51 protein-coding genes (1 of these 51 running past the window's edge) are annotated in these 56,358 nt (G+C 72.1%); 17 read left to right on the top strand and 34 right to left on the bottom strand.

Annotated features, from left to right (window positions below; all coding sequences use genetic code 11):
- Together AC4BDD_RS06695 and abc-f are read right to left on the bottom strand one after the other, a co-directional pair.
- Positions 1-62, bottom strand: partial view of a histidine phosphatase family protein gene (locus AC4BDD_RS06695; RefSeq protein ID WP_490690045.1) — the start only. The gene continues 613 nt to the left of window position 1, outside the view; only the first 62 of its 675 coding nucleotides appear in the window; it begins with the start codon at positions 60-62; its stop codon lies off the left edge, out of view.
- A gap of 9 nt (positions 63-71) precedes the next feature.
- Positions 72-1,718 (bottom strand): ribosomal protection-like ABC-F family protein, encoded by a 1,647-nt coding sequence (gene abc-f / locus AC4BDD_RS06700; RefSeq protein WP_490690046.1) that lies wholly within the window; start codon positions 1,716-1,718, stop codon positions 72-74.
- Between the two features lie 115 nt (positions 1,719-1,833).
- Here abc-f and AC4BDD_RS06705 point away from each other — a divergent pair, with 115 nt between their 5' ends.
- On the top strand, positions 1,834-2,460 hold the full coding sequence (locus AC4BDD_RS06705) for a TetR/AcrR family transcriptional regulator (RefSeq protein WP_490690047.1): 627 nt from the start codon (positions 1,834-1,836) through the stop codon (positions 2,458-2,460).
- A 40-nt stretch (positions 2,461-2,500) separates the two neighbouring features.
- Here AC4BDD_RS06705 and AC4BDD_RS06710 read toward each other — a convergent pair whose 3' ends face one another.
- From AC4BDD_RS06710 to nrdR, 3 genes are all read right to left on the bottom strand, one after another.
- Positions 2,501-3,106: a YdbC family protein gene (locus AC4BDD_RS06710; RefSeq protein WP_490690048.1), complete on the bottom strand. Its 606-nt coding sequence runs from the start codon at positions 3,104-3,106 to the stop codon at positions 2,501-2,503.
- A gap of 156 nt (positions 3,107-3,262) precedes the next feature.
- Positions 3,263-6,157: a vitamin B12-dependent ribonucleotide reductase gene (locus AC4BDD_RS06715; RefSeq protein ID WP_490690049.1), complete on the bottom strand. Its 2,895-nt coding sequence runs from the start codon at positions 6,155-6,157 to the stop codon at positions 3,263-3,265.
- Positions 6,158-6,271: 114 nt separating this feature from the next.
- Positions 6,272-6,796, bottom strand: coding sequence for a transcriptional regulator NrdR (gene nrdR / locus AC4BDD_RS06720; RefSeq protein ID WP_490690050.1), 525 nt, complete (start codon positions 6,794-6,796; stop codon positions 6,272-6,274).
- 448 nt (positions 6,797-7,244) lie between these two features.
- Between nrdR and lexA the strand changes: the two genes are divergently transcribed.
- Positions 7,245-8,030, top strand: a complete 786-nt coding sequence (gene lexA, locus AC4BDD_RS06725) for a transcriptional repressor LexA (RefSeq protein ID WP_490690051.1) — start codon at positions 7,245-7,247, stop codon at positions 8,028-8,030.
- A 120-nt stretch (positions 8,031-8,150) separates the two neighbouring features.
- On the opposite strand, the gene AC4BDD_RS06730 is transcribed toward lexA, so the two are convergent.
- Both AC4BDD_RS06730 and AC4BDD_RS06735 read right to left on the bottom strand, forming a co-directional pair.
- Entirely contained in the window at positions 8,151-10,115 is a 1,965-nt protein-coding gene (locus tag AC4BDD_RS06730; protein ID WP_490690052.1) for an ATP-dependent DNA helicase, read from the bottom strand.
- Positions 10,116-10,218: 103 nt separating this feature from the next.
- Positions 10,219-10,950 carry a GNAT family N-acetyltransferase gene (locus tag AC4BDD_RS06735; protein ID WP_490690053.1) on the bottom strand — a complete coding sequence of 244 codons (732 nt, stop codon included), beginning with the start codon at positions 10,948-10,950 and terminating at the stop codon, positions 10,219-10,221.
- 268 nt (positions 10,951-11,218) lie between these two features.
- On the opposite strand from AC4BDD_RS06735, the gene AC4BDD_RS06740 reads away from it, so the two are divergent.
- On the top strand, positions 11,219-12,394 hold the full coding sequence (locus AC4BDD_RS06740) for a trypsin-like serine peptidase (protein ID WP_490690054.1): 1,176 nt from the start codon (positions 11,219-11,221) through the stop codon (positions 12,392-12,394).
- Between the two features lie 153 nt (positions 12,395-12,547).
- Here the strand turns inward: AC4BDD_RS06740 and hflX are convergent, their stop codons facing one another.
- From hflX to miaA, 6 genes are all read right to left on the bottom strand, one after another.
- On the bottom strand, positions 12,548-14,038 hold the full coding sequence (gene hflX / locus AC4BDD_RS06745; RefSeq protein ID WP_490690055.1) for a GTPase HflX: 1,491 nt from the start codon (positions 14,036-14,038) through the stop codon (positions 12,548-12,550).
- Between the two features lie 117 nt (positions 14,039-14,155).
- Entirely contained in the window at positions 14,156-15,718 is a 1,563-nt protein-coding gene (locus tag AC4BDD_RS06750) for a M1 family metallopeptidase (RefSeq protein ID WP_490690056.1), read from the bottom strand.
- Between the two features lie 108 nt (positions 15,719-15,826).
- The gene (locus AC4BDD_RS06755) at positions 15,827-17,968 is read right to left on the bottom strand and encodes a RelA/SpoT family protein (RefSeq protein WP_490690057.1); all 2,142 of its coding nucleotides are present in this window, start codon (positions 17,966-17,968) and stop codon (positions 15,827-15,829) included.
- A 195-nt stretch (positions 17,969-18,163) separates the two neighbouring features.
- Positions 18,164-19,042 carry a diaminopimelate epimerase gene (gene dapF, locus AC4BDD_RS06760; protein WP_490690058.1) on the bottom strand — a complete coding sequence of 293 codons (879 nt, stop codon included), beginning with the start codon at positions 19,040-19,042 and terminating at the stop codon, positions 18,164-18,166.
- Positions 19,043-19,333: 291 nt separating this feature from the next.
- Positions 19,334-19,945, bottom strand: a complete 612-nt coding sequence (locus AC4BDD_RS06765) for a hypothetical protein (RefSeq protein WP_490691692.1) — start codon at positions 19,943-19,945, stop codon at positions 19,334-19,336.
- A 104-nt stretch (positions 19,946-20,049) separates the two neighbouring features.
- The gene (miaA, locus tag AC4BDD_RS06770; RefSeq protein WP_490690059.1) at positions 20,050-20,988 is read right to left on the bottom strand and encodes a tRNA (adenosine(37)-N6)-dimethylallyltransferase MiaA; all 939 of its coding nucleotides are present in this window, start codon (positions 20,986-20,988) and stop codon (positions 20,050-20,052) included.
- 242 nt (positions 20,989-21,230) lie between these two features.
- Between miaA and AC4BDD_RS06775 the strand changes: the two genes are divergently transcribed.
- Together AC4BDD_RS06775 and AC4BDD_RS06780 are read left to right on the top strand one after the other, a co-directional pair.
- On the top strand, positions 21,231-21,434 hold the full coding sequence (locus tag AC4BDD_RS06775; RefSeq protein ID WP_490690060.1) for a gliding motility protein: 204 nt from the start codon (positions 21,231-21,233) through the stop codon (positions 21,432-21,434).
- Between the two features lie 24 nt (positions 21,435-21,458).
- Positions 21,459-21,767, top strand: a complete 309-nt coding sequence (locus AC4BDD_RS06780; RefSeq protein WP_490690061.1) for an antitoxin — start codon at positions 21,459-21,461, stop codon at positions 21,765-21,767.
- A 264-nt stretch (positions 21,768-22,031) separates the two neighbouring features.
- On the opposite strand, the gene AC4BDD_RS06785 is transcribed toward AC4BDD_RS06780, so the two are convergent.
- Both AC4BDD_RS06785 and miaB read right to left on the bottom strand, forming a co-directional pair.
- Positions 22,032-22,742 (bottom strand): class III extradiol dioxygenase subunit B-like domain-containing protein, encoded by a 711-nt coding sequence (locus AC4BDD_RS06785; RefSeq protein ID WP_490690062.1) that lies wholly within the window; start codon positions 22,740-22,742, stop codon positions 22,032-22,034.
- A gap of 82 nt (positions 22,743-22,824) precedes the next feature.
- On the bottom strand, positions 22,825-24,315 hold the full coding sequence (gene miaB, locus AC4BDD_RS06790) for a tRNA (N6-isopentenyl adenosine(37)-C2)-methylthiotransferase MiaB (protein ID WP_490690063.1): 1,491 nt from the start codon (positions 24,313-24,315) through the stop codon (positions 22,825-22,827).
- Positions 24,316-24,393: 78 nt separating this feature from the next.
- On the opposite strand from miaB, the gene AC4BDD_RS06795 reads away from it, so the two are divergent.
- Positions 24,394-25,386 carry a TAXI family TRAP transporter solute-binding subunit gene (locus tag AC4BDD_RS06795; protein ID WP_490690064.1) on the top strand — a complete coding sequence of 331 codons (993 nt, stop codon included), beginning with the start codon at positions 24,394-24,396 and terminating at the stop codon, positions 25,384-25,386.
- Here the strand turns inward: AC4BDD_RS06795 and AC4BDD_RS06800 are convergent.
- Positions 25,376-26,863: a sensor histidine kinase gene (locus tag AC4BDD_RS06800; protein ID WP_490690065.1), complete on the bottom strand. Its 1,488-nt coding sequence runs from the start codon at positions 26,861-26,863 to the stop codon at positions 25,376-25,378. The genes AC4BDD_RS06795 and AC4BDD_RS06800 overlap by 11 nt on opposite strands.
- Before the next feature lie 22 nt (positions 26,864-26,885).
- Positions 26,886-27,599: a response regulator transcription factor gene (locus AC4BDD_RS06805; RefSeq protein WP_490690066.1), complete on the bottom strand. Its 714-nt coding sequence runs from the start codon at positions 27,597-27,599 to the stop codon at positions 26,886-26,888.
- Positions 27,600-27,940: 341 nt separating this feature from the next.
- On the opposite strand from AC4BDD_RS06805, the gene AC4BDD_RS06810 reads away from it, so the two are divergent.
- From AC4BDD_RS06810 to AC4BDD_RS06845, 8 genes are all read left to right on the top strand, one after another.
- Positions 27,941-28,717, top strand: a complete 777-nt coding sequence (locus tag AC4BDD_RS06810; RefSeq protein WP_490690067.1) for an amino acid ABC transporter ATP-binding protein — start codon at positions 27,941-27,943, stop codon at positions 28,715-28,717.
- An 87-nt stretch (positions 28,718-28,804) separates the two neighbouring features.
- Entirely contained in the window at positions 28,805-29,620 is an 816-nt protein-coding gene (locus AC4BDD_RS06815; RefSeq protein WP_490690068.1) for a glutamate ABC transporter substrate-binding protein, read from the top strand.
- 85 nt (positions 29,621-29,705) lie between these two features.
- Positions 29,706-30,374, top strand: coding sequence for an amino acid ABC transporter permease (locus tag AC4BDD_RS06820; RefSeq protein WP_490690069.1), 669 nt, complete (start codon positions 29,706-29,708; stop codon positions 30,372-30,374).
- Entirely contained in the window at positions 30,371-31,297 is a 927-nt protein-coding gene (locus AC4BDD_RS06825; protein WP_490690070.1) for an amino acid ABC transporter permease, read from the top strand. Before AC4BDD_RS06820 ends, AC4BDD_RS06825 begins: the two co-directional genes overlap by 4 nt.
- A 277-nt stretch (positions 31,298-31,574) precedes the next feature.
- Entirely contained in the window at positions 31,575-33,314 is a 1,740-nt protein-coding gene (locus AC4BDD_RS06830; RefSeq protein ID WP_490690071.1) for an FAD-dependent monooxygenase, read from the top strand.
- 115 nt (positions 33,315-33,429) lie between these two features.
- On the top strand, positions 33,430-33,519 hold the full coding sequence (locus AC4BDD_RS06835) for a putative leader peptide (protein ID WP_490690072.1): 90 nt from the start codon (positions 33,430-33,432) through the stop codon (positions 33,517-33,519).
- Between the two features lie 58 nt (positions 33,520-33,577).
- On the top strand, positions 33,578-34,159 hold the full coding sequence (locus AC4BDD_RS06840; protein WP_490690073.1) for a cupin domain-containing protein: 582 nt from the start codon (positions 33,578-33,580) through the stop codon (positions 34,157-34,159).
- On the top strand, positions 34,156-34,569 hold the full coding sequence (locus AC4BDD_RS06845) for a rhodanese-like domain-containing protein (RefSeq protein WP_490690074.1): 414 nt from the start codon (positions 34,156-34,158) through the stop codon (positions 34,567-34,569). Before AC4BDD_RS06840 ends, AC4BDD_RS06845 begins: the two co-directional genes overlap by 4 nt.
- A 67-nt stretch (positions 34,570-34,636) precedes the next feature.
- Here AC4BDD_RS06845 and recX read toward each other — a convergent pair whose 3' ends face one another.
- The 4 genes from recX to AC4BDD_RS06865 form a co-directional block, all read right to left on the bottom strand.
- Positions 34,637-35,371, bottom strand: a complete 735-nt coding sequence (gene recX / locus AC4BDD_RS06850; protein ID WP_490690075.1) for a recombination regulator RecX — start codon at positions 35,369-35,371, stop codon at positions 34,637-34,639.
- Positions 35,372-35,374: 3 nt separating this feature from the next.
- Positions 35,375-36,508, bottom strand: a complete 1,134-nt coding sequence (recA, locus tag AC4BDD_RS06855; RefSeq protein ID WP_490690076.1) for a recombinase RecA — start codon at positions 36,506-36,508, stop codon at positions 35,375-35,377.
- Between the two features lie 139 nt (positions 36,509-36,647).
- On the bottom strand, positions 36,648-37,856 hold the full coding sequence (locus AC4BDD_RS06860) for an AI-2E family transporter (RefSeq protein ID WP_490690077.1): 1,209 nt from the start codon (positions 37,854-37,856) through the stop codon (positions 36,648-36,650).
- 74 nt (positions 37,857-37,930) lie between these two features.
- Positions 37,931-38,125, bottom strand: coding sequence for a DUF3046 domain-containing protein (locus AC4BDD_RS06865; protein ID WP_490690078.1), 195 nt, complete (start codon positions 38,123-38,125; stop codon positions 37,931-37,933).
- A 79-nt stretch (positions 38,126-38,204) separates the two neighbouring features.
- On the opposite strand from AC4BDD_RS06865, the gene AC4BDD_RS06870 reads away from it, so the two are divergent.
- Positions 38,205-39,167, top strand: a complete 963-nt coding sequence (locus AC4BDD_RS06870) for a prenyltransferase/squalene oxidase repeat-containing protein (protein WP_490690079.1) — start codon at positions 38,205-38,207, stop codon at positions 39,165-39,167.
- 60 nt (positions 39,168-39,227) lie between these two features.
- On the opposite strand, the gene AC4BDD_RS06875 is transcribed toward AC4BDD_RS06870, so the two are convergent.
- The 3 genes from AC4BDD_RS06875 to AC4BDD_RS06885 all read right to left on the bottom strand — a co-directional run bounded on the left by AC4BDD_RS06875 (position 39,228) and on the right by AC4BDD_RS06885 (position 41,318).
- Positions 39,228-39,536 (bottom strand): AzlD domain-containing protein, encoded by a 309-nt coding sequence (locus tag AC4BDD_RS06875; protein ID WP_490690080.1) that lies wholly within the window; start codon positions 39,534-39,536, stop codon positions 39,228-39,230.
- A complete protein-coding gene (locus AC4BDD_RS06880; RefSeq protein ID WP_490691693.1) occupies positions 39,533-40,390 on the bottom strand; it encodes an AzlC family ABC transporter permease in 858 nt (285 codons plus the stop codon). Before AC4BDD_RS06880 ends, AC4BDD_RS06875 begins: the two co-directional genes overlap by 4 nt.
- 67 nt (positions 40,391-40,457) lie before the next feature.
- Entirely contained in the window at positions 40,458-41,318 is an 861-nt protein-coding gene (locus AC4BDD_RS06885; RefSeq protein ID WP_490690081.1) for an AraC family transcriptional regulator, read from the bottom strand.
- 68 nt (positions 41,319-41,386) lie between these two features.
- Here AC4BDD_RS06885 and AC4BDD_RS06890 point away from each other — a divergent pair, with 68 nt between their 5' ends.
- Positions 41,387-46,084, top strand: a complete 4,698-nt coding sequence (locus AC4BDD_RS06890; RefSeq protein ID WP_490690082.1) for an ATP-dependent helicase — start codon at positions 41,387-41,389, stop codon at positions 46,082-46,084.
- 34 nt (positions 46,085-46,118) lie between these two features.
- Positions 46,119-46,925, top strand: coding sequence for a DNA-formamidopyrimidine glycosylase family protein (locus tag AC4BDD_RS06895; protein ID WP_490690083.1), 807 nt, complete (start codon positions 46,119-46,121; stop codon positions 46,923-46,925).
- 7 nt (positions 46,926-46,932) lie between these two features.
- Here AC4BDD_RS06895 and AC4BDD_RS06900 read toward each other — a convergent pair whose 3' ends face one another.
- From AC4BDD_RS06900 to AC4BDD_RS06945, 10 genes are all read right to left on the bottom strand, one after another.
- A complete protein-coding gene (locus AC4BDD_RS06900) occupies positions 46,933-47,118 on the bottom strand; it encodes a hypothetical protein (RefSeq protein WP_490690084.1) in 186 nt (61 codons plus the stop codon).
- Positions 47,119-47,354: 236 nt separating this feature from the next.
- A complete protein-coding gene (locus tag AC4BDD_RS06905) occupies positions 47,355-47,597 on the bottom strand; it encodes a hypothetical protein (protein WP_490690085.1) in 243 nt (80 codons plus the stop codon).
- Between the two features lie 12 nt (positions 47,598-47,609).
- Positions 47,610-48,095, bottom strand: coding sequence for a Dps family protein (locus AC4BDD_RS06910; RefSeq protein ID WP_490690086.1), 486 nt, complete (start codon positions 48,093-48,095; stop codon positions 47,610-47,612).
- A 221-nt stretch (positions 48,096-48,316) separates the two neighbouring features.
- Positions 48,317-48,697, bottom strand: a complete 381-nt coding sequence (locus AC4BDD_RS06915) for a helix-turn-helix domain-containing protein (RefSeq protein WP_490690087.1) — start codon at positions 48,695-48,697, stop codon at positions 48,317-48,319.
- A gap of 109 nt (positions 48,698-48,806) precedes the next feature.
- A complete protein-coding gene (locus AC4BDD_RS06920) occupies positions 48,807-49,340 on the bottom strand; it encodes a CinA family protein (RefSeq protein ID WP_490690088.1) in 534 nt (177 codons plus the stop codon).
- Positions 49,337-49,987: a CDP-diacylglycerol--glycerol-3-phosphate 3-phosphatidyltransferase gene (gene pgsA, locus AC4BDD_RS06925; protein ID WP_490690089.1), complete on the bottom strand. Its 651-nt coding sequence runs from the start codon at positions 49,985-49,987 to the stop codon at positions 49,337-49,339. Before pgsA ends, AC4BDD_RS06920 begins: the two co-directional genes overlap by 4 nt.
- Entirely contained in the window at positions 49,984-51,474 is a 1,491-nt protein-coding gene (gene rimO, locus AC4BDD_RS06930; protein ID WP_490690090.1) for a 30S ribosomal protein S12 methylthiotransferase RimO, read from the bottom strand. Before rimO ends, pgsA begins: the two co-directional genes overlap by 4 nt.
- A gap of 62 nt (positions 51,475-51,536) precedes the next feature.
- On the bottom strand, positions 51,537-52,343 hold the full coding sequence (locus AC4BDD_RS06935) for a helix-turn-helix domain-containing protein (protein WP_490690091.1): 807 nt from the start codon (positions 52,341-52,343) through the stop codon (positions 51,537-51,539).
- A 190-nt stretch (positions 52,344-52,533) separates the two neighbouring features.
- Positions 52,534-55,347 (bottom strand): DNA translocase FtsK, encoded by a 2,814-nt coding sequence (locus AC4BDD_RS06940; protein WP_490690092.1) that lies wholly within the window; start codon positions 55,345-55,347, stop codon positions 52,534-52,536.
- A gap of 66 nt (positions 55,348-55,413) precedes the next feature.
- Positions 55,414-56,091, bottom strand: coding sequence for a response regulator (locus tag AC4BDD_RS06945; RefSeq protein WP_490690093.1), 678 nt, complete (start codon positions 56,089-56,091; stop codon positions 55,414-55,416).
- Between the last annotated feature and the right edge of the window lie 267 nt (positions 56,092-56,358).

Below are 56,358 nucleotides of genomic sequence, written 5' to 3' on the forward strand. Positions count from 1 at the left end.
TCGTCGACATTTCCCTGCGATTCTCCGTGCCGTATGAGAACGATGCGCCGCGGACGTGCCATGCGGCCACACTAGATCGCGCCTGCCCTGGCTGCCTCGTTCCGGCAGCCGGCCACCGGTCGGCCGGCGCGTATCTCGCAGGTCGCTCCGGTGAACCGGTCGAGCAGCAGCCGGTCGTGCGAGACCAGCACGAGCGCGCCGGTCCAGCTGTGCAGTGCCTGCTCCAGCTCCTCCACCAGGCCGAGCGCCAGGTGGTTGGTCGGCTCGTCCAGCAGCAGCAGATCCGCCGGGCGAGCCAGCAGCCTGGCCAGGGCAAGCCTGCGGCGCTGCCCCGCTGACAGGGAGCCGACCGGCACATGCAGGTCGCGGTCGCGGAAGAGGCCGTAGGAAAGGAGGAGATCGGCCTGCTCCTGCGGGGTGCCGGGCAGGCCGCGGCCGAACGCGGTCAGCAGCCGCTCGGCCGGGCGGGCCACCGGGATCTCCTGGGCGAGATAGCCGATGCGGCCGCGCCGCGTCACGCGGCCCTCGTCCGGTTCCACCATCCCCGCCATGACCCGCAGCAGGGTGGACTTGCCCGCGCCGTTCGCCCCGTGGACCAGCAGGCGCTCACCCGCCGCGACGGTCAGCCCGTCGACGGTCAGCCGGTCCGCCACCCGCACCTGGTCGAGGGCCACCAGCGGTCCCGTCGCGGTGCCCGCCGCCGGCAGCGCGGTGAAGCGCAGCGGCTCCGGCGGTCGGGGCACGGGGTCCTCGGTGAGCCGCCGGAGCCGCTCCTGGGCATTGCGCACCCGGCTGGACACCGACGCCTGGACACGGCCCTTGTCACGGTCGTAGGCCATCTTGTTGCCGTCCTTCCTGGCCCGGCCGGGCGCGACCCGCCGGGCGGTGCCGACGGCGGTCTCGGCCAGGGCCGCCGTCTCGGTGCACCACTGCTGGTACGCCTGCTCCCAGCGGCGCCGGGCGGCGGCTTTCTCGGCGAGGAACCCGGGGTATCCCCCGCCGTACCGGACGAGGGTGCGGCGGTCCGCGTCCACCTCGACGATCGCGGTGGCCACGCGTTCGAGGAACAGCCGGTCGTGGGAGACGGCGATCACCGTGCCGGGATGGGCGCGCAGGGCGTCTTCCAGCCAGTCGAGGGTGGCGCCGTCCAGGTGGTTGGTGGGTTCGTCCAGCAGCATCACCTCCGGCGCGGCGGCGATCAGACAGGCCAGGCCCAGCCGAGCCTGCTCACCGCCCGAGAGGCTGCCGAGCAGGCGGTCGTGGCCGATCTCGGCGAGGCCCAGGCCGTGGAGGGCCTTCTCCACTCGCGCGTCGGCCTCGTATCCCCCGCGCACCTCGAAGGCGGTGAGCAGGTCGCCGTAGGTGGCGAGCGCCTCGGGGCCGCCGTCCGCGAGAGCGGGCTCGAGATCCCGCAGCCGACGCTCCAGGGCCCTCAGCTCGGCCAGGGCCGCGTCGATGGCGTCCGCGACCGTCCGGTCGGGCGGCAGCTGCGGGGTCTGGGCGAGGTGTCCCGCGCCGCCGTCGGCCAACGTCACCGCCGCTCCTTCATCGGGCGGGTGCTCACCGGCGAGCAGTCGCAGCAGCGTGGATTTGCCGGCGCCGTTCTCTCCGACGATGCCGATCCGCTCACCCGGGCGGATCGAGAAGGAGACATCGTCGAGGAGCACACGGTCCCCGCGGGAGACGGTCACGTCGCGCAGCGAGATCTGAGTGGGCATGGATGAACCTCCGGACAAGTGCGGATACGCCGAACCATGTAAACGCAACCCGTGTTGCGTTACGATGAGAATGACATGACGCAACCGACTAACGCAACAGGAGTTGCAGTTGTCCATGGAATCCCCCGCCCAGCCCCCGGGCACCGTCCGCCCCGGCGGGCGCACCGCCCGCACCCGCGCCGCCGTCCGTGACGCCGTCCTCACCGGACTGACCGAGCACGGCTATCCCGGCCTGACCATCGAATACGTCGCCGAGCACTCAGGGGTGCACAAGACCACGCTCTACCGGCGCTGGGGCGGGGTCGAGGAGCTCGTCGCCGACGCCCTCGACCTGGCGGGCGAGGACAGCTGGTCCCCGCCGGACACCGGGAGCCTCGCCGGCGATCTGCGCGCTCTCGCCCAGGAGGTCATCGACACCTTCGGCGACTCCTCGGCCGCCGCCGCACCCACCGCGTTCGTGGCCGCCGCATTCCAGTCGGAGCGTGCCGCGACGGCGCTGCGGGCCTTCTACGCCGAGCGGTTCAGACGCTGCGAGGCGGTCGTCCAGCGGGCCGTCGAGCGCGGCGAGATCCCGGCCGGCACCGATGCGGCGGCGGTCGCTCGGGCGGTGTCGGCGCCGCTGTTCTTCCGGGCGCTGATCACCCGCGAACCACTCCGCCCGACGGACGGCGAGCAGTCGGCCGCCGCGACGCTTGCCGCGGTGCGCGCCGGCGCCTACCGGATACCAGCCGGAGCGGAGTGAGGGCACCGAGCCGATCCGGGCCCGGGCCGCGAGCCCTGCCTCACACCGTCCAGGCGGGTTCGAGGTCGAGTACGTCACCGGCGATCGCGGCCACATCCGCCTCGGTCTGGGCGCGCAGCGCGAGACGCTCCACCCGCTCCGTGCGGTATTTCCCGTGCTCCGCCGCGGAGTTCCACATGGACAGGATGAGGAATTCGCTGCCCGGCGCTTCCCCGAACACCCCGCGCAGCATTCCCGGCGATCCGGCCATGGCCGGGTTCCACACCTTCTCCTGCACATGGGTGAAGTGCTCCACCCGGTCCGCGTGGACGCGGCAGTGCGCGACACGCACCACGTCGACATCGGTGAACTTCGGCTGGAAACCGACCTTCACATCGAAGCGGTGCTCGAAGAGCCGGACCTGAAGATCTTTGAAGGTGCCGGCTTGCGCGGCCGCGAGCCGGTCGTGGGAGCGCGCCATGAAGGAGTCGTAGAAGGCGCGGCTCTCCCAGAAGCCGAATATGTGCGCCACCGACTCGCGCCGCTGGCTCCAACCACCGCCCTGCCCCCGGAATCCCGGTTCGCCGAGCAGCCCCGCCCACTTCCGCTGCCCGCGTTCGAACCCACGGCGGTCGACCACGGTACAGCGAATCCACTTGACCAGCACCGCGCCATCTTACGGTCCCCGCCCCGCGCCCCGGGTGCGCCCGGAGCAGATCGCTCCGGATGCCCCGGGTGGGCCGAACGGGCCGGGCCGGGACCCGAGTTGACCTCAGGTCCCGGCCCGGCCGGATGGCGCGCGCCCGCGGGCGCCGGCGTTCGATCAGCTGCAGCCGCTGGTCGAGCCGCAGCCCTCGCAGATGTAGCAGCTGCCGGCGCGCTGCATCTTCGTGCCGCAGGAGAAGCACAGCGGCGCGTCAGCGCTGATGCCCAGCTGCATCTCGACCAGCTCGGCCGAGGTGTGCGCCTGCTTCGGGGCGGGCAGGGACACCGGCTCCGGCTTGGGGCCGGCGACCGCCTTGGGGGTCTCCGTCTGGCGCGGGGCGGACTGGGCCAGGCCCTCGACGTCCATCTCCTCGTCCGCCGGCTCGTAGGAACCGGTCTCCAGGTGCCGCTGACGCTCCTCGGCCGAGTGGATGCCCAGGGCCGAGCGGGTCTCGAACGGCAGGAAGTCCAGCGCCAGGCGGCGGAAGATGTAGTCGACGATCGACTGCGCCATCCGCACGTCCGGGTCGTCCGTCATACCGGCCGGCTCGAAGCGCATGTTGGTGAACTTCGAGACGTACGTCTCCAGCGGGACGCCGTACTGCAGGCCGACCGAGACCGCGATCGAGAAGGCGTCCATCATGCCCGCGAGGGTCGAACCCTGCTTGGACATCTTCAGGAAGACCTCGCCGAGACCGTCGTCCGGGTAGGAGTTGGCGGTCATGTAGCCCTCGGCGCCGCCCACCGTGAAGGAGGTGGTGATGCCGGGACGGCCCTTGGGCAGACGCCTGCGGACCGGACGGTACTCGATGACCTTCTCGACCGCTCCGCGGATGGTCTCCTCGGCCTTCTCCGCGATCTTCTCCTCGTCCTTCTTCTTCGCGGAGAGCGGCTGACCGACCTTGCAGTTGTCGCGGTAGATGGCGAGGGCCTTGACGCCCATCTTCCAGGCCTCGAAGTAGATCTCCTCGACCTCCTCGACGGTCGCCGTCTCCGGCATGTTGACCGTCTTGGAGAGCGCGCCGGAGATCCACGGCTGGATCGCCGCCATCATGCGCACGTGGCCCATGGCGGAGATGGACCGCTCACCCATCGCGCAGTCGAAGACCTCGTAGTGCTCGTGCTTGAGGCCCGGGGCGTCGATGACGTTGCCGTTCTCGGCGATGTGGCCGACGATCGCCTCGATCTGCTCCGGCTGGTAGCCGAGGCGGCGCAGGGCCTGCGGGACGGTGCCGTTGACGATCTGCATGGAGCCGCCGCCGACCAGCTTCTTGAACTTGACCAGGGCGAGGTCGGGCTCGAGACCGGTGGTGTCGCAGCTCATGGCCAGACCGATGGTGCCGGTCGGCGCGATCACGCTGGCCTGGGAGTTGCGGAAGCCGTTCTTGGCGCCCAGCCGCAGAACGTCCTGCCACGCCTCGGTGGCCGCGGCCCAGATCGGGGTGTCCAGGTCGTCCATCCGCTTGGCGGCGGCGTTGGCGTCGGCGTGCTGCCGCATGACCTGCTGGTGCGGTTCGGCGTTCCGGGCGTAGCCGTCGTACGCGCCGACGACCGCGGCCAGCTCGGCGGACCGGCGGTAGGAGGTGCCGGTCATCAGCGAGGTGATGGCACCGGCGAGGGCCCGGCCGCCGTCGGAGTCGTAGGCGTGACCGGTGGCCATCAGCAGCGCGCCGAGGTTGGCGTAGCCGATGCCCAGCTGGCGGAAGGCGCGGGTGTTCTCACCGATCTTCTGGGTCGGGAAGTCGGCGAAGCAGATGGAGATGTCCATCGCGGTGATGACCAGCTCGACGACCTTGGCGAAGCGCTCGGAGTCGAAGGACTGGCTGCCCTTGCCGTCGTCCTTGAGGAACTTCATCAGGTTCAGCGAGGCCAGGTTGCACGAGGTGTTGTCCAGGTGCATGTACTCGCTGCACGGGTTCGAGCCGTTGATCCGGCCGGACTCCGGGCAGGTGTGCCACCGGTTGATGGTGTCGTCGTACTGGATGCCCGGGTCGGCGCAGGCCCAGGCGGCCTCGGCCATCTTGCGGAACAGCGACTTGGCGTCGATCTCCTCGATGACCTCGCCGGTCATCCGGGCGCGCAGGCCGAACTTCCCACCGGTCTCCACGGCCCGCATGAACTCGTCGTTCACCCGGACGGAGTTGTTGGCGTTCTGGTACTGGACGGAGGTGATGTCCTCGCCGCCCAGGTCCATGTCGAAGCCCGCGTCGCGCAGGGCGCGGATCTTCTCCTCTTCCTTCACCTTGGTCTCGATGAAGTCCTCGATGTCCGGGTGGTCGACGTCGAGGATGACCATCTTGGCGGCGCGGCGGGTGGCGCCACCGGACTTGATCGTTCCGGCGGAGGCGTCGGCGCCGCGCATGAAGGAGACGGGGCCGGAGGCGTTGCCACCGGAGGACAGCAGCTCCTTGGAGGAGCGGATGCGGGACAGGTTCAGGCCGGCACCGGAGCCGCCCTTGAAGATCATCCCCTCTTCCTTGTACCAGTCGAGGATGGACTCCATGGAGTCGTCGACCGAGAGGATGAAGCAGGCGCTGACCTGCTGCGGCTGGGTGGTACCGACGTTGAACCACACCGGCGAGTTGAAGCTGAAGATCTGGTGCAGGAGGGCGTAGGCGAGCTCGTGCTCGAAGATCTCCGCGTCGGCCGGGGAGGCGAAGTAGTGGTGGTCCTCGCCGGCCTTCCGGTAGGTCTTCACGATGCGGTCGATGAGCTGCTTCAGACCGGTCTCGCGCTGGGGGGTGCCGACCGCGCCGCGGAAGTACTTGCTGGTGACGATGTTGACCGCGTTCACCGACCAGAAGTCGGGGAACTCGACGCCACGCTGCTCGAAGTTCACCGAGCCGTCGCGCCAGTTGGTCATGACGACGTCACGGCGCTCCCAGGCCACCTCGTCGTACGGGTGCACGCCGGGGGTGGTGTGGATGCGCTCGATACGCAGGCCCTTGGTGGCGCCCGCCTTGCCGCCCTTGGTGCGGGAACCCCGCGCCGAGCCGCTCGCCGTCTCTGTCATTCCGCCTCCCTGTACGGGCAAAACGCCCTGATGTGCCCGTTTCTTCCCAGGCACGGTGTTCTGTTCTCTCGCCCAGGGCGCTCAAGCACCCGGGCACGTTTCCATGGCCGTCGCTCAGTCGGCGACGGCAGCAGGCGCGGGGGCCGCCACGGCCCCGTCGACGCCGGACCCGGTGTCCGCGGGCACGGGAGGCCGCTGCTGCGCACGCAGCTCGGCGACCGCCGCCTCGAAGTCCTCCAGCGAGTCGAACGCCTGGTAGACCGAGGCGAATCGCAGGTAGGCGACGAGGTCGAGATCCTTGAGCGGGCCGAGTATGGCGAGCCCGACGTCATGGGTGGACAGCTCGGCGCTGCCGGTCGCGCGGACCGCCTCTTCGACCCGCTGACCGAGCTGCGCGAGCGCGTCCTCGGTGACCGGGCGGCCCTGGCACGCCTTGCGCACGCCCGAGATGACCTTGTTGCGACTGAAGGGCTCGGTGACCCCGCTGCGCTTGATCACCATCAGGGACGCCGTCTCCACGGTCGTGAAACGCCGGGAGCAGTCCGGACACTGGCGACGCCTCCGGATCGAGCAGCCGTCATCCGTGGTGCGGCTGTCGACGACTCGGCTGTCGGGGTGCCTGCAGAAGGGGCAATGCACGATTTCCCACCCTTCTCCACCCTCGGAAACTGCGTACGTCCAGGTACGACTGATAACCCCGACAGGGGCGTTGAGAGCCGTCCGCCGGGAGCCATAAGCATAGGCGAAGCCCGGAGCGCAGAAGCACCCGGGACACTAACTATGGGGGCCGACGCCCATCCAACCACTAGATGTGGTGGCAGGGTCTCAATCCGCAGCCAAGGGGCGTGTCGCGACGCGGGCGGCACGAGCCTACGCGAGGCGACCCGGTCATCGCCTCACAGGGGACCAGGTGCCACACTGGGCGGGGTCCGGGTGGCCGGATTTCGCCCATCAGCCCATACACCCGATCCTGTGTTCACGTCAGCCGATCTGCGATATTTCACTCGAACGTGTGTTTGGCGCAACCTTTCGAAAGCAACTACCGTTGAGCGAACCAGGGAGAACAGTTTCGAGAGGGGCCGACGACGTGACCACCACCACAGACAGCGCCACCATCACCGCCCAGGACCGCTCCCAGGGCCGACTCGAACCCACCCACGCGATGACTGACGCAGCCACGAACCCCGAGGGCGTCAAGCCCACGCGCTCGCTCCCCGGTCGACCTCCCGGAATCCGCGCCGACAGCTCGGGGCTCACCGACCGGCAGCGACGGGTCATCGAAGTGATCCGAGACTCCGTGCAACGCCGTGGTTACCCACCGTCCATGCGCGAGATCGGGCAAGCCGTGGGGCTGTCCAGCACCTCATCGGTGGCCCACCAGCTGATGGCGCTGGAGCGCAAGGGTTTCCTCCGCCGGGACCCGCACCGCCCCCGGGCCTACGAGGTGCGCGCCTCCGACCAGGCCAGCGCCCAGCCGACGGACACCGCCGGCAAGCCCGCCGCCTCCTATGTCCCCCTGGTAGGCCGGATCGCCGCGGGTGGCCCGATCCTGGCCGAGGAGTCGGTCGAGGACGTCTTCCCGCTCCCCCGGCAGCTGGTCGGTGACGGTGAGCTGTTCGTCCTCAAGGTCGTCGGCGACTCCATGATCGAAGCGGCCATCTGCGACGGGGACTGGGTGACGGTGCGCCGCCAGCCGGTCGCGGAGAACGGCGACATCGTGGCCGCCATGCTGGAGGGCGAGGCGACGGTGAAGCGCTTCAAGCGCGAGGACGGTCACGTCTGGCTGATGCCGCACAACGCCGCATACCTGCCGATCCCCGGTGATGACGCGACCATCCTCGGCAAGGTGGTCGCAGTGCTGCGGCGCGTCTGAGGACACGCCTGACGACCGGGCCCCGGGACCACTGCGCCGGTTCCGGGGCCCTGCATTATCCACATCCCGCCGGCAGGCTGACCCTGGTCGGGTCTCCGCCGCACTTCCCCCACCGGGCTATTAGTCCGCCTTGGCCGCCGCGTCGATGGCCGCCAGCGAGCGCCGCACCTGATTGCGGTCGGTGGTGTACCAGAAGTCGGGCATCGAGGCCCGCAGGAATCCTCCGTAGCGGGCGCGATCCAGCCGGGGGTCGAGCACCGCGACCACGCCGCGGTCGCCCGAGGCCCGCACCAGACGTCCCGCGCCCTGCGCCATGAGGAGCGCGGCATGGGTCGCCGCGACGGCCATGAAACCGTTCCCCCCGGCCTCCTCCACAGCCTTCTGCCGGGCGCTCATCAGCGGGTCGTCCGGGCGCGGGAAGGGAATGCGGTCCATGACCACCAGCTGGCAGCTGGCTCCGGGGACGTCCACTCCCTGCCAGAGCGACAGCGTGCCGAAGAGGCAGGTGCGCGGATCCGCCGCGAAGGCCCTGATCAGCTCGCCCAGCGTCTCCTCCCCCTGCAGCAGGATCGGCATGTCCAGCCTGCCGCGCAGCTCTTCGGCGGCCGCCTGCGCGGCACGCATCGAGGAGAACAACCCGAGGGTGCGGCCTCCGGCGGCCTCCACCAGCTCGGCGAGCTCGTCCATCATGTCGCCGCGGCTGCCCTCGCGGCCGGGCTGCGCCAGGTGCTTGGCGACGTACAGGATGCCCTGCTTCGGGTAGTCGAAGGGCGATCCGACGTCGACACCCTTCCACTCCGGGGCGTCCTCCCCTCCGGTGCCCTCGGGGGCGAGGCCGAGCGAAGCCGCGACGCCGTTGAAATCGCCGCCCAGCTTGAGGGTCGCGGAGGTCAGCACCACCGAGCGCTCGTTGAACAACTTCTCGCGCAGCAACCCCGACACCGACAGCGGGGCGACCCGCAGCGAGGCGCCGAACCTGTCGTGCCGCTCGTACCAGACGACGTCGTACTCGGAGCCCTGCACGATGCGCTCGGCCACGGCGTGGATGTTCTCCACCGCGGCCAGCGCCTGTTTGCGGACCGCGTCCTCGTCCTGCACCGACTTGTCGCGGGTGGCCCCGATCGCCGAGATCACCGTGCGGGAGGCATCCCGCAGCGACAGCAGCGCATAGCCGAGATCCTCGGGGATCTCTTCGAGCCGGCCGGGCAGAGCCAGCTCCATCAGCCGCTCGAAGGTCTCCGCGGCGGTCTGCAGGGCGTCCGCCGCCTTCTCGTTGACCAGCTTGGCGGCACGTCGCACCGCGCGGTTGACCTGGCCGGGGGTGAGCTCCCCGGTGGCCGCCCCGGTGACCCGGGAGACCAGCTCATGGGCCTCGTCGATGATCAGCACTTCATGGCTGGGCAGGACGGGGGCGCCCTCGATGGCGTCGATGGCCAGCAACGCGTGGTTGGTGACGACCACATCGGCGAGCTTGGCGCGCTCCCGGGCCGCCTCGGCGAAGCACTCCGCGCCATACGGGCACTTGGACGCCCCGAGGCATTCCCGCGAGGTGACGGAGACCTGCGACCAGGCGCGATCGGACACGCCGGGGGTGAGATCGTCGCGGTCGCCGGTCTCCGTCTCGTCGGCCCAGTCGCGCATCCGCAGCAGGTCCTTGCCCAGCTTGCTGGTGGGCGCTGCCGACTCGAAGACGTCGAACAGCCCGTCCTCTTCCTCCTGCGGCACGCCTTCGTGGAGCCGGTGCAGGCAGAGGTAGTTCGACCGGCCCTTGAGCATGGCGAACTGCGGGCGGCGGCGCAGCAGCGGATGCAGGGCCTCGACGGTCCGCGGCAGATCACGCTCGACCAGCTGCCGCTGGAGCGCGAGCGTGGCCGTGGCGACGACGACTCTCTCCCCGTGCGCCAGCGCGGGCACCAGATAGCCGAGCGATTTGCCCGTACCGGTGCCGGCCTGCACCAGCAGATGGGACTGGCCGTCGATGACCTCGGCGACGGCTTCGGCCATCGTGACCTGGCCGGGTCGCTCCGAGCCGCCGACGGCGGTGACGGCTGCGTGCAGGAGCTCGGGAAGAGAGGGCTTCGTCATAACCTGACCACCCTACGGCGCACCACTGACATCGGCGATCGTCCCTGGTGAAGTGGGCTGGATACGGATCGTGGGCGGGCCCGGCCCCCGGACGGGGTCCAGGTCACATGAGGTGACGCAGGGCGCGGTCGCGGATCATGAGGGCGGCGCGTTTGCCGGGCAGCTCCAGCTCGGCGCCGAAGCGGAACCCCGCGCCGAGGAAGGCCGCGACGGACGGGTTGTTGCGCAGATCGGGCTCGGCCACGACGCGGCCGCAGGCCGGGCGCCGGTCGAGGACGAGGTCCGCGACGGTCCGCAGCAGGGTGGTGCCCAGGCCGCGGCCACGGTCGAGGACCCCGCCGATCAGCAGGTGCAGCCCGGTGTCATGCGGACGCGCCGGGTAGTGGAGGGCCAGCGGGTCCAGGTCGGCGCGGTAGATCTCCCAGTAGCTCACCGGCACGCTGTCCAGGACGCCCAGGCAGGGCACGCTGCGGCCGTCGCCCTCGAGCTGGCCGCGCAGATGCTTCTCCGTGCGGTCCTCCGCGCCGTCCAGCTCCCAGAGGGCGGCGACGGCCGGATCGTTCATCCAGCGGGTGATCAGTGCCAGGTCGCGTTCCACCTGGACCGGGACCAGCTGGAAGGCGCCCACCGGGGAGTCCACCGCGCCCCATCCCGCCAGATGGTCGAGCAGCCCGGCACCGCCGGTGCCGGGCGCTTCGGTCAGGAGCCGGTCGGCGGGGAGCACGGGGGCGCGCTCCTCGGACAGTCGCAGCTCCAGGGTGTCGCCGGTGTCGTCCGCGTCGTCGGCGTTGTCGGCGCCGGAGCTCGAAGGGGCGGTGGAGGCGGGTGGCTGCACAGCGGCGGTCTCCTCTCTCGCTGATCCCCCGTCCGTACCAACGACGCTCGCGGCGCCAGATCACGCCCGGCGGCGGATCCGCGGTGTCCGGGAACCAAGCCCCCGGGTGTGATCGTCGTAGGCGTCACCGGCATAGTGGGGGATCACTTTGCTGCCCGGGCCGGTGCATGACAACCCGCAACGGCGGTCCGTGACGCGGCAGAGCCGCGGTATGCGGTCAGCAGTCGAGCAAAGAGCAGCCCAGAACCTCTCAGGGGGAATTCCACCGATGCGATCCATAGCCCGAACGGCCGCGGCGGCCGCTGTCGCCGCCGTGCTGGCGCTGAGCGCCACCGCCTGCGGTCCGGAGGACGACGGCGCGGAAGCCAGTCCGTCCGCCTCCTCGGACCAGCAGGGCACGGAAGACATCTCCCTGCCGGACGACCTCGACCAGAAGCTCAAGGACCACCTCGGCATCGACCTCGACAAGTGGAAGAACGGGGCCTGGGACACCTGGGACAAGGACAAGTGGCTGCGTGAGGCCGGGGAGTTCATCAACCCGATCATCGAGGACCTGTGGAAGCCCGACCGGATGAGGGAGGCTCAGGAGCCTGAGAAGCCGGTCGACGAGAAGGACATCTCCGGCGATCAGGGCGTCACCGACCCGGAGCCGAAGCCGGTGGACGCCCAGCAGGTCAGCACCCCGTTCAGCACGAAGGTCCCCGAGGCGGGCAAGGTCTTCTTCGACGGCCCCGAGGGCTCGATGGTCTGCTCGGCGACCGTGGTCAAGGACCCGGCGCACCCGGGCAAGTCCAACCTGGTGTGGACCGCGGGCCACTGCGTGCACGCCGGCAAGGGCGGCGGCTGGTACAAGAACCTCGCCTTCGTCCCCTCCTACAACGACGCCGGCAAGTCGGCGGCCGAGCTGGAGAACGCCACCCGCGAGGATGTGGCTCCCAAGGGCGTCTGGTGGGCGGACTGGGCGCAGACCTCCTCGCAGTGGATCGACACCGGCGCCAGCGTCGGCGGCAAGGGCGCCCCGTACGACTTCGCCGTGCTGCACGTGAAGCCCGAGGGCGGCAGCGGCAAGTCCCTGGAGGAGACGGTCGGCGGCGCGCTGCCGGTCGAGTTCAACGCGCCGAAGGTCCAATCGATCGACAGCATCACGGCCACCGGCTACCCGTCCGCGCCTCCGTTCGACGGCCAGAAGATGTACCGGTGCTCCGACAAGCCGGGCCGGCTCTCGCTGGAGAGCGCGCAGCCCACGATGTACCGGATCGGCTGCCGGATGACTGCCGGCTCGTCCGGCGGTGGCTGGGTGGCCACCGGCTCCGACGGCAAGCCGGCGCTGGTGTCCAACACCTCGATCGGCCCGGCCACGGCCACCTGGCTGGCCGGACCGCACCTGGGTCCGGAGGCCAAGGGGGTCTACAACGCGGTGAGCAAGAAGTTCGCGGGACAGTGATCCCCGGGACGGTACGTCGCCCGCCCGGGCAGTAAGCGAAAAGGCCCGCCCCATCAGGGGGCGGGCCTTTGCTTATGCCGAGACTTTGCTTATGCCGAGGCTTCACTCATGCCGCGGCCTTGCTCGTGCCGAGGCTTCATGCCGCGGCCGTGCTCACGCCGAGGCAGGCACGTACGGCTGGAGCTCGGCGGCCAGCTCCTGGTGGACCCGGACCTTGAGCAGGGTGCCCTCGCCGGTGTGCTCCTCGGAGAGCACCTCGCCCTCGGCGTGCGCGCGGGCGACCAGCTTTCCGTGCGTGTACGGCACCAGGGCCTCGATCTCGACGTCCGGGCGCGGCAGCTCGGCGTCGATCAGCGCGAGCAGCTCGTCGATGCCCTGGCCGCTGCGGGCCGACACCGCGATGGCGTGCCGCTCGACGCGCAGCAGCCGCTGGAGGACGAGCGGATCGGCCGCGTCGGACTTGTTGATCACCACGATCTCGGGCACGTCCAGGGCGCCGACATCACGGATCACCTCGCGCACGGCGGCCAGCTGCTCCTCCGGCGCCGGGTGCGAGCCGTCCACCACGTGCAGGATCAGATCGGCATCGCCGACCTCCTCCATGGTGGAGCGGAAGGCCTCGACGAGGTGGTGCGGCAGGTGCCGGACGAATCCGACGGTGTCCGCCAGGGTGTAGAGCCGCCCGCTGGGGGTCTCGGCCCGGCGCACGGTCGGGTCGAGGGTGGCGAACAGGGCGTTCTCCACCAGGACGCCCGCACCGGTGAGCCGGTTGAGCAGCGAGGACTTTCCGGCGTTGGTGTACCCGGCGATGGCGACCGAGGGCACCTTGTGGCGCTTGCGCTCCTGCCGCTTGATGTCGCGGCCGGTCTTCATCTCGGCGATCTCCCGGCGCATCTTCGCCATCTTCTCGCGGATGCGCCGACGGTCCGTCTCGATCTTGGTCTCACCGGGACCACGGGTGGCCATGCCGCCGCCCGAGGAGCCGGAGCCACCGCCACCCATCTGCCGGGACAGCGACTGACCCCAGCCGCGCAGCCGCGGCAGCATGTACTGCATCTGGGCGAGCGAGACCTGCGCCTTGCCCTCTCGGGACTTGGCGTGCTGGGCGAAGATGTCGAGGATCAGGGCGGTCCGGTCGACCACCTTGACCTTGACGACGTCCTCCAGGTGGATCAGCTGGCCGGGGCTGAGCTCACCGTCGCACACGACGGTGTCGGCCCCGCTTTCGAGAACGATGTCCCGCAGCTCCTGCGCCTTGCCGGAGCCGATGTAGGTGGCCGGGTCCGGCTTGTCGCGGCGCTGGGTCACGCCGTCCAGCACCAGCGCACCCGCCGTCTCGGCGAGTGCGGCCAGCTCGGCCAGGGAATTCTCGGCGTCCTGCACCGTGCCGGAGGTCCACACGCCGACCAGCACCACGCGCTCCAGGCGCAGCTGCCGGTACTCGACCTCGGTGACGTCCTCCAGCTCGGTGGACAGACCCGCCACACGCCGCAGCGCGGCACGGTCGGAGCGGTCGTGCTGGTCGCCGTCACGCTCCCCGTCGATCTCGTGACTCCAGGCGACGTCCTCTTCCATCAGGGCGTCGGCCCGAAGGCTCTCGGCGGGGCGCTGCCGGTCCTGCGGAAGGGAAGAGGAGAAGGTCAATGCGATCCTTACGTCGTTCGGCTGCTGTCGACATCGACAACGTCCGGCACCGCCCGGGGATTCCCCTCGGCGGCGGCGTCGCCGACCTGACGATGGTCGCATGCCGCAGGCGGCCCGTCACATGGGTTTCCCGCCCTTGCCGGGGGCCGGCCGCACCGCGGACTTCGCCTCCTGCTCGCGCCGCGGCTGGGCCCCGTCCGCGGGGTCCTTCGTCCCCGGCTTGACCGCGGGCGCGGGCGCCGGCTTCCAGTCCGGGTGGCCCGGCATGGGCGGTGTCTTCTTCCCGTACAGCCAGGAGCGCAGGAATCCGGTCAGGTCGCGGCCGGCGACGTGCGAGGCGAGGCGCATGAAGTCCCGGGTGGAGGCCACACCGTCCCTGTGGCGGGCCACCCACGCCCGCTCCAGCCGCTCGAACGAGGTCCGGCCGATCTCCTGCCGCAGTGCGTAGAGGACGAGGGCGCTGCCGTCGTACACCACCGGGCGGAAGATGCCGATCTGCTCACCGGGCCGGGCGGCCCTGGGGACGGCGGGCGCCCCGCCCTGGGCCCGCCAGGCGTCGGACTGCGCGTAGGCCTGGCGCATCCGTTCGGTCAGCGGCATCTTCCCGTGCCGGTCGGCGTAGAGCGCCTCGTACCAGGTGGCGTGGCCTTCGTTGAGCCAGAGGTCGGACCAGTTGCGCGGGCTGACGCTGTCACCGAACCACTGGTGGGACAGCTCGTGCACCATGACCGCGTCGACGTACCAGGCGGGGAACCGCCCGTCGGTGAACAGCCCGCGCTCGAACAGGGAGAGCGTCTGGGTCTCCAGCTCGAAGCCGGTGGTGGCGTCGGCGACGAGCACGCCGTAGGTCTCGAACGGGTACGGCCCGAGCCGCCGTTCCAGCCAGGCGATCTGCGCGGGCGTCCTGGCGAGCCATTTCGCCAGCAGCCGGCGGTCCTTGGCGGGCACCACGTCCCGCACCGGCAGCCCGTCCGGGCCGGGCCGGCGGAGGAGGGCGGAGCGGCCGATGGAGATCTGTGCCAGCTCGGTGGCCATCGGATGCTCGGGGCGGTAGTCCCAGGTGGTGCGTGCCCCGTGCCGGGTGCGGCCGGCCGGCAGCCCGCCGGCGACCACCGTGAGCTCCTTGGGCGCGGTGATGTGGAAGGTGAAGCGCGCCTTGTCGGAGGGGTGGTCGTTGCAGGGGAAGACACGGTGCGCGGCGTTGGCCTGGTTGGCCATGACCAGCCCGTCCCGGGTGGGGACCCAGCCGCCCGTCGCCGGGCCGCGCGGGTCGCTGGTGTGGCGGATGACCACCTCGAAGGTGTCCCCGGTGGGGATGGCGCTCCCGGGGGTGACCACCAGATCCTGCTCGACGGTGGTGAACGCCGCGGGCCGGCCGTCCACCTCGACCGATCGCACGGTGCCGTGGGTGAAGTCGAGGTTGAAGCGCCGCATGTCGGCCAGGGCCCGGGCGTCGATGGTGGTGACGGCGTCCAGCGGCCGGCGGTTGCCGTGGTAGTCGAGGTCGATGTCGTATGCCTGGACGTCGTAGCCGGGGTTGCCGAGGTACGGGAAGAGCCGGTCGCCGATGCCCTGCGGCGACGGGGTCGTCGGGGCTGCGGCGGCGAAGGCCGTGAGCGCGGCGGCGGCCAGGGCGGTACTGCGGCGGACTGCCCGGCGGCGGGCGGAAGTGTGCGGCATGGGCTACGGCTACCAGCAGCCGCGCGACGCCACGCGGCAGGGCTCCGCGAGTCCACCCGTTCGGGGGGGCGCTCCGTAAGTCCACCCGTTCGGGGGCGGGAGGGCAGGTCAGGGGCCGGTCGCGGCCATCCGGCGGCCGGGGCGGGTGACGTCGTAGACGCCGGGGACGCGGCGCATGGCGCGCATCAGGCCCGGCAGCCGGCCCGCGTCGGGGAGCTGGAGGGTGTAGGTGTGCCGGACCCGCTGCTCGTGCGGGGGTTCCACGGCCGCCGCGACCACGGCCACGCCCTCGGCGGCGATGGCCTCGGTGAGGTCGGCGAGCAGGTGCGGCCGGCTGAACGCCTCGGCGCACAGCGTCACGCGGTAGTCGGCCGTCTCCCGGTCGCTCTCCCGCTCGCGCCAGCGGACCCCGACCGGCTGCCGTCCGCTCGCGGTCATCCGGGCCACCACCGGGCACTCCTGGCGGTGGACGGTGACGGCTCCGCCGCGTACCGCGAAGCCGGTGACGGCGTCCGGCGGCACCGGCGTACAGCACCCGGCGAGCCGGGCCGCGGCGCCCGGCAGGTCGGCGACGATCCCGGCCTCCCTGCGGTCCTCGCCGGCCGGCTCCGGGCTGACCGGGCGGTCGGGGCTGGGAGCTTCGGCGGCCGGCCCCTCCGGGGGCGCCGGGTGGGCGGCCAGCCAGCGGGAGATCGCGATGCGCGCGGCCGGGGTACGGGCGTGGTCGAGCCATTCCGGGGACGGTCCCGAGGAGGCTGCGTCCCGGGCGATCAGCAGTTGCAGGGTGTCGCCGTCGCGCAGCACCGTGCCGAGGGTCGCCAGCCGGCCGTTGACCCGGGCCCCGATGCAGGCGTGCGCGGCCTCGCCGTGCAGGGCGTAGGCGGCGTCCACGCAGCTGGCGCCGCCGGGCAGGCCGAGGGTGCCGCCGTCGGCGCGGAAGACGGTGATCTCCCGGTCCTGGGCGAGGTCGTCGCGGAGCGAGCTCCAGAAGGCGTCCGGGTCGGGGGTGGCGCGCTGCCAGTCGAGGAGCCGGGAGAGCCAGCCGGGGCGGGTGGGGTCGGTGCGCTCGCCGTCGAGGGTGTCGGAGGCACCGTGCTCGCCTGCGGAGGGGGCGTAGGGATTGCCGAGGGCCACCACGCCGGCCTCGGCCACCCGGTGCATCTGGTGGGTGCGGATGAGGACTTCGGCGAGCCGCCCCTCGGGGCCGGCGACCGCGGTGTGCAGCGACTGGTAGAGGTTGAACTTGGGGACCGCGATGAAGTCCTTGAACTCCGCGATGACGGGGGTGAAGCAGGTGTGCAGCTCGCCGAGGACCGCGTAGCAGTCGGCGTTCTCGGTGACGAGGACGAGGAGCCGGCCGAGGTCGAGCCCGGTCAGCTCGCCGCGTTTGACCCGTACCCGGTGGACGGAGACGAAGTGCCGGGGCCGGACGGCCACTTCGGCGGCGATGCCGGCGTCGTGGAGTACGGCCCGCACCTCCTCGGCGACCTTGGTCAGCGGGTCGGGACGGTCCGCGTGGGTGAGCAGCAGATCGCGGGTGCGGGCGTACTCCTCGGGGTGGAGGATGGCGAAGACCAGGTCCTCCAGCTCGGTCTTGAGGGCCTGTACGCCGAGCCGTTCGGCGAGCGGGATGAGCACATCGCGGGTGACCTTGGCGATCCGGGCCTGTTTCTCCGGCCGCATGACGCCGAGGGTGCGCATGTTGTGCAGCCGGTCGGCGAGCTTGATGGACATCACGCGGACGTCGTTGCCGGTGGCGACGAGCATCTTGCGAAACGTTTCTGGCTCGGCGGCGGCGCCGTAGTCGACCTTCTCCAGCTTGGTGACTCCGTCGACGAGGTAGCGGACCTCCTCGCCGAACTGCTCCCGGACCTGATCGAGGGTCACTTCGGTGTCCTCGACGGTGTCGTGGAGCAGGGAGGCCGTCAACGTGGTGGTCTCGGCGCCGAGTTCGGCCAGGATCAGGGTGACGGCGAGGGGGTGGGTGATGTAAGGCTCGCCGCTCTTGCGCATCTGGCCGCGGTGCGACGACTCCGCCAGCACGTATGCCTGGCGCAGCACATCGAGATCGGCGCCGGGGTGGTGGGCGCGATGGATCTTGGCGATGTGCTCGATGGCGTCGGGCAGGCGGTCCCGGGAGCCCGGTCCGAGGAGGGCGGTCCTGCTGAACCGGCGGAGGTTCCGAAGATCGAGTCGGGGGAGGCCGCGCCTGCGGGCAAGGGCGGCGGGGTCCGTGGCCTGTGCGCTCATGGGCAACCTCCGGCTGGGTGGACCGGCGTGGGTTCACCCCCGGGGCCGGTGCTTGATGCTACCGAGCCCATCACGCACGGCCGACCGGCTCTCGCCGAGAGTGAAACGGATCACCCATTCGAGCGAGTTATTTCTCCCGAAACTCGATTTGCGGCAGAGCGTGGACCGCAGTCGCGGCAGTGTCCGGCTCGCGTCTCAGTGGACGCCCGCGCCGGCCCACCACTCGGGGTCGAGCGTCCCCTCGGCGACGATCACGGCGGAGCCGGTCATCTCCACGGAACCGTCCGGCAGCTCGGTGATGACCAGCCGGCCGCCGAGCACGTCCACGGTGTACGTGACGGGGGCGCCGGTCACCGCCGGGTCCACGCCGTCCCGCCGGGCGGTGGCGACGGCCACCGCGCAGGCGCCGGTGCCGCAGGAGCGGGTTTCGCCCGAGCCCCGCTCGTGGACGCGCATCGCCACATGGCCGGGGCCGCGGTCCACCACGAACTCGACGTTCACGCCCTCGGGGTAGACGCTCGCGGGGTGGAACGGCGGTGCGGACTCCAGTTCGCCGGCGTGGTCGAGATCGTCGACGAAGGCGACCGCGTGCGGATTGCCCATGTTGACGTTGCGCGCGGGCCAGCTGTGCTCACCGACGGTCACGGTGACCTGCTCGGCGGGGAGTTGGGCGCGGCCCATGGAGACGGTGACGTCGCCGTCCTTGTCGAGGTGCGCGAGCTTCACACCCGAGCGGGTGGCGACCGCCACATCGCCGTAGGTGACATGTCCGGCGTGCAGCAGATACCGGGCGAAGACCCGGACTCCGTTGCCGCACATCTCGACAATGGAGCCGTCGGCGTTGCGGTAGTCCATGAACCACTCGGCCTCGCCGGCCATGGCGCGCGCCGCGGGGTGGAGGGCGGAGCGGACCACGCGCAGCACACCGTCACCGCCGATGCCGGCCCGGCGGTCGCAGAGCCTCGCCACGTCCGCGGCGGAGAGGTCGAGGGTGCCTTCTGGGTCGGGGATGATCACGAAGTCGTTCTCGGTGCCGTGGCCCTTGAGGAAGGTGAGGGGTCGCGCGATGTTCACCCCTCGATCTTACGGGTCGCGGCGCGAAGCGCCCGGGGCGGTAGCCGGGGGCGGCGAGAGGGCCACGGGTGAGCGGCGGGACCAGAGGTGATCGACGCGGGTCAGGCGTGATCGACGTGGGCGAGGGGGCTAGGGGGTGTCCGATGGGTCGGCGTGGGAGAAGGAGCGGCCCATGGTGCCTGTGATCGCAAGGCGGAGGAGGGAGTCCACGCGGAGCGTCGGCGACTGACGACAACGCCGCGAGCGCGGGTGCCAGGGGTCGCGACGCCGCGCAGACCCGTCGGACACCCCCTAGCGGAGCCGGGCCACGCGCAGGATCGCCAGCGCGGCGATGAGGGCGACCACGGCGATGTAGAGGAACACGAAGCGCCAGTCCGGGCGGCGTCCGGAGCCGCGTGGCGGCAGTCCGGGCCAGGTGTAGCCGACGCGCCGGGCGGCCATCAGGCCCCATCCGGCGGCGCAGCAGCTCAGCAGCAGGCCGAGCATGGCCACCACCGCGCCGCCGTCGCCGAACTCGAAGGCCAGCGGGAAGGCGAACATCAGGGAACCGAAGATCGCCAGGCCCACGATGGGGGCGATCTGCCAGATCCGCAGGCGGCGCGGCGGACGCAGATCGCGGAAGGACTCGCCGGGAGCCGCCGGACCGTCCAGGGATTCCGGATCGTCCAGGTCCGCCACGTCGCCGAGCAGCTCCGCGTCGCCGAGGGCTGCCGGGTCCGCCAGGCCGGCGCCGTCTCCCGGATCGCCGGAGCCCTCCAGGGCCACCGGGTCGTCCAGCAGGCCCAGCCCTCGGTCGTCCGGTGTCACCGGGTCCGCCGGGGCGCCTTCGGCCTCGGGTCTCTCCGGAACCAGCGTCTCCGGATCACTCTGCTGCTGTGATGTGTCGCGAGGGCCGGCCTCCATCGCCACACGCCCTCCCAACTCCAGTCACGGCACGATCGAGCTCGATGATGGCACGCGGACGGGGGCGCTATTGACACCCGGTGCTTCCCGATGCCATGACGTGATCAGGCTGTGACCGCTCGTTCGACCAACGCCAGTGCCCGGGCTTCCAGTTCCCTCCGGTCGGCGGCGGCACCGCTCAGCCAGTGCACGCGCGGGTCGCGCCGGAACCACGAGTCCTGACGGCGCGCGAATCGCTTGGTGGCGCGCACCGTCTCGGCGCGGGCCTCGTCCTCGGTGCACTCCCCGGCCAGCGCGGCGAGCACCTGCTGGTAGCCCAGCGCCCGGGAGGCGGTGCGTCCGGAGCGCAGGCCGCGCGCCTCCAGGGAGCGCACCTCCTCGACCAGTCCGGCCTCCCACATCCGGTCCACCCGCCGGGCGATCCGGTCGTCCAGCTCGGGCCGCTCGACGTCCACGCCGATCTGGACGGTGTCGTAGACCGCCTCGTGCCCGGGGAGGTTCGCGGTGAAGGGGCGCCCGGTGATCTCGATGACCTCCAGGGCGCGCACCACCCGGCGGCCGTTGCTGGGCAGGATGGCGCGGGCGGCTTCGGGGTCGGCGGCGGCCAGCCGGGTGTGCAGGGGGCCGGGGCCGGACTCGGCCAGTTCGGCCTCCAGCCGGGCGCGTACCGCGGGATCGGTGCCGGGGAACTCGAGCGCGTCGATGGCCCCGCGGACGTACAGGCCGGAGCCGCCGACCAGGACCGGGGTGCGGCCTGAAGCGAGCAGCCGGTCGATCTCGGCGCGGGCCAGCCGCTGGTACTCCGCGACGCTCGCCGCCTCGGTCACGTCCCAGATGTCCAGCAGGTGGTGCGGGATGCCCTGCTGTTCGTCGGGGGTCAGCTTGGCGGTGCCGATGTCCATGCCGCGGTAGAGCTGCATGGAGTCGGCGTTGATGACCTCGCCGCCCAGACGGCGTGCGAGGGCCACGCCCAGGTCGGACTTGCCGGCCGCGGTGGGCCCGACGACGGCGATGACTGGCGGAGAGGGAACTGCGCTGTTCACGGGAACAGTCTCGCAAACCCCGGGAGCGGCTCTCGAACGAGTGACGTGACGGGCCGGGAACGGGGTCGTTGCCCGTTGCGAGGTTCCGGCGGCCCGTTCACGGACCGGGCCTGGCGAGCGGCGCAATGGGACGCCCCGCGCCGTACGGGATTTCGCCCACACGAGTAAGGTATGGAGTAGATATGGGCGTTTTTGCAAGGTTTCGCCGTAGGCAGTCCGAGGCGTCAACCGAAGCGGCCGCAGTGGGCCCTCAGACGGAGGAATCGACCACGGAGGAATCGACCGCCGAAGCCACTGCCGAAGCCGCTGAGGACGGCACAGCAGCGGCGGACGGAAGTGCCTCGGCGCAGGAGCAGGCCGGGGCGGGCGAGAGCGTGGAGATTCCGAAGCAGCAGGGCGCCGAGGAGGCGGCCGACAGCGAGACCGGAGAGGGCGCCCGGAAGTAGTTCTGTGACGAGGGAAGGTGGCTCATGGGCCTGCTGGACACTCTCAAGGCCACGGCCGACCGGATGAAGGGCAAGGCCGGCGATTTCGTGCAGCAGCACGAGGACAAGATCGAGCGAGGGCTCGACAAGGCCGCGAAGACGGTCGACACCAAGACCAAGGGCAAGTACAGCGGCAAGATCGAGACCGGCACGGGCAAGGCCAAGGACGCCCTGGGCCGCCTCTCCCACAAGGACACCGAGGGCGGTACCCGGGCCACGCGTCCCGAGGCCGAGCCCGGTGCGGAGCCCGGTAGCGGACCGGAATCCGGCGCCGGCGGCACCTCGGGCGGCTGATCCCCCGGCGTGGACGGCCACGGAGCGCCCCGCTCCGTGGCCGCCGCGCGTCCGGCGCGGCGCGTGACGCTTCCTCGCGGGTCGGTACCGGGTGTGACGGCTCCGGCTGCCCTGACACGGCTCCGCCGGCTACTGCCAGGTCCTCAAGGCTGTGGCCAGGCACTCGCTTCTGCGAGAGCAGGTTCTCGGCTACGACCAGGCTCTCGGCCGCGACCAGGGCTCGGCCGCGACCAGGCACTCGCCGCTGTGAGGGCAGGCCCTCGGCTACGACCAGGTCGCGACCGTGTAGCTCACGCCGTACGGCGCCTGGTCGTAGAGCACCGCGCCGTCCAGGCCCGCGCTCTCCCCCGCGCCGGCGAGCACCTGCCACGGCGCCCGGCCCGTCACCAGCAGCTCGGCCGCGAGTTGCTGATCCAGCGCGGCCAGTGCGGCGGTGTCCACGGCGCCCAGCGCGCGCACCACCTCGGCGTCGAAGCCGGCCGCCCGCTCGTCCAGATAGCCGGGCGCCTTCAGTGACCGGCAGGCGCTTCCGTCGCCCATCACCAGCAGCGCGAGACGGCCCGTCGACGCCGCCAGCTCGCGTCCCACCTGGGCGCACCGGGCGGCCGTCAGCATCTCGCCGACGCCGAGTCCCTCGACCGGGGCGGCGGACCACTCGGTGCGCTCCAGCAGCCAGCCGGCCACCGCCAGGGAGGGCGGCAGCTCGCGCGCGCCGCTCGCCTCGCCCCGGCCCAGCCGCACCTGGACGTCGACGCCGAAGCCGCGGAACGACCCGGGCGCGCCCTGCGGGTGCGGACCGTGCCCGGCCTCCTCCGCCGGGCCGATGACCACCAGCCGGTCGGGGCGGGCGGCGGCGAGCACCCCGATCGCGTCGGCGCAGGCGGCGCGCAGCGCGTCCAGCTCGGGGGCGGCTCCGGCCGCCAGCTCGGGCACGAGCAGCGGTGGGCAGGGGCAGGCGGCAGCGGCGACGAGCATGGCCGGAACCCTAGCGGAACGGCCTGCCGGGGGCGGAGTGCCACCACGGCAGGCCGTTCACGGGCGTCGTATCGCCCTCGGGTCAGTCGCAGCCGCAGCCCGCGGCCGGCGCCGGGCTCGGGGCGGGCGCGCCGATGGTCGGCAGGCCCAGCATCACTCCGGCGGGCTTCTCCTGCGGGGCCGCGTTCCGCTTCTCCCAGGCGTCGCCCGCCCGGGTGCGCCGGAGCGCGAGCGCCGGGCCCTCGGCGAGCAGGTGGTGCGGGGCGGCGTAGGTGATCTCGACGGTCACCACGTCGCCGGGGCGCACCGGCTGGTCCGGCTTGGTGAAGTGGACGAGCCGGTTGTCGGGGGCGCGGCCGGAGAGCCGCTGGGTGGCGTCGTCCTTGCGGCCCTCGCCCTCCGCGACCATGACCTCCAGGGTGCGGCCGACCTGCTTCTTGTTCTCCTCCCAGGAGATCTCCTCCTGGAGCGCGACCAGCCGCTCGTAGCGCGCCTGGACGACCTCCTTGGGGATCTGCCCCTCCATCTCGGCGGCCGGGGTGCCGGGCCGCTTGGAGTACTGGAAGGTGAAGGCCTGCGCGAAGCGGGCCTCGCGCACCGCGTGCAGGGTCTGCTCGAAGTCCTCCTCGGTCTCGCCGGGGAAGCCCACGATGATGTCGGTGGAGATGGCGGCGTGCGGGATCGCGGCGCGCACCTTCTCGATGATGCCCAGGTAGCGCTCCTGGCGGTAGGAGCGGCGCATCGCCTTGAGCACGGTGTCCGAGCCGGACTGCAGCGGCATGTGGAGCTGGGGCATCACGTTCGGCGTCTCGGCCATGGCGGCGATGACGTCGTCGGTGAAGTCGCGCGGGTGCGGCGAGGTGAAGCGGACCCGCTCCAGGCCCTCGATCTTCCCGCAGGCACGCAACAGCTTGGAGAACGCCTCGCGGTCGCCGATGTCCGAGCCGTAGGCGTTGACGTTCTGGCCGAGCAGGGTGATCTCGGTGACGCCTTCGGCGACCAGCGCCTCCACCTCGGCGAGGATGTCGCCGGGGCGGCGGTCCTTCTCCTTGCCGCGCAGCGCCGGGACGATGCAGAAGGTGCAGGTGTTGTTGCAGCCGACGGAGATGGAGACCCAGGCCGCGTACGCCGACTCGCGGCGGGTGGGCAGGGTGGAGGGGAAGGCTTCCAGCGACTCGGCGATCTCGACCTGAGCCTCTTCCTGGACCCGGGCGCGCTCCAGCAGCACCGGCAGCTTGCCGATGTTGTGGGTGCCGAACACCACATCCACCCAGGGGGCCCGCTTGACGATGGTGTCGCGGTCCTTCTGGGCCAGGCAGCCGCCGACGGCGATCTGCATCCCGGGCCGCCTGGTCTTCATCGGAGCCAGCCGGCCGAGGTTGCCGTAGAGCCGGTTGTCGGCGTTCTCCCGCACCGCGCAGGTGTTGAAGACGACGACATCGGCTTCGCCTTCGGCGGTGCCCTCGGGCGCACGCACGTAGCCGGCGTCCTCCAGCAGGCCGGACAGCCGCTCGGAGTCGTGGACGTTCATCTGGCACCCGTAGGTGCGCACCTCGTAAGTCTTCGCAGTCATCTCAATCGACCAGGGTACGTGCTCGGATCCGTCCCCCGCCCCTCCCTTCTCGCGGCGACGGCTGGCAGGATCGGGGGCATGTCCGACACCCCCCGGCATCCGCGCCGACGCCGCGCGCTGCAGTCCGCGGCCGCCGCCGTGGTCCTCGCGCTGCTGCTGTGGTGGCTGCTGCCGGTCGGCGGCGGGTCCGCGCCGGCCGGCCGGGTGGTGCTGTCCACCGGGGTGCCCACCGGGGTGTACGAGAAGTACGGCACCCTGCTCCGCACCGATCTGCGCCGCGATCTTCCGGATGTCGAGGTGCGGCTGCTGCCCAGCCAGGGCTCGGTGGAGAACGTGCAGCGGCTGGTCAGCGGCGAGGCGTCGTACGCGATCGCCACCGCCGACGCGGTCGCCACCTACTCGGCGCAGGGCGGGAAGGGCGCGGAGCGGCTGCGGGCCTGCGCGCGGCTGTACGACGACTACATGCAGCTGGTGGTGCCGCAGGGCTCCCCGGTGCACTCGGCCCGGGACCTGAAGGGGCTGCGGGTGGGGGTCGGCGAGGACCGGTCGGGTGTGCAGCTGATCACGCGGCGGCTGCTGGCGGCCGCCGGGCTCGATCTGACCACCGTCAAGGCGCGGCGGGTCGGTATCGACCGGATGACCTCGCTGCTGCGCAAGGGCGAGCTGGACGCGTTCTTCTGGTCCGGCGGGCTCCCCACCACCGCGGTCCAGGACCTGGCGCGGAACGTTCCGATCCGGCTGGTCCAGCTCGGGGATCTGACCGAGCGGCTGCACGCTCAGGGTGACCGGACCCGCTACTACCGCGCCGCGGTGATGCCCGCGGACGCCTATCCGCTGGTGCAGCGGGGCGAGGAGGTCAAGACCATCGCGGTGGCCAACCTGCTGGTGACGACGGACCGGGCGGACGCCTCCCTCACCGAGGAGATCACCCGCACGGTGATCCGCAGCCGGGACCGGATCGGCGAGGTGGTGCACGCGGCGCAGAAGGTCGACCTGCGGACGGCGGTGTTCACCGATCCGCTTCGGCTGCACGAGGGCGCGGTGCGCTACTACCGGTCGGTCAAGCCGTAGGGGGTTGCCCGATGGGGCTCCCCGGCGACCCGCCGGACGCCCTCTGGGCGGATTCCGGTTGGTCTTGCGCGGTGGTGCCGCGCGGGACGGTGATGGTCACCCGCAGGCCGGTGGGTTCGTTGGGAGCGAAGGCGAGGCCGGCGCCGCCCGCGGCGAGCAGGGTCCGCGAGATGGAGAGCCCCAGCCCCGATCCGGAGATGTTCTGGTGCCGGTTGCTGCGCCAGAAGCGGTCGCCGACCCGGGCCAGCTCCTCCTCGGTGAGCCCGGGTCCCTCGTCGGTGACGGTGATCGTGACCGCCTCCGCTTCCACCGCCACCGCCACCTCGACGGCCGCGCCGGCCGGGGTGAACTTGAGCGCGTTGTCGACGACCGCGTCCAGCGCGCTGGAGAGCGCGACCGGGTCGGCCCAGCCGGTGGCGGACGTCGTCCCGGTGCCGGTCAGCCGGATGTCCTGGCTCTCGGCGAGCGGCAGCCAGGCGGCGACCCGGTCGGCGGCCAGCTCGGCGATGTCGGTGCGGAGGAGCTCGCTGGTGGAGTGCTCGGCCAGGGCCAGGTCGAGCAGGTCGTCCAGCACCCGGGCCAGCCGCTTGCCCTCGGCGCGGACCGAGTCGATCTCCGCGTGGCCGTCGGGCAGTTCCAGGGCGAGGAGCTCGATGCGCAGCAGCAGTGCCGCCAGTGGGTTGCGTAGCTGGTGGGAGGCGTCGGCGACGAACGCCCGCTGCTGTTCGAGGACGTCCTCGACATGGTCGGCCATCTCGTTGAAGGAGCGGGCCAGGCGGCGTAGTTCGGGTGGGCCGGAGGCGGCCGCGACGCGGGAGTTCAGCCTGCCGGTGGCGATGCCGTGGGTGGCGGCGTCCAGCACCCGCACCGGCCGCAGGACCCAGCCGGTGAGCCGGATGGCGGCGCCGACCGCGACCAGCATGGCCGCCGCCTCGCCGGCGGCGATGAGCAGCCAGCCGTGCAGGATCCGCGACCGCATCGGGCCGGTGGGCGACTCGGTGACCACGACGTGGACGACGTCGCCGTCGCGGACGACCGGGGAGGCGACGGTGATCCGGTCCCGCTGCCAGGGCAGGACCTGGCGGGGGTCGTGGCTGCGCCGGCCGGCGAGCGCCTCGGCGAACGCCTCGGCGCCCTCCCCTTCGCTGGGCAGCTGCCAGTCGGCGGGGGCCTTCGCCAGCGGCCTGCCGTCCCGTTGGAAGACGCCGGCCCGGATGCCGTAGACGGCGTAGTAGCGGTCCAGGTCGTCCTGGAGGGTCGCCAGTCGCTCGTCGTCCTCGCCGCGCGATCCGATGGTCAGCGGCGGGCGGTCGTTGACGAACTGGGCGAGGGAGGCGAAGCGGGTGGTGTCGTCGATCCGGTCGACGATCACCCGCTGCTGCTCCCGGGCGGCGTAGCTGGCCGCGAGCGGGAAGCCGAGGGCCAGCAGGACGCCCGCCATCAGGACGATCAGCAGCGGGAGGAGTCGGGAACGCACGGTGGACGGGGTCGGGTGCCGGTCAGCGCGCGGCCGGGGGCACGAGCCGGTAGCCGACGCCGCGGACCGTCTCTATCAGGGCGGGCATGCGGAGCTTGGAGCGCAGCGAGGCGATGTGCACCTCCAGAGTGCGCCCGGTCCCCTCCCAACTGGTGCGCCACACCTCGCTGATGATCTGTTCGCGGCGGAAGACGACGCCGGGGCGCTGGGCGAGCAGCGCGAGCAGGTCGAACTCCTTGCGGGTGAGCGGCACCGTGGCGCCGGACACGGACACCTGGCGGGTGGGGATCTCGATGCTGAGCGGGCCGAGCCGCAGCGGCGGCACCCGGCCCTCGGCCGGCTCCTCGGGAGCGCCGGGGGCGGCGTCGGGCACGGTGCGGCGGCTCACCGCGTGGATGCGGGCGAGCAGCTCCATCGGGTCGTACGGCTTGACGACGTAGTCGTCGGCGCCGAGGTTGAGGCCGTGGATGCGGGAGCGTACGTCCGCCCGCGCGGTGACCATGATCACCGGTGTGCTGGTGAGTTTGCGGATCCGGCCGCACACCTCGAAGCCGTCCTGATCGGGCAGGCCGAGATCGAGGAGGACCACGCCGAAGGGCGCGCCGGCGTCGGGCAGCAGCGCGCGCAGCGCCTCCTCGCCGCTGCGGGCGTGGGTGACGCAGAACCCGTGCCGGGCGAGGACGGCCGAGAGCGCCGCGGCGACATGGTTGTCGTCCTCGACGAGCAGCAGTCTCATCGGCTCTCCTTTCGTCACTCGCGTCTGGTCACTCGCGTCTGCGGCTTGCTCTTCCGTGTCGCCGGTGCGTACGGGGCATGTACGGCGGATGACACGGCCACAGGGCATACACGCTGATGTGCGGCGTGCCCGTCAAGACGGATCCTGGCCCGGCCCGGGTTCCGTTATGCAGCCGGTACGAAAAGTCTCCGCGCGGCGGTAGGAGAGCCTCCGCGCCCCGTTCACGCAGAGTGTCGGTTTGCAGCCGGATCGTTATGCTCAATTTCAGCTCAGATGTGATGACGCTCATCAGGACAGCCTTCTATGGTCCTCCCAACCGAGGAGGATGGAGCGAGACGCCGATGAGCGAAGTATCGGTGACCAAGGACGCCACACCAGTGGCGGGCGAGCTGGTCGCGCTGACAGGAGTCAACAAGCACTTCGGCGCTTTGCACGTGCTCCAGGACATCAACCTGTCCATCACCCGGGGTGAGGTCGTCGTGGTCATCGGCCCGTCCGGGTCGGGCAAGTCCACGCTGTGCCGGACGATCAACCGTCTGGAGACGATCGACTCCGGGACGATCACCATCGATGGTCTCCCGCTTCCGCAGGAGGGCAAGGAGCTCGCCCGGCTCCGCTCCGATGTGGGCATGGTCTTCCAGTCGTTCAACCTCTTCGCACACAAGACGGTGCTGGAGAACGTCACGCTGGGCCAGATCAAGGTCCGCAAGACGGACAAGAAGGCCGCCGAGGAGAAGGCTCGCGCACTGCTGGACCGCGTCGGTGTCGGCACCCAGGCGGACAAGTACCCGGCGCAGCTCTCCGGTGGCCAGCAGCAGCGTGTGGCGATCGCCCGGGCGCTGGCGATGGACCCGAAGGTGATGCTCTTCGACGAGCCGACCTCCGCGCTCGACCCGGAGATGATCAACGAGGTGCTGGAGGTCATGCAGCAGCTCGCCAGCGAGGGCATGACGATGGTCGTCGTCACCCACGAGATGGGCTTCGCCCGCTCCGCCGCCAACCGGGTCGTCTTCATGGCCGACGGCCGGATCCTCGAAGAGGCCCCGCCGGAGCAGTTCTTCAGCAACCCCCGCAGTGACCGCGCCAAGGACTTCCTGTCGAAGATCCTGCACCACTGATCACCGCTGATCACCCCGCCCGACGAATCGATCGTCCGGAAACCACCGGCGACTCGGCGACTCGACGAAGACAAAAGGATGTTCACCATGAAGTTCCGCAGGACGGCCGCCGCGGCCGCTGCCGTGCTCGCCCTGTCCGCCACCGCCACCGCCTGCGGCTCCGGCGGGGACGACGACAAGATCAAGATCGGCATCAAGTTCGACCAGCCGGGTGTGGGCCTCAAGACCCCCGATGGCGACTACACCGGCTTCGACGTCGACGTCGCCACGTACGTGGCCAAGGAACTGGGCTACGACGCCAAGGACATCGAGTGGAAGCCGGCGCCGAGCGGCGAGCGCGAGGCCATGCTCTCGCGCGGCGACGTGAAGTTCATCGCGGCCAGCTACTCGATCACCGATGAGCGCAAGGAGAAGGTCAGCTTCGCCGGCCCGTACTTCCTCGCCCACCAGGACCTGCTGATCCGCGCCAACGACAAGTCCATCAAGGACGTCAAGGACCTCAACTCCAAGCGGCTGTGCTCGGTCGTCGGCTCGACCTCCGCGAAGAACGTCCACGACGACTTCGCGCCCAAGGCCAAGCTCCAGGAGTACAGCGGCTACTCGCAGTGCCTGTCGGGCCTGGAGAACAAGAACATCGACGCGCTGACCACGGATGACTCCATCCTGGCCGGTTTCGCGGCACAGAAGGAGCACCAGGGCAAGTTCAAGCTCGCGGGGCTGAAGCTCAGCGACGAGAACTACGGCATCGGTATCAAGAAGGGCGACACCGAGCTCCAGGAGAAGATCAACAAGGCCCTGGAGAAGATGGTCAAGGACGGTTCCTGGGAGAAGGCCGTGAAGGCCAACTTCGGTCCGGCGAACTACAAGTACGAGGCCGCCCCGAAGATCACCGAGAAGGGCTGAGCCCTCTCATCCCTGACGGCGCGCCGCCACCACCGCCCGGCGGCGGCGCGCCGATCCATCCGACCAAGCGAGAGCGCGGGAGAACGTGTTCGACTTTCTTGAAGGGTATGACCTCTTCGGAGCGTTCTGGTTGACGGTCCAGCTGGCCTTCCTCTCGGCGGTCGGCTCCCTCATCTGGGGCACCGTCCTGGCCGGCATGCGGGTCAGCCCTGTGCCTCTGATGCGCGGTTTCGGCACCGTGTACGTCAACGTCATCCGGAACACCCCGCTGACCGTCATCATCCTCTTCACCTCCCTGGGGCTGTACTCGACGCTGGGTATCACCCTCGCCGGTGAGACGCCGGAGGAATGGAACTTCCGGCTGGCGACGCTGGGCCTCATCGCCTACACCGCCACCTTCGTCTGCGAGGCGCTGCGCTCCGGAATCAACACGGTGCCCCCCGGTCAGGCGGAGGCGGCCCGCGCCCTGGGGCTGAGCTTCTTCCAGGTGCTCTGGCACGTCGTACTGCCGCAGGCGTTCCGCGCGTCCGTGCTGCCGCTGGCCAACGTGCTGATCGCCCTGACCAAGAACACCACGGTGGCGGCCGCCATCGGCGTCGCCGAGGCCGCCTACCTCATGAAGAACATGATCGAGTTCGAAAGTGACGCGATCTTCCTGGTCTTCGTGGTGTTCGCGTTCGGGTTCGTTGTCCTGACCCTCCCGATGGGTCTGCTGCTCGGCTGGGTCAGCAAGCGTGTGGCGGTGAAGCGATGAGTGACCTGTCCGTTCTGTACGACGCACCGGGGCCGCGCGCCAAGCGGCGCAATGTGCTCTACACCATCGTCTTCCTCGCCGTGATGGGCTTGGGGGTCTGGTGGGTGCTGGACACCATGGCCGACAAGAACCAGCTGGCCGGGGAGAAGTGGCGCCCGTTCGTCGAGGATTCCCGGATCTGGTCGGAGTTCCTGATCCCGGGGCTCGGCGAGACGCTCAAGGCAGCGGGGCTGTCCATCGTCATCGCCCTGCCGCTCGGCGCGCTGCTGGGCATCGGGCGGCTCTCCGACCACCGGTGGGTCCGGGTGCCGGTGGGCGTGGTGGTGGAGTTCTTCCGCGCCATCCCGGTGCTGATGCTGATGCTGTTCGCCAACGCGGCCTACGCGGAGTACAGCAACATCGACTCCGATTTCCGCCCCCTGTACGCGGTCGTGACCGGACTCGTCCTCTACAACGCCTCGGTCATCGCCGAGGTGGTGCGGGCCGGCATCCTCTCGCTGCCGCGCGGGCAGTCGGACGCGGCCCAGGCGATCGGTATGCGCAAGGGACAGATCATGTCCAATGTGCTGCTGCCGCAGGCGGTCACCGTGATGCTCCCGGCGCTGGTCAGCCAGTTGGTCGTGATCGTCAAGGACACCGCGCTCGGCGGCCCGCTGCTGGGCTTCCAGGACCTCCTCTCCCAGGCCAGCCTGATCAGTACCAACTACGGCGCCAACACCATCGCCGCCTTCACCGTGATCGCGCTGATCTACATCGCGCTGAACTTCGCGCTCACCGCGCTCGCGCAGTGGCTGGAGCGCACGCTGCGGCGCGGCAAGAAGAGCACCGGCGCGGTGCTGGCGCCCGACCAGATCGACAAGCTGGACGCCGTCGGGACCCTTCCGGCCGAGGCGGCGGACAAGCAGTCCGGCCGGACGGACTGACCGCAGGGCACCCTGCGTGAGCAGCAGGCGGCGGCGAATGCGCCGCCGCCTGCGCCGTCTCTGCCTCTTTTCCTCGCTTGACGCAAGCGCCCGCAATGGGTTGCATACGCTGTGTGATCACGCACCGGGCCCTCATCGTCAGCTCCTCGACAACCCTCGCAGACCCCCTTCCGTACACCGGCGGGCCGTTCCCCGCCGTCGGCTGCCGCCCGATGGCCGGTCCGAGCCGGGTCGCCGACGGTGTCCGGGTCGCCGGCCGCGTCCAGGGAGCAGCGCCGTGGATCCGGTGATCGTCGCCGGGGCGGGCCCGGTCGGTCTGACCATGGCGCTGGCGCTGGCCCGGCTCGACGTCCCGGTCGTCCTGCTGGACGAGGGCGCCGGAGCCGATGAGCGGCGCCCGGCCCGCACCGCCGTGCTGCACTCCGACACGGCGGCCCTGGTGGCCCGGCTCGGCTGCGCGGACGCCTTCGGACCGCACCGCTGGGCGGGCTGGCGGACGATGCGCCGGCGCCACCTGGTGCGACAGGTCTCCTTCACCGGCGATGACAGCGGACCCGCCGTGGACATGGGGGCTTCGGTCGAGCCCCCGGAGGCCGGGGACCGGTCCGGGGCGGGCTCCTCCGGCAAGGCGTCCGGCGCCTCTGATCCGGCGGCGGCCCGTCCGGTGCATGTGGTGCAGCACGAGCTGACGTCCGCGCTGCGCTCCACGCTCGCCGCCATCGCCACCTCCGGCCTGGTCACGGTCGTCCCCGGCAGCCGCGTCGACACCGTGGAGCAGGACGCCTCGGGCATCTCGGTGCACACCAGCGGCGCGGGGGGAACCTGGTGGCGGGGCAGCTATCTGGTCGGCTGCGACGGCCCGCGCTCGACCGTCCGCAAGCTGCTCGGCGTGCGCTTCCCGGGGCGTACCGCCGTGGAGCGGCACGCGGTCGCCGCGTTGCGCACCGAACTGCCGTGGCCGGACGAGGCCATGCTGCACCGCTCACCGCCCTGGCGTGGGGCCGATGACGAGGTGCTCGCCCGGCCGCTGCCCGGCGACGTCTGGCGACTGGACTGGCTGCTGCCGCCCGGCCGCGATCTGATCACCCCCGAGGCGCTGCTGGCGAGGGTCCGCGACACCCTGATCGGCTGGTGCGGCGACCCCGAGCCGCCGTATGAGCTGCTGGACACCGGCGTGCACACCATCCACCACCGACTCGCGCTGCGCTGGCGGGTCGGCCGCGCCTTCCTCGCCGGGGACGCCGCCCATCTGCTGGGCGCGCTGGGCACCCAGGGTCTGGACGAGGGGCTGCGGGACGTCGGCAACCTCGCCTGGAAGCTGGGGCTGACCTGGCATCAGGGCGCGTCGGACGCGGAGACGCTGCTCGACAGCTACCAGGGCGAGCGGCGGGCCGCGGTGAGCGCCCGGCTGCGCGCCGCCGACCAGGCGCTGCCGCCGGTCCGGGCGGCGGGCGGCTGGTCGGCGATGCGTCGCACCGTGGTGCCGGGCGCGGTGCGCGGGCAGGACGGTTTGCTCACCGATGGTCACCTCGGGCGGGGCCCACTCGGTGCCCCGCCGGTCTATGCCCGCTCGCCGCTGGCCCCGGCGGCCGCCCCCGCCGGGTCCGTCCCGGTGGGCACCCCGCTGGGCGCCTTGGCCGCCGACGTGCCGGTGACCGCGCCGGACGGCTCGGCGGTCCGGCTCCGGGACCGGCTCGGCCGCCATCTGCTGGTGGTGCTGGTCGCCCCCGGCACCGGGGTGTGGGACCGCCGCCACTGGCTGCGCGCCGGTCTGATGCCGAGGCTGTCGGCCGCCGTCTCGGCGCTGCCGATGAGCGCCGAGCTGCTGGTCGCCGAGGAGTATCCGGGGGCCGCCGCGCACACGGTGCTGCTGGTACGCCCGGACGGGCACCTGGTCGCGGCGCTCTCCGGCGTACACCCCGGCGAGCTGCACGCATGCGCGGAGGCGATCCGCGGCGGCACCGCCGGTGGCGAGCACCGGGCCGGTCAGGAGGCCGAAGCCGGCGCCCGCGGCTAGGGGCCGCCCGGCGAGGAGTGTCAGTGCGCGCCGTGTTGGGGCGCGCCGTAGGGAACGACGCGAGTGTGATCTGGCTCGTTGACCACGGATTCGGGCGCATGGTTCACTGCGGAGCGTGACTGACACCCAGCTGCCGCACTTCTGGCGGAGGGTCCATGTGGACCTGCTCCGCTACGCGGGCTGCGTGTGTCGCCCGTCCTGCTGATCCGCATTCCCCGCGCGGCCCGGCCGCGCCTCCTCGCGATCACCCCAGGACGGTGCCTGTGTCCGACGTACGTACCTCCCCCACGCCCACGCCGCGCGTCGATGACTCCGCGCGCGCTCTTCCCACCGGCGGCGCGGCCCCGGCCGCGGCTCCCGGCGCCGCCGAGTTGCTGGCCTTCGCGCGCCGTACCGCCGCCGATACCGCGCTGGTCTCCGCTCTCCCTCTCGATCCGGAGGGCCGGACCTGGCTGCGGCTGGCCGGTCCCGGCGGCAGTGAAGCCTGGCTGATCGGCTGGCCGCCCGGTACCGGCACCGGCTGGCACGACCACGGCGGTTCGCATGGCGCGTTCGTCGCCGCCTCGGGCGAGCTGACCGAGCAGTCCCTCGCCGTCCAGTTGCCGACCGAAGGCTGGAAGACCCTGGAGCTGGCGGAGGGCCTGGACCGCCGACGGGACCTGACGCCGGGACACGGCCGCGCTTTCGGGGCGCACCACGTCCACCAGGTGTTCAACCCCTCGGCCGAGCGGCATGCGGTGTCGGTGCACGCCTACTACCCGCCGCTGCCGCTGATCCGCCGCTACAGCCGCACCGGCCCGGTGCTGCGGCTGGAGCAGGTCGAGCGCCCGGAGGAGTGGGCATGAGCCGGGGCATCGAGACACTGCTCGCCGAGGCCCGGGCCGAGCTCGACCGGGTGGACGCGGCCGCGGCGGCCCGGGTGCGGGCGGCCGGCGGACTGCTGGTGGACATCCGGTACGCGGCGCTCCGCGACCGCGACGGCACCATCCCCGGTGCGCTGATCGTGGAGCGCAACGAGCTGGAGTGGCGACTGGACCCGCTGTCCGACCACCGGCTGCCGGAGGCGACGGGCCATGATCTGCCCGTGGTGGTGATCTGCGACGAGGGCTATGCCTCGAGTCTCGCCGCGGTCTCCCTGCGCCGACTCGGCCTGCACCGGGCGACCGACCTGGTGGGCGGCTTCCAGGCGTGGCGGGCGGCCGGCCTGCCGGTGCGCCCGTCCGCGGACCGGCCAAGCTCCCCACCACGAGGGTGACGGGCCATCAGCGGACCGGTCCGGCGTCGGTGGATCACTCCGGCGTCGGCGACCGGTCCGCTGATGGTCAGCCTTCGGGGAGGTGCTGGTCGAGCAGCTCCGGATCCGCGCCCTCTTCCTCCAGAGCGCGCCGCACCACCCGCAGCGCCAGCCCCTCGGGATACCCCTTACGGGCCAGCATCCCGGCGAGGCGGCGCAGCCGCTTGTCCGGGTCCAGCCCCCGGGTGGAGCGCAGCTTGCGCTCGACGAGCTCGCGGGCGGTCTGCTCCTCCTGGTTCGCGTCGAGTCGGCCGACGGCCTCGTCGATCAGCTCGGCGTCCACGCCCTTGGTACGCAGCTCCCGGGCGAGGGCGCGGCGGGCCAGGCCCCGGCTGTGGTGCCGGGACTCCACCCAGGCGCCGGCGAACGCCGCGTCGTCGATCAGCCCGACGTCCTCGAACCGGGACAGCACGCCTTGGGCGACGTCCTGCGGGATGCCGCGCTTGCTCAACGCGTCCGCGAGCTGTTTGCGGGTGCGCGGGGTCCCGGTGAGCAAGCGCAGACAGATCGCCCGCGCCTGCTCCTCAGGGTCGGCCGGCGGCCGCTGCCCGGCGCCGGGCTCCTCCTCTTCCAAGGTCTCCCCGAAGGCCTCGCCGAAGGGAGGTGCGCCGGGGGTGCGGGAGCCGCGCCGGGAGCGGCGGGCGCGGCCAGCCCCCCCGAGGGCAGGGCCGCTCCCGTCTGCGCCGTCACCGCCCTCGCGGGTGGCCTGGCCGGAGCCGATCGGCCGGTCGGGCAGCTCCGGCCAGTCCGTTCGCCGAGTCACGGATCAGCTCTTGGCGGCGGTGGCCTTGGCCGCCTTCGCTCCGGTCTTCGCCGCCGTGGTGGGCGCCGCCTTCACCGGCGCGGCGGTCGCGGCGGCGGGTCCGGCGGCGTCGGCACCGGGCTCCGCGGCCGGGTCCGCCGGCTTGACGCCGATGCCCAGCTTCTCCTTGATCTTCTTCTCGATCTCGTTGGCCAGGTCGGGGTTGTCCTTGAGGAAGTTGCGGGCGTTCTCCTTGCCCTGGCCGAGCTGATCGCCCTCGTAGGTGTACCAGGCGCCGGACTTGCGGATGAAGCCGTGCTCGACGCCCATGTCGATCAGGCCGCCCTCGCGGCTGATGCCCTGGCCGTAGAGGATGTCGAACTCGGCCTGCTTGAAGGGCGGGGCGACCTTGTTCTTGACGACCTTCACGCGGGTCCGGTTGCCGACCGCCTCGGTGCCGTCCTTGAGGGTCTCGATCCGGCGGATGTCCAGCCGCACCGAGGCGTAGAACTTCAGCGCGCGGCCACCGGTCGTGGTCTCCGGTGAGCCGAACATCACGCCGACCTTCTCGCGGAGCTGGTTGATGAAGATCGCGGTGGTCTTGGACTGGTTCAGCGCACCGGTGATCTTCCGCAGCGCCTGGCTCATCAGCCGGGCCTGGAGGCCGACGTGCGAGTCGCCCATCTCGCCCTCGATCTCCGCGCGCGGCACCAGGGCGGCCACCGAGTCGATGACGATGAGGTCCAGCGCGCCGGAGCGGATCAGCATGTCCGTGATCTCCAGCGCCTGCTCGCCGTTGTCCGGCTGGGACAGGATCAGGGAGTCGGTGTCCACGCCGAGCTTCTGGGCGTAGTCCGGGTCGAGGGCGTGCTCGGCGTCCACGAAGGCCACCGTGCCGCCGGCCCGCTGGGCGTTGGCCACGGCGTGCAGGGTCAGGGTCGTCTTACCGGAGGACTCCGGTCCGTACACCTCGACCACACGGCCGCGCGGCAGACCGCCGACCCCGAGGGCGACGTCCAGAGCGGTCGACCCGGTGGGGATGACCTCGATGGGCTCATTCGGCCGCTCGCCCATGCGCATCACGGCGCCCTTGCCGAATTGCCGTTCAATCTGTGCGAGCGCGGCGTCGAGCGCCTTCTCGCGGTCGGTTCCTGCCATGGGTTCCACCCGGTTTGCTTGAGTCGATCGCTTCACGTCCACGACGCTAACGCCTGCCACTGACAACGCGCCCGGACGGCCGCCGGCCTGTGGATAACTCAGCCGGGGATCCCATAAGAATGGATGTTCGATTTTCGTGTCAACCGCGCCGGGCGAGGGCTCCGCGGGCCCGCGCGAGCGGCGAAGGACCGCGCTCGCGCCGCACCCCGCCCAGGATCCGCGGATCATCGGTGACCTCGTAGCGCTTGATGTACGCGCCGAGGAACGCCTGGAGCGTCGCGGTCGCCGGGATCGCGATCAACGCCCCCACCGCGCCGAGCAGCGCGGTGCCCGCGATCACCGAGCCGAAGGCGACCGCCGGGTGGATGTCCACGGTCCTGGCCGTGATGCGCGGCTGCAGCAGATAGTTCTCGAACTGCTGGTAGACGACGACGAAGCCGAAGACCCAGACCGCGTACCACGGTTCGACGGTGAAGGCGATCAGCATCGGCAGGGCGCCCGCCAGGTAGGTGCCCACGGTCGGGATGAACTGCGAGATCAGGCCCACCCAGACGGCGAGCGCCGGGGCGTACGGCACGCCCAGGCTCTCCAGCAGGACGTAGTGCGCGATCCCGGAGATCAGCGCCATCAGCCCGCGCGAGTACATGTAGCCGCCGGTCTTGGCGACCGCGATCTCCCAGGCGCGCAGCACCTCGGCCTGCCGGTGCGGCGGGAGCACCGAGCACAGCGCGCGGCGCAGCCGGGGGCCGTCGGCCGCGAAGTAGAAGGCGAACAGCGTCACCGTCAGGACCTGGAACAGGCCGCCGAGCACCGCGGCGGAGACGTCCAGCACGTCGTTCGCGCTGTCCTTGGCGTACTTCTGCAGCCAGTCGGAGTGCAGCAGGCTGTCCTGTATCTCGACCCGGGACAGCTCGGTGTGGAAGGTGGCGTTGGTCCACTGGATCAACTTGTCGAGGTACTGCGGGAAGTCCTCGACCATCTTCACGATCTGGTCGGCCAGCATCGAGCCGAGCAGGGCGAAGAAGCCCGCGGCGAAGACCAGGATGCCCAGGAAGACCAGGCCGGTGGCGATGCCCCTGCGGATGCCGCGCGCTGCCATCCGGTCCACCGCCGGTTCGATCGCGACCGCCAGGAAGAACGCGATCAGGATGTTCAGCAGCAGGCTGGTGAGCTGGTCGAAGGCCCAGGTCGCGAGCTTGAAACAGGCCACCAGCGTGAGCGCCAGCACCATGGCCCGAGGCAACCAGGGCGGCATCCGCGCGGCGGAGGGCGCCATCGCTCCCGCGCTGCCGAGGGGGCTCTGGTCGTCCTGCGGAGTCGGCGGAGTCGTCTCTTCTGTCGTGGCCACGCGCCCCAGTGTGGCCTACCCGAGCCACCGCTTTCCGGCCACCCCGTAAAAAACCGGCCGCCCGGCTCCCCCGGTCACCGCCTGTCGTGCGGGATCTCCACGGCGCGGCACACCGCGCGCCAGACGTCCTTGGCCTCCCAGCCGGCGTCGAGCGCCTGGCGCACGGTCCGGCCACCCAGTTCGGACATCACATGATCGCGCGCGAAGGAGTCGGCGTAGGACTCACCGAAGTAGTCCGCCATCCGCTGCCAGAAGACCGTCAACCGCATGAGCCCAGTATCCCGCCCCTGAGGGTGCAGCCATGCCCAAGCGGCTGTCCGGCGGCGGCATCCGCCCTACGGTCGGGGCATGGACCGATCCGACGCAGCTTCGTCCACTCCACTCGCCCGTGCCGAGCGCTTCGTGTGGCTGACCGCCCGAGTGCTGGAGCAGCACCGATTCGCGTACCACTTCCTGGGCGGCGGCGCGGACGCCGTCGAGACCGCGCTGGCCGCCTACGAGCGAGCCGACGGCGGCTTCGGACACGCCCTGGAACCGGATCTGCGCGGTCCGGTCAGTCAGCCGCTGCACACCGCGCACGCGCTGCGCGTCCTCGATGAGATCGGCCGCTGCGGGGGCCGGCGGGCGGAGCGGATCTGCCGCTATCTGACCGACGTCTCCGCCCCGGACGGCGCGCTGCCCGCGCTCCACCCTTCGCTGCGCGGCTACCCGGCGGCTCCCTGGCTCCCGGTCCGCGACCATCCGCCCAGCGACCTGCTGGCCACCGGCCCGGTGGTGGGATTGCTGCACCGCAACGAGGTGTGGCACGCCTGGCTGTTCAGGGCCACGGACTTCTGCTGGGCCGCGACCGAGGGGCTGGCGGACGGGGCGAAGGCGCACCCGTACGAGGTGGCGGCGGCCGTCGCCTTCCTGGACGGCGTGCCGGACCGCCCCCGCGCGGAGGCGCTCGCGCAGCGGCTCGGCCGGTGCGTGCGCGAGCAGCGGCTGGTGGTGCTGGAGCCGGAGCGGGTGGCCGGCCAGGCGGCCCCGGAGGGCCACCCGCGGACCGGCCATCACTTCGTCTACGACTTCGCGCCCACGCCCCGCTCGCTGGCCCGCCGCTGGTTCACCGAGGCCGAGGTGGACCGCGCGCTGGACTTCCTCGCGGCCGCGCAAGCCCACGACGGCGGCTGGCCGGTCATCGCGCACGGGCTCCGGGACGGGACGGCCCCGCAGCACGAATGGGCGCCGGGCACCGGGCTGGAGTGCAGGCCGATGGCGACCATCGACGCGCTGGTGACGCTGCGCGCGTACGACCGCGGCATCAGCTGACCGGCCGGGCCGGCCGGACACCCCCCACCGGCCGGGCCGACCGGACAGCCCTGAGCAGGGCTAACCCGCCAGGGCTCGCACCGCCGCGGTGACGAGCACGGCGGCGCCCACCACGACCAGGAAGGGGGCGCGGAGCAGCAGCGCGAGCGCCGCGGCCCCGAGCCCCGCCGCGCCGGCGTCGAGGCGCAGGGCGTGCCCCTCGCTGAAGGTCTGCTGGGCGGTGAGTGCGGCGAGCAGTGCGACCGGGAGCAGCACGGCGAGCCGTCTGACCAGGGGGCGTTCCAGCACCCCGGCCGGCACCGAGAGCCCGAGCAGCTTGACCAGGTAGCAGCCGGCCGCCGTGACGCCGATGGCGATCCAGGTGTTCAACGGCTCGCCTCCTCGATCTCCTGGCGGGTGCTTTCTGGGGACGTGCTCTCCGGGGACGTCTCGGGGTTTTCCCCGGCTCGCCCCTGGAAGAGGAGCACGGCGGGTGCGGCGAGCGCCGCCACCAGCACCGGGGTGCCCGCGGGCAGCACCGGCACACTGGCCAGGACGAGCAGCACGCCCAGGGCCGCGACCGCCCGCTCGGTGGTGCCGGTCAGTTTGGGAGCCAGCAGGGCGAGGAAGACCGCGGGCCCGGCGGCGTCCAGCCCCCAGGCGTCGGTGTCGCCGAGCGCGGACGCTCCGAGGGCGCCCCCGAGGGTGCTCAGATTCCACAGCAGGAAGAGGGTCGCCCCGGTGACGGTGAAGCCGAGCCGCGCGGCGCGCTGGTCGCGCTGCGCGAAGGCGACGGCGGAGGTCTCGTCGATGACCCAGTGCGCGGCCAGCGGGCGCACGGCCCTGGGCAGCCGGAGGAGCCCGGACAGCCGCAGCCCGTAGAAGGCGTTGCGGATCCCGAGGAAGAAGGCGCCGGCGGCCGCCGCGAACGGACTGCCGCCCGCCGCCAGCGCGCCGACCAGCGCGAACTGCGAGGCGCCGGTGAAGACGAAGAGGCTGAGCGCGCAGGTCTGGAGGGTGTCGAGCCCGGCGCCGGCCGAGGTCGCGCCGAACGCGAAGCCGGAGAGTCCGACCGCGACGCCGACCCCGAGCGCGTCCCGGATCACGGCCCGGTCGGGCCTGGGCCCGGCGGTGCCGCCCTCGGTGCCGACCGCGCTGCCGGTCCCGGCGTCAGTCCCCGTCTTCGCCCCGGCTGGGGCGGGCGCGACGGCGGTGGGCTCTGCGGTGGTGGCGACGTCGATCAGGCGGACGTCGGTGGTTGATATGCCGGTGGGTTCTTTCGGTTCTGCTGGTTCTGCCACGTCCCGGACGCTACGGGCGGGTCGCGCCGGCGGTCTTGTACGTTCTTGCGCTTGCGCGCTCGCGCCGGTACGCGCCCGGCGGCACCCCGACGATGCGGGTGAAGTGCCGGTTGAGATGGGGCTGGTCGGTGAATCCGACCTCCACGGCGGCCGTGGCCGGCGCGACCCCGGCTTCCAGCAGCCGGCGGGCCCGCCGGACCCGGGCGTCGGTGAGCCAGGTGTGCGGCGGCATGCCGTAGGCGGCGCGGAAGGCGCGCAGCAGCGCGAAGGGGCTGGTGCCCAGGTCGGTGGCGAGCTGCTTGAGGGTGGGCGGGTCGGCCATCCGCTCCTCCAGCACCGCCCGGGCGCGCATCGCGTTGCGCACCCCGGCGCCGAGCGCCGTGCGCGCCGTCAGCGGTGCGCCGTACCGGCGCAGCAGTCGGGCGGCGGTGATCCGCAGCAGGCTGTCGGCGGCGAGCGCGTTGCCCTCCTCGGCGGCCCGGTGGATCTCGGTGACCAGGCGGTGGCTGCCCAGGTCGTCGTCGATCACCACGGTCCGGAAGCCGGCCGTGCCGCGGATCGTCGTCGTCTCGGCCGCGATCTCCGCGATCAGCTCCGGGGCCGGGTAGAGGACCTGGTACGTCCAGCCCTCGGGCACACCGGCGTGGCCGGTGTGCGGCACGTCCGGGTTGAGCAGCGCCACCGCTCCCGGGCCTGCCCGCAGCAGGTCGCCCTGGTGCCGGAACTCCTCGATGCCCTTGGTGATCGCCGCGATGACGAAGGTGTCGTGGGTGTGCGGCACGAAGGTCTTGTGGATGTAGCGGGCCCGCAGCAGATCGACGCCGGGCAACTCGGGGTGCTGCCAGTGCCGTGCGCTCTCCCCGTTGCCCATGGACTCCATTCTGCCTGCTCAGCGCCGCGGTGGGCCCGTTGTCAGTGGTGCGGTGCACGATGGGGGGCATGGCGAGGACTGCGCTCGATGCCTTCTCCCCGGCGACCCGCGGATGGTTCACCGGAGCCTTCGACGCGCCCACGGCCGCCCAGGAGGGCGCCTGGCGGGCGATCGGTGAGGGCTCCGACGTGCTGGTCGTCGCGCCGACCGGCTCGGGCAAGACGCTCGCGGCCTTCCTCGCCGCGCTGGACGGCCTGGCCAGCACGCCGCCTCCGGCCGAGGCCCGCAAGCGGTGCCGGGTGCTGTACGTGTCGCCGCTCAAGGCGCTGGCGGTGGACGTCGAGCGGAATCTGCGCAGTCCGCTCACCGGCATCCGGCAGGAGGCGGTGCGGCTGGGGCTGCCGGAGCCCGAGGTGCGGGTCGCCATCCGGTCCGGCGACACCCCGGCGGCCGAGCGGCGCGCCATCGCCAACCGCCCGCCGGACATCCTCATCACCACCCCCGAATCGCTGTTCCTGATGCTCACCTCATCGGCCCGGGACGCGCTCAGCGGCGTGGAGACGGTCATCCTCGACGAGGTGCACGCCGTCGCCGGCACCAAGCGCGGGGCGCATCTGGCGCTCACCCTGGAGCGGCTGGACGCGCTGCACCGGGCGGAGTCGGCCGGCGGCCGGCGCCCCGCGCGGCGCATCGGGCTGTCGGCCACCGTCCGGCCGGTGGACGAAGTGGCGCGCTTCCTGTCCCCGCGGCGCAAGGTGGAGATCGTCCAGCCTCCCTCGGGCAAGGAGTTCGACCTGTCCGTGGTGGTGCCGGTCGAGGACCTCGGCGAGCTGAGCGGCGCCCCGGCCCAGGAGGGCGAGCCGGGCGAGAAGCCGTCGATCTGGCCGCAGGTGGAGGAGCGGATCGCCGACCTGGTCCAGGCCCACCGCTCCACCATCGTCTTCGCCAACTCCCGCCGCCTCGCCGAGCGGCTGTGCAACCGGCTCAACGAGATCGCGTACGAGCGCACCACCGGCGCGGTGCCCGAGCACCACTCCCCGGCCCAGCTGATGGGCGGGTCAGGGGCGGCGAAGGGTGCCCCGCCGCTGCTCGCCCGGGCGCACCACGGCTCTGTGTCCAAGGAGCAGCGGGCGCAGGTCGAGGAGGACCTCAAGGCGGGCCGGCTGCCGGCCGTGGTCGCCACGTCCAGCCTGGAGCTGGGCATCGACATGGGCGCGGTGGATCTCGTCGTCCAGGTGGAGTCGCCGCCGTCCGTCGCCTCCGGCCTGCAGCGGGTGGGCCGGGCCGGGCATCAGGTGGGCGCGGTCTCCACCGGGGTGGTCTTCCCCAAGTACCGCGGCGATCTGGTGCAGGCCGCAGTGGTCACCGAGCGGATGCGAGCCGGGGCCATCGAGGCGCTGCGAGTGCCCGCCAATCCGCTGGACGTGCTGGCCCAGCAGCTGATCGCCATGACGGCCCTGGACACCTGGGACGTGGAGGAGCTGCTGGCCGTGGTGCGTGGCGCCGCGCCGTTCGCCACCCTCCCCGAGTCGGCTTTCACCGCGGTGCTCGACATGCTCGCGGGCCGCTATCCCTCCGATGTCTTCGCCGAGCTGCGGCCCCGGGTGGTGTGGGACCGGGTCGCGGGCACGGTCACCGGGCGGCCGGGGGCGCAGCGGCTGGCGGTCACCTCCGGCGGCACCATCCCCGACCGCGGCCTGTTCGGGGTGTTCCTCGCCGGAGCCGACCCGAAGAAGGGCGGAGGCCGCGTCGGGGAGCTGGACGAGGAGATGGTCTACGAGTCCCGGGTCGGTGATGTCTTCACCCTGGGCACCACCTCCTGGCGCATCGAGGACATCACCCGCGACCGGGTGCTGGTCTCCCCCGCCCCCGGTGTCCCGGGCCGGCTGCCGTTCTGGAAGGGCGATCAGCTGGGCCGTCCGCTGGAGCTGGGCCGCGCGCTGGGCGGGTTCCTCAGGGAGATCGGCGGGATGGCCGACGAGGCCGCCCGGGCCCGGCTGGCCTCCGCGGGCCTGGACGACTGGGCGGCCGGCAATGTGCTGTCCTACCTCGCCGAGCAGCGGCAGGCGTGCGGGCATGTGCCGGACGACCGCACGATCGTCGTCGAGCGGTTCCGGGACGAGCTGGGCGACTGGCGGGTCGTGGTGCACTCCCCGTTCGGCGCCCAGGTGCACGCCCCGTGGGCGCTGGCGCTCGGCGCCCGCCTGGCCGAGCGGTACGGCCTGGACGCCCAGGTGATGCACGCCGACGACGGCATCGTGCTGCGGCTGCCCGACGCGGACATGATGGGCCTGGATTTCCTCGACGCCGATCCGGCGGCCATGGGCCGGGAGTACGACACCGAACAGTCCCCGGTCGGCGCGGCCGACGTCGCCTTCGACAAGGGCGAGATCGGCCAGATCGTCACCGACCAGGTCGGCGGCTCCGCGCTGTTTGCCGCCCGGTTCCGCGAGTGCGCCGCCCGCGCGCTGCTGCTGCCCCGCCGCAATCCCGGAAAGCGCACCCCGCTGTGGCAGCAGCGGCAGCGCGCGGCCCAGCTCCTCCAGGTGGCCGGCGAGTTCGGCTCGTTCCCGATCGTGCTGGAGGCGGTCCGGGAGTGCCTCCAGGATGTCTTCGACGTCCCCGGCCTGACCGAGCTGATGGGCGACATCGAGGCCCGCCGGGTCCGGCTGGTGGAGGTGACGACCCCCGAGCCGTCGCCGTTCGCCCGCTCCCTGCTCTTCGGCTATGTGGCGCAGTTCCTCTACGAGGGGGACTCCCCGCTCGCCGAGCGGCGCGCCGCCGCCCTGTCGCTGGACTCCCGGCTGCTGGCCGAGTTGCTGGGCCAGGCGGAGCTGCGTGAGCTGCTGGACGCGGAGGTGCTGGCCGAGCTGGAGCGCGAGCTGCAGTGGCTCACCGAGGACCGCCGCGCCAAGGACGCCGAGAGCGTCGCCGATCTGCTGCGGCTGCTCGGCCCGCTCACCGGTGCGGAGCTGGCCGAGCGCGGCGCGGATCCGGCGTGGGTCGAGGAGCTGGCGGCCGCGCGCCGCGCCATCCGGGTCCGGATCGCGGGTCAGGAGCAGTGGGCGGCCATCGAGGACGCGGGCCGGCTGCGCGACGCGCTGGGTACCGCCCTTCCGGTGGGGGTGCCGGAGGCGTTCACCGAGCCGGTCAAGGACCCGCTGGGCGATCTGCTCGCCCGGTACGCCCGCACCCACGGCCCGTTCACCTCCGCCACCGCCGCCGCCCGGTTCGGGCTGGGCGCGGCGGTCACGGACGGCGCGCTGCACCGCCTGGCCGCGGCCGGCCGGGTCGTCCAGGGCGAATTCCATCCGGCCGGCATCGGCCAGGAGTGGTGCGACGCGGCGGTGCTGCGCCGGCTGCGCCGCCGCTCGCTGGCCGCGCTGCGCCAGGAGCTGGAGCCGGTGCCGCCCGCCGCGCTCGCCGCGTTCCTGCCGCAGTGGCAGCATCTGGGCACCCACAGCCTGCGCGGGATCGACGGCCTGGTGCGCGCCGTCGAGCAGCTGCAGGGCGCCCCGGTCCCCGCTTCCGCCCTGGAGAAGCTGGTGCTGCCGTCCCGGGTGGTGGACTACACCCCGACCATGCTCGATGAGCTGACCGCCGGCGGTGAGGTGGTCTGGGCCGGGGCCGGGGCGCTGCCCGGCAAGGACGGCTGGGTCTCCCTGCACCTGGTCGACACCGCCCCGCTGCTGCTGCCCACCCCGCATCCGCTGGAGATCGGCCCCCTCCACCAGTGCGTACTCGACGCGCTCTCCGGCGGTTACGGCCTGTTCTTCCGGCAGATCGCCGACCAGGTCCGGGCCACCCATCCGGAGTGCACCGATCCGGAGCTCGCCGATGTGGTGTGGGACCTGGCCTGGTCCGGCCGGCTCAGCAACGACACCCTCGCCCCGCTCCGCTCCCTCCTCGGCTCCGGCCGCACGGCGGGCGCCACCGCGCACCGGGCCAAGCGCACCGTCCCCCGCGGCAGATACGGCTCCCTCACCGGGCGTACGGGTCGGCCCACGGCCTCCCGCAGCGGCCCTCCCACGGTGGCCGGCCGCTGGTCGCTGCTGCCGGAGCGGGAGCTGGACGCCACCCACCGCGCCCATGCCCTGGCCCGTACGCTCCTGGACCGCCACGGCGTCGTCACCCGCGGCACCGTCGCCGCGGAGGGCGTGGAGGGCGGCTTCGCCGCCGCGTACCGCGTGCTGTCCGCGTTCGAGGACACCGGGCAGGCCAGGCGCGGCTATGTGGTGGAAGGTCTGGGCGCCGCGCAGTTCGCCATGGACGGCGCGGTGGACCGGCTGCGGGCGGTCAGCAGCGCCCGGGAGCGCTCCGCCGGGCCGGCCGCCGGCGGCGCGGAGCCCTTCGGCGCGCCCTCCCCGGGCCCGGCGGTGGTGCTCGCCGCGGCGGATCCGGCCAATGCCTACGGCGCCGCCCTGCCCTGGCCGGAGCCGCCCGCCGGAGCGGGCCACAAACCGGGCCGCAAGGCGGGCTCGCTGGTCGTGCTCGTCGACGGTGAGCTGACCGTCTACATGGAGCGCGGCGGCAAGACCCTGCTCGCCTGGCCCTCGGGCCCGGCCGAGGCCGAATCGCCGGAGGACGACGCCCGGCTGCGGACGGCGGTGACCGCGCTCGCCGAGGCGGGCCGGGCCGGCGCCCTCGGCACGGTGACCGTGGAGCGGGTCAACGGCGCCCCGGCCCTGTCCTCCGCCCTAGGCCGCCTTATGGAAGCGGCCGGCTTCCACCCCACCCCCCGCGGCCTGCGCCTCCGCGCCCCCTGACCCGGTCGGCGTACGTCCCGGCATCATGGTCGGTATGCCGGAAGGAGACACCGTCTGGTGGACGGCTCACCGCCTCCACGAGGCCCTGGCGGGCAAGCCCCTGATCCGCTGCGATCTGCGGGTGCCCCGCCTGGCGACCGTGGATCTGACCGGGCGCCGCGTCACCGAGGTCGTCCCGCGCGGCAAGCACCTGCTGACCCGGATCGAGGGTGGCCTGACCCTCCACTCCCATCTGCGCATGGACGGCGCGTGGAAGATCTACCGGGCCGGTGAGCGGTGGACGGGCGGCCCCGGGCACCAGATCCGCGCCGTCCTCGGCACCGCCGACCGCACCGCCGTCGGGTACCGGCTGCCGGTCCTGGACCTGCTGCGCACGGCCGACGAGGGGCAGGTGGTCGGGCACCTGGGCCCCGACCTCCTCGGGCCTGACTGGGATGCCGACGAGGCGCTGCGGAGGCTGCTGTCCGACCCGGCCCGCCCGGTCGGTGAGGCACTGCTCGATCAGCGCAATCTCGCGGGGATCGGCAATGTCTACCGGTGCGAGCTGTGTTTCCTGGCCGGCGTCTCGCCCTGGCTTCCGGTTGGGGAAGTCCCCCGTCCGGAGCGGCTGGTGGCGCTGGCCAAGAAGCTGCTGGAGGCCAACAAGGGCCGCCCAGGCCGCGTCACCACCGCCGAGTCGCGCGCCGATCGCCGGCTGTGGGTGTACGGCCGCGCGGGCCGGGTCTGCCGCCGCTGCGGGACACCGGTCCGCGTCACCGAGCAGGACGTGGCGGCGGAGCGGGTCACCTTCTGGTGCCCGCGCTGCCAGCCGGGCCCGAGGCCGACCGATCCAGCGGGCTGACGCTCTCTCAGCCCCGCCCCGGGTCGTGCCGGCGTCCGTTCGTCTCGGAGCGGGGCACGCAGTGCACCGGCAGCAGACTCAACCCCCAGCCCCCGGCGAGGAACGCCCCTTCGACGGGGCCGGTCCGGGCCGGGTGGAGGGTCAGCCGCATCGCCGCCCAGCACCACACCGCCCCGAGCGTCAGCGCACACACCCATCGCGCCGCCCGGCGGCACCGGACGGCGCTCCTCCTCCCACGGCGACCCATCAGACACCCCCTGGACCGGCGCCGGGCGTCCACGCTCTGCTCAGTCTGCCCGCCCCCGGCCCGCCGGGCACGCCGCGCCCGGAGGCATCGACGCGCGCCGGGGGCGGGCGACGAGGCCGGCTCACCACCCGTCAGGAACGCGGGCGGCGGCTCACCACCCGTCAGCCCGCCGCCGGCGCCGCCTACCAGTGCCATGTCGTCCAGGTGTACTTGTCGCCGCCGACCCAGCGGACCTGGTCCGGGTCGTCGAGGTCCAGCCTGCCCAGACCGGCACGGTGGGCGATCTCCAGGACGTCCGCCAGCGAGTGCGCGGTGCCGACGAACTCACCGCCGATCTCCACCAGCCGGTACGGCGGATCACCGGACTGCACACCCAGCACGACCATCCGCGGCATTCGGTCGCGCGGGGTCTCTGTCTCGGTCATGCGCGGCCCGACCTACCTCTGACCCCCGTTCACGTTCTCTGCCTGGAACATCCAGTGATGCTTCTCCAGGTCCCGGGTGAGGCCGATGATGATGTCCTGCGTCACCGGGTCGGGCTCGGCGGTGCTCTCGATGCGGCCGCGCATCCGCTGGATGACGGACCCGAGAGCGGCGATCAGCGTCCGCACCGCCTCGGTGTCGTCGCACCAGCCGTCCTTGACGGTGTCGATGCCGCTGGTCTTGGCGACCGTCTCGGCCCGTCCGTCCGGTGCGACGCCGATCGCCGAGGCGCGCTCGGCGACGATGTCCATGTGCTGACGGGCAGTGGCCACCACCTCGTCGAGCTGGAGGTGCACGGACCGGAAGCGCGGGCCCACCACCGTCCAGTGGACCTGCTTGGCGACCAGCGCGAGGTCCACCAGATCGACGAGTGCGCCTTGCAGTGCGTCGCCCACGACGGGGAGGTGCTCCTCGGGCAGCGGGCTCTTCAGTACAGACATTCCTGTCCTCCTGTCCGCCCCGCCGGACCGGTGCGGGCTCATGGAGCCACGCCTGAACCCCACCGCAACCGACCGGGACGGTTATGCGCTGTCAGTCGGATTCGTCCTCCCTCCACCATGGCACAGACGCCATGAACCGGCCGGATACGGACGGAGCCCCGGTCCGGTGCACAGGCACCGAACCGGGGCTCCGAAAGCTTGTACGGGTGGCCGGTTGGCCGTCAGGCGGCGACCACGTCCACCGCCTCCGCGGGCGCCTTGATGGTCACCCGCTCCTCCGGAACACCCGTCACGGACGTCACGGTGACGGAGTTCAGCATGGGCCGCATGGCCGGCACCGACTCGCCGGCCGCCGCCGACTCCGCCAGCTCCGCGAGCGAGAGTTCGTCACTGACCTCGCGCATGACCTGCGACATCCGCACATCCAGCGCGTCGCAGATGGCGGCGAGCAACTCGGACGAAGCTTCCTTCTGGCCCCGCTCGACCTCTGACAGATAGCCGAGGGACACCCGGGCGGAGGAGGAGACCTCGCGCAGAGTACGGCCCTGGCGCTGGCGCTGCCGGCGCAGCACGTCACCCAGCAGGCGACGGAGCAGAATCATCGCTGGCTCCCTCCTCGGACCTCGGATCCGGATCCTTCACGCCCCACCGTACCGCCTTCGGCTCCACCCGTGCGGGGAGCGATGTCGTGTTCACTCAGGGCTGCAAACATCAAATCCCCCCGTGTTCTTCCGTATCCTGTGCCCTTGCATTTTCGATCAGTTCGCCGGACAGCAGTTCCAGAGCCGCCCGGGCGCTCTGGAAGCGAATCCCCGCGCGGTCCCCGTCCAGCCGCAGCGCGGCCACCGAACCGGCACCGCCGGGGCCGACGACCGCCGCGTAGACCGTGCCCACCGGCTGCCCGTCCTGCTCGGCCGGGCCGGCCACACCGGTGGTCGACACTCCCCAGTCTGCGCCCAGCAGGCGCCGCACGCCGCTCGCCATCTGCCGGGCGACATCCGGATCCACCGCCCCCCGCGCCGCCAGCAGCTCCTCGTCCACGCCCAGCACGGCCCGCTTGAGCTCCGTGGCGTAGGCGGTCACCGACCCCCGGAAGGAGCGGGAGGCCCCGGGCACCGCGGTCAGCTCGGCGGCCACCAGCCCCCCGGTGAGCGATTCCGCGACGGCCAGCGTCTGCCCCCGCGCGGCCAGCAGCTCCAGCGCCCGCGCGGCCGGGCCGGCACCGGACTGCGGCGCGCCGGTCACCGCACGGGCCCCGCTTGCGCCCGCTCGCGCTCCGCTGCCAGACCCGCGCGCCGCAGCACGATCGCCTGCCGCACGTAGTCGAGGCCGGTGACGACCGTCAAGGCGACGGCGACGGCCATCACCCAGAAGCGGAGGGTGGCCAGCGGCCCGGTGAGCGCCAGGATGTACATCCCGACCGCCGTGCCCTGCGCCAGCGTCTTCATCTTGCCGCCCCGACTGGCCGGGATGACTCCATGCCTGATCACGACGAAGCGCATCACCGTGATGCCGATCTCCCGGAAGAGGATCACGCCCGTCACCCACCAGGGCAGGTCCTCCAGCGCCGAGAGGCAGACCAGCGCCGCTCCCATGATCGCCTTGTCCGCTATCGGATCGGCGATCTTGCCGAAGTCGGTCACCAGGTTGTACCGGCGCGCCAGGTGCCCGTCGAAGAGGTCGGTGATCATGGCGATGGCGAACGCCGCCCAGGCCAGCGAGCGCCACGCCGGGTCATAGCCGCCGTCCGCCAGCATCAGCAGCACGAATCCGGGGACCAGCAGCAGCCGGACCATGGTCAGGATGTTGGCGATGTTCCACAGTCCCGCCGGCCGCACGGATACGGCCGCTGGACGGGCGCCTCCTGCGGCGGAGGCCGGGGCATGGGTCATCTGGCCGTCTCCTCGGTACACGCGCCGCCCTGCAGCGGCAGCGGCTCCGCCACGAGATCCACTCCCTCCGTCGCGATGACCTTCGCGCTGACGATACGGCCGACAGCCGGCTCCGCGCCGCCGGTCAGCAGAGTCTGGCCGTCGGTCTCCGGCGCCTGGTGGGCAGCCCGGCCGATCGGGCCGTCCTCCTCGTCGATCCGGTCGACCAGGACCTCGACCGTCTCCCCCAGCCGCTCCTCGGCGCGCTGGGCGGTGAGCTCCTCGGCCAGCCGCGAGATGTGGGCCAGCCGCTCCGCGACCACCTCGGGGTCGTTCTTGTTCTCGTAGCCGGCGGCCTCGGTGCCGTCCTCGTCGGAGTATCCGAAGACCCCGATGGCGTCCAGGCGGGCGTGGGTGATGAAGCGCTCCAGCTCGGCCAGGTCCTCCTCGGTCTCGCCGGGGAAACCGACGATGAAGTTGGACCGGGCACCGGCCTGCGGCGCCTTGCCGCGGATCTGGTCCAGCAGCTCGAGGAAGCGGTCGGTGTCGCCGAAGCGGCGCATGGCGCGCAGCACGCCGGGCGCGGAGTGCTGGAAGGACAGGTCGAAGTACGGGACGACCTTCTCGGTCGAGGTCAGGACGTCGATCAGGCCGGGCCGCATCTCGGCGGGCTGGAGGTAGCTGACCCGGATCCGCTCGATGCCGTCCACCGCCGCCAGCTCGGGCAGCAGCGTCTCCAGCAGGCGGATGTCGCCCAGGTCCTTGCCGTAGGAGGTGTTGTTCTCCGAGACCAGCATGATCTCCTTGACGCCCTGCTCGGCGAGCCAGCGGGTCTCGCCCAGCACGTCCGAGGGGCGGCGGGAGATGAAGGAGCCGCGGAAGGACGGGATGGCGCAGAAGGAGCAGCGGCGGTCGCAGCCGGAGGCCAGCTTGACCGAGGCCACCGGCCCGGTCTCCAGACGGCGGCGCAGCGGCGCCCGCGGCCCGGATGCCGGAGCGATCCCCTCGGGGAGGTCCTCGGGGGCGGAGGCGAGTGCGTCACCGTGGCCGGGCAGCGCCACGTCGGCCGCGCCCTGCCGCTCGGCCGGGCTGATCGGCAGCAGTTTGCGCCGGTCACGCGGGGCGTGGGAGGCGTGGATGCCGCCGGAGAGGATGGTCTGCAGGCGGTCGGAGATGTCGGCGTAGTCGTCGAAGCCGAGCACTCCGTCGGCCTCGGGCAGCGCTTCGGCCAGCTCCTTGCCGTACCGCTCGGCCATACAGCCGACCGCCACGACGGCCTGGGTCTTGCCATGCTCCTTGAGATCGTTGGCCTCGAGCAGGGCGTCGACGGAGTCCTTCTTGGCGGCTTCGACGAATCCGCAGGTGTTGACGACGGCCACGTCCGCGGCGGCGGCGTCCTCGACGAGCTCCCAGCCGTCCGCTGCCAAGCGGCCTGCAAGCTCCTCCGAGTCCACCTCGTTACGGGCGCAGCCGAGCGTGACAAGGGCGACGGTACGGCGTTCGGGCATACGCTCAGACTACTTCGTCCCAGCGACACCCCCCGATGCCAGGGCTGTCGATCTTGCCGGGCTCAGCCGACCTCGGGGTCTCCCTGGGTGTAGCTCAGCCGCTGGACCTGCCCCTTCGCCCCGACCTCCTTGACCTCCTTGCCGTTGACGAACAGCTGTACGGCGCCGGCGTTGCCGAGCACCAGATCGATCCGCTTGCTGTCGGTGAAGGTCTTGGAGTCGCCCTGCTGGAGAACGCCTTCGTGGATCAGGCGGCCGTTGTGGTCCTGGGCGGAGATCCAGCTCTGGCCGTTCTCCGCGGTGAGCTTGACCGTGACCTTGTTGGCCGGGACGCCGGCGATGGCGCTGCCGGACGGGTCGGGCTTGGGATCGACGGGCCTGCTGGGGGTGGCGGGCTTGCTGGGGGTGGCCGGCCGGGGGGCGGCGGGCTCATCGGCGACCGTGGCGCCGTCGTCGTCCCCGCCGCTGAAGAGGGTGAAGCCGACGAAGCCGACCACGGCGACGATGGCGGCGACCATCGCGGCGGTCCAGTTGGGGCGCCGGGGCTCGGGCCGGATGCGCTCGGCCTCGAAGAGCGGCGCCGCCCCGGTGGGCTCGGGGCGCCCGCCGTGCTCGGCGTCATACTGGGCGACCAGCGCGGTGGGGTCCAGGCCGACGGCCCGGGCGAAGGCCCGGACGTGCCCGCGGGCGTAGACGTGGCCGCCGCATCGGGTGAAGTCGTCCTGCTCGATCCCGTGCACGATCGGTACGCGCACCCGGGTGATGGTGCTGACCTGCTCGACGGTGAGTCCGGCGTGGATTCGGGCCTGCTGAAGGGCACGACCGACGGACGGCCGGTCGTCGTCTGCGGGGGAGTTGCCGATGGACACGGGGGCGCCTTTCGAGCGTGTAGCCACCTGCTGGAGGTTCAGTCTAGGGGTGGGGCGAAAGGGTCGGGCAAGCGGGAGGGCGGAGTTTGTACGCCATCAGAACGGGCCTGCGGGACCGACACTGGCACATTCGTCCGTCACCTCGCTCAACTTGACGTATCGGCAGGGGAAACGGTTGCTCGCCGTTTCCTCACGGTTGAGCCTCCCCCCGGATCACCGCGAGCACGCCATCCAATTCATCCGGTTTAACCAATACGTCCCTGGCCTTCGATCCTTCGCTGGGGCCGACGATTCCCCTGGACTCCATCAGGTCCATCAGCCGCCCGGCTTTCGCGAAGCCCACCCGCAGCTTCCGCTGAAGCATCGAGGTCGACCCGAACTGGGTGGAGACCACCAGCTCGGCGGCCTGGCAGAGCAGATCGAGGTCATCGCCGATGTCCTCGTCGATCTCCTTCTTCTGCGCCGTGCCGACGGTCACGTCGTCCCGGAAGACCGGGGTCATCTGCGCCTTGCAGTGCTCGACGACGGCCGCCACCTCCTGCTCGGTGACGAACGCGCCCTGCATGCGGACCGGCTTGTTCGCGCCCATCGGGAGGAAGAGGCTGTCGCCCTTGCCGATCAGCTTCTCGGCGCCCGGCTGGTCGAGGATCACCCGGCTGTCGGCGAGCGAGGAGGTCGCGAAGGCGAGCCGGGAGGGCACGTTCGCCTTGATCAGGCCGGTCACCACGTCCACCGAGGGCCGCTGGGTGGCCAGCACCAGGTGGATGCCGGCGGCCCGGGCCAGCTGGGTGATCCGGACGATGGAGTCCTCCACGTCGCGCGGCGCGACCATCATCAGGTCCGCCAGCTCGTCCACGATCACCAGCAGGTACGGATACGGCCGCAGCTCGCGCTCGCTGCCCTCGGGCAGCTTGACCTTGCCCCGGCGGACCGCGGCGTTGAAGTCGTCGATGTGCCGGAAGCCGAACGCCGCCAGGTCGTCGTAGCGCAGGTCCATCTCCCGCACCACCCACTGCAGGGCCTCGGCGGCGCGCTTGGGGTTGGTGATGATCGGTGTGATCAGGTGCGGAATGCCCTCGTAGGCGGTCAGCTCGACACGCTTGGGGTCGACCAGCACCATCCGCACGTCGTCCGGGGTGGCACGGGCCATCACCGAGGTGATCAGGCAGTTGATGCAGGAGGACTTGCCGGAGCCGGTGGCACCGGCGACCAGGATGTGCGGCATCTTCGCCAGGTTGGCCGAGACATAGCCGCCCTCGACGTCCTTGCCCAGCCCCACCACCATCGGGTGGTCGTCCCCGACGGCCTCCGTCGAGCGCAGCACATCGCCGAGATTGACCATCTCCCGGTCGCTGTTGGGGATCTCGATGCCGACCGCCGACTTGCCCGGGATCGGGCTGATGATGCGCACATCGGGGCTGGCCACCGCGTAGGCGATGTTCTTGGTGAGCGCGGTGATCCGCTCGACCTTCACCGCCGGGCCCAGTTCCACCTCGTACCGGGTGACCGTCGGGCCGCGGGTGAAGCCGGTCACCGCGGCGTCCACCTTGAACTCCGTGAAGACGTTGGTCAGGGAGGCGACGACCGCGTCATTGGCGGCGCTGCGGGTCTTGCCGGGCCCGCCGCGCTCGAGCAGGTCGAGCGAGGGCAGGGCGTAGGTGATGTCCCCGGACAGCTGCAACTGCTCGGCGCGCGGCGGAAGCGGCTCGGAGGGCTCGGGCGCACTGCGCGTCAGATCCGGGACCTGCACCGTCTTCTCGACCGCTGCGGCCGGCCCGGCGGGCGCCTCGGGGTCGGGCTGCCCGCCGGCGGGCGCGCCGCCGCGGGCGCCGGGCACCTCGGTACCGGTCGCCCGGTCCGTAGCGAGGCCGCGCCCGAGTCCGGCGACCAGCGGGGAGGGCTGGACGCCGTGCAGCACGGCGCCGTCCAGCGCGGCGGCCGCCGCCGCGGCCACGTCCACCGCGTCCATCGGCCGGTCCGACGGGGGCTCCACCGGGGCCGGGCGGGGGCGGCCGCGCCGCTTGGCCAGCGCCTCCGCCTCGGCTCGCTCCGCCTCCGGCTCACCGGCCGGGCCGCGCCGGGCAGCGGCCCGCCGCGGCCGTCTGGCCGGCGCCTCCCGCCAGTCCTCGGCGTACTCGGCCTCCGCGTCGGCGCCTGGGTACTCCTCGTACTCGGCTTCCTCGGCGTCGTGGCCACGGACCAGCCCGAGCCGGACGCCGAGCGCGCGCAGCCGCTGCGGGATCGCCACCACCGGGGTGGCGGTGACCACCAGCAGCCCGAAGACGGTGAGCAGCACCAGCAGCGGAACGGCGAGCGCCGCGCTCATCGTGAAGACCAGCGGGGTGGAGGCGGCCCAGCCGATGAGGCCACCGGCGTCCTGAACCGCCTCGGTGTCGGCGCGCGTCGGCGAGCCGCAGGCGATGTGCACCTGTCCCAGGATGCCGACGACCAGCGCGGAGAGCCCGATGACGATCCGTCCGTTCGCCTCCGGCTTCTCCGGGTGGAGGATCAGCCGGGTGGCGATCACGCCCAGGAGTATCGGAACCAGCAGGTCCAGCCGCCCGAAGGCACCGGTCACCAGCATCTCGACCAGTTCGCCGACCGGGCCGCGCAGATTGGACCAGGTGCCGGCCGCCACGATCAGCGCCAAGGCGAGCAGCAGCAGCGCCACACCGTCCTTGCGGTGGGCCGGGTCAAGCCCCTTGGCGCCGCGTCCTATGCCGCGGAACATCGCGCCCACGCCGCGCGCGAGCCCCATCCACACCGCGCGGGCGGCGCGGAAGACGCCGCTCGTGGGGGACGGCGCGGGCTTGGGCGGCGCCTTGGCCGCGGCCTTCTTCGCCGGCGCCTTCTTCGCGGGCGGCGCGGCCTTCTTGGCGGGAGCCTTCTTGGCCGCCGCCTTCTTCGCGGGAGCCTTCTTGGCAGCGCCTGACGCCTGTCCGGCACGCTGCTTCGAAGCGCCCGCCGAACTCTGCGAACCCTTGCCGGACGTACGTGAGGCCATGGGGGGAGGTTACCCGGGTCCGCCGTACGGAGCACGCAGGGCCGGGCCCATGACGGGCCGTCAAACTCAGGTCTGCGAGGGCACCGCTCCGGCGCCGCTGCCGGCGCCCGGCTCCAGGGCGTCCAGCGCCCGGCGCAGCCCGGTGAGTTTGCGCTCCAGGTGGGCGGCGGTGGCCACCGCCGCCGCGTCCGCGGACTCGTCCAACTGCTTGGACAGCGCCTCGGCCTGCTCCTCCACCGCGGCCAGCCGCGCGGAGAGCTCGGCGAGCAGCCCGGCGGGCTCCTTGCCGTCCCCCGTGACCGGCTGGCCGTTCTCCAACTGCAGGCGCAGCAGCGCGGCCTGCTCCCGCAGCTGGCAGTTCTTCATGTACAGCTCGACGAAGACCGAGACCTTGGCGCGCAGCACCCACGGGTCGAAGGGCTTGGAGATGTAGTCCACCGCGCCGGCGGCATAGCCCCGGAAGGTGTGGTGGGGGCCGTGGTTGATCGCGGTCAGGAAGATGATCGGGATGTCGCGGGTCCGCTCCCGCCGCTTGATGTGCGCGGCGGTCTCGAAGCCGTCCATGCCTGGCATCTGGACATCCAGCAGGATGACCGCGAAATCGTCCGTCAGCAGCGCCTTGAGCGCTTCCTCCCCTGACGATGCCCGCACCAGGGTCTGATCGAGCGCGGAGAGAATGGCCTCCAGCGCCAGCAGATTCTCCGGCCGGTCATCGACCAGGAGGATCTTGGCCTTCTGCACCATGCCCCGTCCTCCTCGTCCCGGCTTGGGGTCTCCCCAGCTCGTGAAGCCGGGGAATGCACCGGGCGCCGCCCCAGGGGACGACTCTCTTGCGCCGCCCGTCCTTGTGCCGGTCATCGTAGCCGCACCCCGCCTGTCACCACACCCTGTCACCGCGATGTCACTGTGCACGTAACGCAAACGCAGCGGGAGACCAGAAGGTTCCCCGGATACCGCAATTCCACACGTGTTCAACCACGGTCTGTCAACCACCGAGGCGCAGAACGCGCC

The sequence above is a fragment of the Streptomyces sp. JLBT605 genome (assembly GCF_058215555.1).

Excerpts from the sequence above, each read along its gene's own strand:
- AC4BDD_RS06905 (WP_490690085.1), bottom strand. The coding sequence starts at position 47,597 with ATGACCGAGACAGAGACCCCGCGCGACCGAATGCCGCGGATGGTCGTG.
- AC4BDD_RS06895 (WP_490690083.1), top strand. The coding sequence starts at position 46,119 with ATGCCGGAAGGAGACACCGTCTGGTGGACGGCTCACCGCCTCCACGAG.
- AC4BDD_RS06805 (WP_490690066.1), bottom strand. The coding sequence starts at position 27,599 with ATGAGACTGCTGCTCGTCGAGGACGACAACCATGTCGCCGCGGCGCTC.
- AC4BDD_RS06825 (WP_490690070.1), top strand. The coding sequence starts at position 30,371 with ATGAGTGACCTGTCCGTTCTGTACGACGCACCGGGGCCGCGCGCCAAG.
- AC4BDD_RS06815 (WP_490690068.1), top strand. The coding sequence starts at position 28,805 with ATGAAGTTCCGCAGGACGGCCGCCGCGGCCGCTGCCGTGCTCGCCCTG.
- AC4BDD_RS06885 (WP_490690081.1), bottom strand. The coding sequence starts at position 41,318 with ATGGGCAACGGGGAGAGCGCACGGCACTGGCAGCACCCCGAGTTGCCC.
- AC4BDD_RS06810 (WP_490690067.1), top strand. The coding sequence starts at position 27,941 with ATGAGCGAAGTATCGGTGACCAAGGACGCCACACCAGTGGCGGGCGAG.
- AC4BDD_RS06780 (WP_490690061.1), top strand. The coding sequence starts at position 21,459 with ATGGGCCTGCTGGACACTCTCAAGGCCACGGCCGACCGGATGAAGGGC.
- AC4BDD_RS06740 (WP_490690054.1), top strand. The coding sequence starts at position 11,219 with ATGCGATCCATAGCCCGAACGGCCGCGGCGGCCGCTGTCGCCGCCGTG.
- pgsA (WP_490690089.1), bottom strand. The coding sequence starts at position 49,987 with ATGACCCATGCCCCGGCCTCCGCCGCAGGAGGCGCCCGTCCAGCGGCC.
- AC4BDD_RS06765 (WP_490691692.1), bottom strand. The coding sequence starts at position 19,945 with ATGGAGGCCGGCCCTCGCGACACATCACAGCAGCAGAGTGATCCGGAG.
- AC4BDD_RS06945 (WP_490690093.1), bottom strand. The coding sequence starts at position 56,091 with ATGGTGCAGAAGGCCAAGATCCTCCTGGTCGATGACCGGCCGGAGAAT.
- AC4BDD_RS06750 (WP_490690056.1), bottom strand. The coding sequence starts at position 15,718 with ATGCCGCACACTTCCGCCCGCCGCCGGGCAGTCCGCCGCAGTACCGCC.
- recA (WP_490690076.1), bottom strand. The coding sequence starts at position 36,508 with ATGGCAGGAACCGACCGCGAGAAGGCGCTCGACGCCGCGCTCGCACAG.
- AC4BDD_RS06705 (WP_490690047.1), top strand. The coding sequence starts at position 1,834 with ATGGAATCCCCCGCCCAGCCCCCGGGCACCGTCCGCCCCGGCGGGCGC.
- miaB (WP_490690063.1), bottom strand. The coding sequence starts at position 24,315 with ATGACTGCGAAGACTTACGAGGTGCGCACCTACGGGTGCCAGATGAAC.
- AC4BDD_RS06910 (WP_490690086.1), bottom strand. The coding sequence starts at position 48,095 with ATGTCTGTACTGAAGAGCCCGCTGCCCGAGGAGCACCTCCCCGTCGTG.
- AC4BDD_RS06865 (WP_490690078.1), bottom strand. The coding sequence starts at position 38,125 with ATGCGGTTGACGGTCTTCTGGCAGCGGATGGCGGACTACTTCGGTGAG.
- rimO (WP_490690090.1), bottom strand. The coding sequence starts at position 51,474 with ATGCCCGAACGCCGTACCGTCGCCCTTGTCACGCTCGGCTGCGCCCGT.
- AC4BDD_RS06870 (WP_490690079.1), top strand. The coding sequence starts at position 38,205 with ATGGACCGATCCGACGCAGCTTCGTCCACTCCACTCGCCCGTGCCGAG.
- AC4BDD_RS06915 (WP_490690087.1), bottom strand. The coding sequence starts at position 48,697 with ATGATTCTGCTCCGTCGCCTGCTGGGTGACGTGCTGCGCCGGCAGCGC.
- AC4BDD_RS06755 (WP_490690057.1), bottom strand. The coding sequence starts at position 17,968 with ATGAGCGCACAGGCCACGGACCCCGCCGCCCTTGCCCGCAGGCGCGGC.
- abc-f (WP_490690046.1), bottom strand. The coding sequence starts at position 1,718 with ATGCCCACTCAGATCTCGCTGCGCGACGTGACCGTCTCCCGCGGGGAC.
- AC4BDD_RS06715 (WP_490690049.1), bottom strand. The coding sequence starts at position 6,157 with ATGACAGAGACGGCGAGCGGCTCGGCGCGGGGTTCCCGCACCAAGGGC.
- AC4BDD_RS06730 (WP_490690052.1), bottom strand. The coding sequence starts at position 10,115 with ATGACGAAGCCCTCTCTTCCCGAGCTCCTGCACGCAGCCGTCACCGCC.
- AC4BDD_RS06940 (WP_490690092.1), bottom strand. The coding sequence starts at position 55,347 with ATGGCCTCACGTACGTCCGGCAAGGGTTCGCAGAGTTCGGCGGGCGCT.
- AC4BDD_RS06845 (WP_490690074.1), top strand. The coding sequence starts at position 34,156 with ATGAGCCGGGGCATCGAGACACTGCTCGCCGAGGCCCGGGCCGAGCTC.
- AC4BDD_RS06795 (WP_490690064.1), top strand. The coding sequence starts at position 24,394 with ATGTCCGACACCCCCCGGCATCCGCGCCGACGCCGCGCGCTGCAGTCC.
- AC4BDD_RS06890 (WP_490690082.1), top strand. The coding sequence starts at position 41,387 with ATGGCGAGGACTGCGCTCGATGCCTTCTCCCCGGCGACCCGCGGATGG.
- AC4BDD_RS06785 (WP_490690062.1), bottom strand. The coding sequence starts at position 22,742 with ATGCTCGTCGCCGCTGCCGCCTGCCCCTGCCCACCGCTGCTCGTGCCC.